Genomic DNA, 56,042 nt, shown 5'->3' with positions numbered 1-56,042 from the left:
GATCGTGGTGGACGCCCTCGGTGACCGGGTTGCGGTGGTCAAGCCTCAGTCGGCCTTTTTCGAGCGTTTCGGGTCCCGCGGTGTGGCGATTCTTGAGTCAACTATCCGACAGTTACGCGATGCCGGTTCGCTCGTTCTGCTCGACGTCAAGCGCGGAGACATCGGCTCGACGGTCAGCGCGTACGCCTCCGCGTACCTTGATCCATCCAGTCCGCTGTATGTCGACGCGGTCACCGCGAGTCCCTACCTGGGGGTAGGTTCCCTGGCGCCGATGTTCGAGCTGGCCGCCGAGCACGGCGGTGGGGTGTTCGTGCTGGCCCTCACCTCGAACCCGGAGGGAGCCGTCGTGCAGCGGGCCCGCGCGGCCGACGGCCGCACCGTGGCGCAGACCGTGATCGACGAGATTTCCCAGCTCAACAGGGGTGCGGACCCTCTCGGCAGCTTCGGGCTGGTGGTCGGCGCGACCATCGGCGAGACCGGTCACGACCTCTCCGGGGTGGGTGGTCCGCTGCTCGCGCCGGGGCTCGGCGCGCAGGGTGCCGGCGCCGCCGATCTGCGGATCGTCTTCGGCTCCAGCCTCGCCGCGGTGCTCCCGTCGTACTCCCGGGAGGTGCTCTCCGCCGGCCCCGACGCCGCCGCCCTGCGGGCTGCCGCGGACCGGGTGCTGGCCGAGTGCCGGGGCGTTCTGGCTGCCCGGTGACTGACTGACGGCTCGGTCACTTTGCGATGATCATCGCGCGTCCACGTTGCCGAAAGCTCCGTTGACCGCTAGTTTTCCCCGCGCTGGGAACCACGGACCCCTTGGTTCACAGCGACACCACGTTTCACAGATGCGGCGGTGCGCCCCGCCCGCCGCGATAGGGACCTGAGGAGAACTGGTGCCGCTCCCGTCACTGACCCCCGAACAGCGCGCTGCCGCGCTCGAGAAGGCCGCGGAGATCCGCAAGGCCCGTGCCGAGCTGAAGGAGCAGCTCAAGCAGGGCAAGACCACCCTTGGTGCCGTCCTCGAGCGGGCCGAGAGCGACGACGTCGTGGGTAAGCTCAAGGTTTCGGCCGTCCTGCAGGCCATGCCGGGCATCGGCAAGATCCGGGCTACCCAGATCATGGAGAAGCTCAAGATCGCCGACAGCCGTCGCCTGCGCGGCCTCGGTGAGCAGCAGCGCAAGGCACTGCTTGGAGAGTTCGCCGCCAACTGAACCTGGCAGCGTGTAGAAACAAGCAGTGAGCACGGATGACGAGGCGCGCCCGGCGGCTCGGCTCACTGTCCTGGCTGGACCTTCGGGTTCCGGCAGGGAGAGTGTCGTCGAGCTTGTCCGGGCGCGTTCTCCGTCCGTGTGGATCCCGGTGCCGGCGACCACCCGGCCGCGCCGGGAGCGGGAGATCGACGGGGAGGACCGGGTCTTCCTCGCTCCGGCCGAGTTCGATCGCCGGGTGGCCGTCGGTGAGCTGCTGGAGTGGTCCCGGATCGGCCCGCACCGCCGGGGCACCCCGTACCCGCCGCTGCGCGCCCGGCTCGACGCGGGGCAGCCGGTGCTCCTCCCGCTCGACGTGACCGGCGCCCAGCTGGTCCGGGCACGACTGCCCGACGCCCGGCTGGTGCTGCTGAGCCCGCCCGGTCACCGGCCCGACGCCGCGGTGGCGGCGACCTTCGAGCACGCCCTGACCCACGACCTCACCGATCGCGTGGTCGCCGAGCTGGTAGGCTTACTCGGTTCTTCTTATCCGGATCCGGCCTGGTCGCGCGTGCGCGGCTGACAGCCGGCCGCCGTTGAGACTCAGCACCGCGTCCGCGCGGCTCGAAAGACGCAGAGGTTAATTCGTGGGATCCATCGCCAACCCCGAAGGCATCACCAACCCGCCGATCGACGAGCTCCTCGAGAAGACGACGTCGAAGTACGCGCTGGTCATCTTCGCCGCCAAGCGCGCGCGCCAGGTCAACGCTTACTACAGCCAGCTCGGCGAGGGCCTGCTGGAGTACGTCGGCCCGCTCGTCGAGACCACCCCTCAGGAGAAGCCCCTCTCCATCGCCATGCGCGAGATCAACGGGGGCCTGCTCACCGCTGAGCCGACCGACCAGCCGTAAGCCGTCCCGCGTCGATGTCCGCCGGGATCGTCCTCGGGGTCGGCGGTGGCATCGCCGCCTACAAGGCCTGCGAGCTGCTGCGGCTCTTCACCGAATCGGGTCACCGGGTTCGCGTCGTGCCGACCGCGTCGGCGCTCCGCTTCGTCGGAGCGCCGACCTGGGCAGCGCTCTCCGGCCAGCCGATCGCCGACGACGTCTGGTCCGACGTGCACGAGGTGCCACACGTGCGGCTCGGCCAGCATGCCGACCTGGTGGTGGTCGCGCCGACCACCGCCGACCTGCTCGCCAAGGCCGCCCACGGGCTCGCCGACGACCTGCTGACCAACACGCTGTTGACCGCGCGCTGCCCGGTGGTGCTGGCTCCGGCCATGCACACCGAGATGTGGGAGCACCCGGCCACCGTGGCCAACGTCGCCACACTGCGCGCCCGTGGTGTGCGGGTCATCGAGCCGGCCGTGGGCCGGCTCACCGGCGTCGACACCGGCAAGGGCCGGCTGCCCGACCCGGCGGAGATCTTCACGGTCGCCCGTCGGGTCCTGGCCCGGGGCGGGGCCGCCCCCGCCGACCTGGCCGGCCGCCGGATGGTGGTCACCGCGGGTGGCACCCGCGAGCCGCTGGACCCGGTCCGATTTCTCGGCAACCGTTCCTCGGGCAAGCAGGGCTACGCGTTCGCCCGGGCGGCCGTCGCCCGGGGCGCCCGGGTCACCCTGATCGCGGCCAACGTCTCCCTCGCCGACCCGGCCGGGGTCGACCTGGTCCGGGTGGGCACCACCGGCGAGCTGCGGGAGGCGACGCTGAAGGCCGCCGTCGAGGCCGACGCGGTCGTGATGGCGGCCGCTCCGGCCGATTTCCGGCCGGCGACGTACGCGCCTGGCAAAATCAAGAAGTCGGACGACGGTGTCGCGCCCACCATCGAGCTCGTCACGAACCCGGACATCGCGGCAGAGCTCGGCCAGCGCAAACGACCGGAGCAGGTGCTGGTGGTGTTCGCCGCCGAGACCGGCGACGCGGAGGCCAACGGCCGGGCGAAACTCGCCCGGAAGCGGGCCGACCTGATCGTGGTCAACGAGGTCGGCGTGGACAAGGTCTTTGGCGCCGACACCAACACGGTGACGGTCCTCGGCGCGGACGGCTCGGTCAGCCGGCTGCCGGAGCAGGCCAAGGAGGATGTGGCCGACTCCGTCTGGGATCTCGTCGTGGCGCGGTTGCCCGGCCGCTCCTGACGGGTGGAACAGGGCGCGACCGATCCCGACACCCGCCGCAGCGGTGACTAGACTGCCGCGGAATGACTTCACACGCTTAGGAGTGCCGTGACACGCCGCCTCTTCACGTCCGAATCGGTCACGGAAGGCCACCCGGACAAGATCGCCGACCAGATCAGCGATGGCATCCTCGACGCCCTGCTCGCCGAGGATCCGCGCAGCCGGGTGGCGGTGGAAACCATGATCACCACCGGCCAGGTGCACATCGCCGGTGAGGTGACCACCAAGGCGTACGCCGACATCCCGACGATCGTCCGCCGGACCATCCTCGACATCGGCTACGACTCGTCGAAGAAGGGCTTCGACGGCGCCTCCTGCGGTGTCAGCGTCTCCATCGGCGCGCAGTCCGAGGACATCGCGCAGGGCGTGGACAATGCCTTCGAGCTGCGCACCGGGGCCTCGGAGAGCGCGCTGGACGCGCAGGGCGCCGGGGACCAGGGCATGATGTTCGGCTTCGCCTGCTCGGAGACGCCCGAGCTGATGCCGCTGCCGATCGCGTTGGCACACCGACTGGCCCGCCGGCTCGCCGCGGTACGCAAGGACGGCACCATCCCGTACCTGCGCCCGGACGGCAAGACCCAGGTGACCATCGAGTACGAGGGGCTGCGCCCGGTCCGGCTCAACACCGTGGTCGTGTCCAGCCAGCACGCCGCGGACATCTCGCTGGAGTCGCTGCTCACGCCGGACGTGCGCGACCACGTCATCGCTCCGGAGCTGGAGAGCCTCGGTCTGGACACCGACGGCTACCGGCTGCTGGTCAACCCGACCGGCCGGTTCGAGATCGGTGGCCCGATGGGCGACGCCGGGCTGACCGGTCGCAAGATCATCGTCGACACCTACGGCGGGTACGCCCGGCACGGCGGCGGCGCGTTCTCCGGCAAGGACCCGTCCAAGGTGGACCGCTCGGCCGCGTACGCGATGCGCTGGGTGGCCAAGAACGTGGTCGCCGCCGGTCTGGCCGAGCGCTGCGAGGCCCAGGTCGCGTACGCCATCGGCAAGGCGCACCCGGTGAGCCTGTTCATCGAGACGTTCGGCACCGAGACCGTGCCGGTCGCCTCGATCGAGAAGGCCGTCACCGAGGTGTTCGACCTGCGCCCGGCCGCGATCATCCGGGATCTCAACCTGCTCCGCCCGATCTACCAGCAGACCGCCGCGTACGGCCACTTCGGCCGCGAGCTGCCGGACCTGAGCTGGGAGAGCACCGACCGGGCCGCCGACCTCAAGTCGGCCGCGGGAGCCTGACCGCCACCAGGCGCAGCGACCGGCGACCCGCGGAAGGGTCGCCGGTCGCGCGCGTCTGCGTGGACGTCCCGCTGCCGCACCTGGACCGGCCGTTCGACTACCTGGTGCCCGCCGAGCTGGACGCCGTCGCGGTGCCCGGCACCCGGGTGAAGGTGCGCTTCGCGGGGCAGCTCGTCGACGGCTGGCTGCTGGCCCGCGCCGACGACTCCGGGCACACCGGCCGGCTCGCCTACCTGGAGAAGGTGGTCTCACCGGAGCCGGTGCTGGCACCCGAGGTCGCCCGGTTGGCCCGCGCGGTCGCCGACCGGTACGCGGGCAGCCTCGCCGACGTGCTCCGGCTCGCCGTGCCACCCCGGCACGCGCGGGTCGAGAAGGAGGCCCGCGGCGGCTCGCCCGCACCACCGGCCGCCGCCGACGGTGCCGCTGACGCGGCCGCGAGCGGCTCCTCCGACCCTGCGAGCGCCGAGCCGACGGCGACGATGGGGCCGGGGACCGACGAGTCCGGGATGGCCGTCCCCGCGACCGTGCGGCCGGCGTCCGCGACCGCCGAGTCCGCGACCGCCGAGTCCGCGACCGCCGAGTCCGCGACCGCCGAGTCCGCGACCGCCGAGTCCGCGACCGCCGAGTCCGCGACCGGCGGCTCCGCGCCCGTCCACCCGACGAGCCTGCGGCCCGCGTCCACCGAACCCGGGTCCGTGGCGACCGCGACGGCCGAGTTGGGCGCGGGACCTCCCGGCGGACCGGGGTGGGTGGTCGATCCGCGCGGGTGGCGGGACTACCCGACCGGTCCGGCCCTCCTGCGCGCGCTCACAGACGGCCGGGCGCCCCGGGCCGTCTGGTCGGCGCTGCCCGGCGAGGACTGGGCCGCCCGCTACGCCGACGCGGTCGCCGCCACCGTCGCCGGAGGCCGCGGCGCGGTCGTCGTGGTGGCCGACGCCCGCGACCTCGATCGGCTGGACGCCGCGCTCACCGGCGTGCTCGGTCCGGGACGGCACGTCACCCTCTCCGCCGCGCTCGGTCCGGCCCGGCGCTACCGCGCGTTCCTCGCCGCCCGGCGGGGGGAGGTGCCGGTGGTGATCGGCACCCGGGCGGCGATGTTCGCCCCGGTGGACCGGCTCGGCCTGGTCGCCGTCTGGGACGACGGCGACGACCTGCACGCCGAGCCCCGGGCCCCGTACCCGCACGCCCGGGACGTGCTGCTCACCCGCGCCCAGCTCGCCGAGGCCGGCGCCCTGGTCGGCGGGTACGCCCGCACCGCCGAGGCGCAGCTGCTGGTGGAGACCGGCTGGGCCCGGGAGGTGATCGCCGACCGGGCGACCGTGCGGGCCCGTATCCCGGCCATCGCGCCGACCGGCGACGACCCGCAGCTGGCCCGCGACCCCGGTGCGGCCACCGCCCGGCTACCCAGCCTGGCCTGGACGGCCGCCCGCGACACCCTCCGGGCGGACCTGCCGGTGCTGGTGCAGGTGCCCCGGCGCGGCTACCTGCCCTCGATCGCCTGCGCGGACTGCCGCACCCCGGCCCGCTGCGCGCACTGCGCCGGGCCGCTCGCGCTGCCCTCGGCCGGTGGCACCCCGGCCTGCCGCTGGTGCGCCCGGGTAGCCGCCGCGTACGCCTGCCCCGAGTGCGGTGGCCGGCGGCTACGGGCCGCGGTGACCGGCGCCCGGCGTACCGCCGAGGAGCTGGGCCGGGCGTTCCCCGGCGTGCCAGTGCGCACCTCCGGCCGGGAGGAGGTGCTGAGCGACGTGCCCGGCGGCGCGGCCCTGGTGGTCGCCACGCCCGGCGCCGAGCCGGTCGCCGAGGGCGGCTACGGCGCGGTGCTGCTGCTCGACTCGTGGGCCCTGCTGACCCGGGCCGACCTGCGCGCCGGCGAGGAGGCGCTGCGCCGGTGGCTGGCCGCCGCAGCGCTGGCCCGCCCGGCCCCGACCGGCCGGGTGGTGGTGGTCGCCGACGGCGCGCTCGCCCCGGTGCAGGCGCTGCTGCGCTGGGACGCCGGCTGGTTCGCCGGCCGGGAACTGGCCGAGCGCCGCGAGCTGGGCTTCCCACCGGCGGTACGGATGGCCAGCGTCACCGGCTCGGCCGAGGCGGTGGCCGACCTGCTCGCCGCGGCCCGGCTGCCCGACGACGCCGAGGTGCTCGGGCCGGTGCCGGCCGAGGAGGGCCGCGAGCGGATGCTGGTGCGGGTGCCCCGGGCCCGGGCCGCCGCGATGGCCGAGGCGCTGCACTCGGCCGCGGGGGCACGCGCGGCCCGCAAGGCCGCCGACCCCGTCCGCCTCCAGGTCGATCCGCTGAGCCTGTTCTGAGCCGGATGGCGGGCGCTGGCGGCCCGCCGACCTGCACCGGAGTGCTGGTCCTCGCACACCGCGTCCGGCAAAGCGCTGGCGGCGGGGTGGTAGCATCGCCCGTCATGCCCGGGCGCACGACGGATCAAGGTCGCGGTGCGGCGTCAGACGCGCCGAGCTGGGAGCCGTCGCAGGATGGCAGCGACGATGGCGGGAACGCGTCGGTCGGACGCGATGTCGATGATGTCAAAGAGCCGGTGATCAGGGGTGGACCAGTCGTGACCGTTCGACAATCGATCGTCTTCAACGGCGACCTCGGCAGCGGCAAGAGCACCGTGTCGGTGGAGATCGCCAAGCGGCTCGGCATGCGCCGGGTCAGCGTGGGTGACCTCTACCGGGAGATGGCGCAGCAGCGACAGATGACCGCGCTGCAGCTCAACCTGCACGCCGAGCTCGACCAGGCCGTCGACGGCTACGTCGACCAGCTCCAACGGGACATCGCCGCCTCCGGCGAGCACCTCGTCATGGACTCCCGGCTGGCGTGGCACTTCTTCACCGACGCGCTCAAGGTGCACATGATCACCGAGCCGGCTGAGGCGGCCCGCCGCGTGCTGGCCCGGCCGTCCGGGCCGGCGGAGAGCTACGCCACGCTGGAGGAGGCCAAGGCCAAGCTGCGCGAGCGCAGCGAGAGCGAGCGCAACCGGTTCATCATCCGGTACGGGGTGGACAAGGCCCGACTGCGCAACTACGACCTGATCTGCGACACCACCCGCGCCTCCGCCGACGAGGTGGTCGAGCACATCATCGCCGCGTACGAGGGGACGCTCGGCGGCGAGGTGCTGCGCGACGAACCGCCGCTGTTGCTGCTGGACCCGGCCCGGGTCTACCCGACCGAGGACATCGCCACCCTGCGCGGGCTGTGGGACTCCGAGTTCGTCGGCGACGTGGCCGAGGCCGGCGACGCGGCGCTGGAGCCGCTGAAGATCGGGTTCACCGGTGAGTACTTCTTCGTCGTCGACGGTCACCGCCGGCTCAGCGCCGCCCTGCAGAACGGCTTCTCGCTGGTCCCCGCCCAGCTCGTGGCGGAGGTCGACGAGCCGGTGGTGGGCGGAATGAGCGCGATCGACTACTTCGTCGCGCAGGTGCGCCCCGGCCTGGTCTACGACTGGGAGGCCGCCCACAAGATCCAGCTGCCGCTGCCGGAGCCCGCGCTGCTCGGCGGCGACGCGGTCCTCGCGGGGGACCCGGGCGCCAGCGCCTGACCCCACTTCCCGCTCCGGAGGATGCCAGGCGTCGGCGGCGTGGGCATGATGGAGCCTCCGACGCATCGACGGGGAGGCCGGCCATGGAGGCTGCCGAGGCGCTCACACTGCTCATGTCGCCGCAGGGGCGGGTCGACCCGTACCCGACGTACGAGCGGCTGCGGGCGCACGGGCCGGTGGTGCAGGCCCTGCCCGGCCTGTACGTGGTGACCGGCTACCCGGAGGCCGACGAGCTGCTGCGTGACCCACGGCTCGGGGTGCTGGACGACGCGCTGCGGGACCAGGTCTGGCCCAACTGGCGTGAGAGCCCGGCGATCTCGTCGATCGCCCGGTCCATGCTGCGGACCAACCCACCCGACCACAGCCGGATGCGTCGGCTCGCCGCTGGCGCGTTCAGCCCGCGCCGGATCGCCGGGATGCGCGACGTGGTGCGTGCCCAGGCGGAGGCCCTGCTCGACGAGATGCTGGAGCGTGCCGCGGACGGTGCGCCCGTCGACGTGCTGGCCGACTTCGCGTACCCGCTGCCGGTGGGGGTGATCTGTGCGCTGCTCGGCGTACCGGCCACCGACCGGCCGTTGTTCCGCCGCTGGGCCGGCGACCTGACCGGGGTGCTGGAGCCGGAGATCACCGTCGAGGAGCTGGCCGTCGCCGACGCCGGCGCCGCCGAGCTGCGCGCGTACTTCACCGAGCTGGTCGCCGCCCGCCGCCGGACCCCGGCCGACGACCTGACCACCGCGCTGGTCCAGGTGCACGACACCGACGGCGACCGGCTCACCGGCGACGAGCTGCTGGCCAACCTGGTGGTGCTGCTGGTCGCCGGCTTCGAGACCACCACCAACCTGCTCGGCAACGGCCTGGTGGTGCTGCTGGGGCACCCCGGGGCCGCCGCCGCGCTGCGCGCCGACCCCGGGCTCGCCCCGGCGTACGTCGAGGAGCTGCTGCGCTACGACTCGCCGGTGCAGCTGACCACCCGGACCACTACCGCGCCGGTGCGCTGCGGCGGGCTGGACCTGCCGACCGGCAGCACGGCCCTGCTGCTGCTCGGCGCGGCCAACCGTGACCCGCGCCGCTTCCCCGACCCGCAGCGCTTCGACCCGACGCGCGACCAGGCGCACCCGCTCTCCTTCGGCGCCGGCCCGCACTACTGTCTCGGCGCCGGGCTGGCCCGGCTGGAGGCGCAGCTGGCATTCCCGATGCTGCTGCGCCGGCTGCCCGAGCTGGCCCTGGCCGGGACGCCCCGGCACCGGACCCGGCTGACCCTGCGCGGGTACCAGAGCCTGCCGGTGACGCTGGGCACACCCGCGGTGGTCGATCGAGGTACGCCGGCCGGCGCCCACCCGGGCACTCCGTAGACTGGTACGCACCGCTCGTCCCACCCATGAAGGAGCCGTCCCGCGTGACCGTCCAGCCCATCCGTCTTTTTGGGGATCCGGTGCTGCGCACGCCGGCCGATCCGGTGGTCGACTTCGACGTCGAACTGCGTAGGCTCATCGCCGATCTGACCGACACGATGCGTGAGCAGAACGGCGCCGGCCTGGCCGCGCCGCAGCTCGGTGTGGGCCTGCGGGTGTTCGCCTTCGACGTCGACGACGTGCTGGGGCACCTGGTCAACCCGGTGCTCGACTTCCCCGACGAGGAGGAGCAGGACGGCCCGGAGGGCTGCCTGTCCATCCCCGGGCTCTACTTCGACACCAAGCGCCGGCAGAACGTGATCGCCAAGGGCTTCAACGGCTACGGCGACCCGCTCCAGATCGTCGGCACCGGGCTGATGGCCCGCTGCGTGCAGCACGAGACCGACCACCTCGACGGCGTGCTCTTCCTGGACCGGCTCGACGCCGCCGGTCGCAAGGAGGCGATGAAGGCGATCCGCCAGGCCGAGTGGTACGACCCGTCCGCCCCACCGGTGGTCAAGGTCAACCCGCACGCCGCGGGCAGCCCCTTCGGCCTGGGTCGGTGACCCGGATGCGTGTGATCTTCGCCGGTACGCCGGCCGTCGCCGTCCCCGCCCTGGCCGCCGTCGCCGCCTCCCGGCACGACCTGGTCGCGGTGGTCACCCGGCCTGATGCGCCCGCCGGGCGCGGGCGTGGCCTGTCCCGTTCCCCGGTCGGCGAGTGGGCCGACGAGCACGGCATCGAGGTGCTCACCCCGGCCCGCCCCCGTGACCCGGAGTTCCTCGACCGGCTGCGCGAGCTGGCACCGGACTGCGTGCCGGTGGTCGCCTACGGCGCGCTCGTCCCGCCGGTCGCGCTGGAGATCCCCCGGTACGGCTGGATCAACCTGCACTTCTCGCTGCTGCCCGCCTGGCGCGGCGCCGCGCCCGTGCAGCACGCGGTGCTGCACGGTGACGAAATGACCGGGGCCAGCGTCTTCCAGCTGGAGCAGGGCCTGGACACCGGGCCGGTCTTCGGCACCCTGACCGACGAGATCCGCCCCGGCGACACCTCCGGTGACCTGCTGGAGCGCCTCGCCGAGTCCGGCGCCGGGCTGCTGGTGGCGGTGCTCGACGCGATCGCCGACGGCACCGCCCGGGCCGAGCCGCAGCGGACCGACGGGGTGTCGCTGGCACCGAAACTCACCGTGGAGGACGCCCGCGTGCGCTGGACCGACCCCGCCTTCGCCGTGGACCGGCGGATCCGGGCCTGCACCCCGGCCCCGGGCGCCTGGACGACCTTCCGGGGCGAGCGGGTGAAGCTCGGCCCGGTGGTGGCGGCAGCCGACGGCCCCGACCTGAAACCGGGGGAGTTGCTGGTGGAGAAGGCCCGGGTGCTGGTCGGTACGGCCACCGTGCCGGTGCGACTGGGCGAGGTCCGGGCCGCCGGCAAGCGGGCCATGCCGGCGACCGACTGGGCGCGCGGCGTCCGGGTCAGCACCGGCGAGGAGTTCGCGTGACGGCGCCGGAGGGGACGCGCCCGACGCGTGGTGGCCCGTCTGCCGGTCGTGGCGGGGACCGCCGGCCGGTCCGGCCACCGGTGGACCGCCCGCGGCGCGCGGCGTACGAGGCGGTCGCCGCGGTGCACCGCGACGACGCGTTCGCCAACCTGGTGCTGCCCACCATCCTGCGCGAGGAGGGGCTGTACGGCCGGGACGCGGCCTTCGCCACCGAGCTGACCTACGGCACCCTGCGTCACCTGGGCACCCTGGACGCGATCCTGACCGACGCGGCCGGCCGGGACGTGGCCCGGATCGACCCGCCGGTGCGCGACGCGCTGCGGCTCGGGGCGTACCAGCTGCTGCACACCCGGGTGCCTCCGCACGCCGCGGTCTCGTCGACCGTGGACCTGGTCCGCGCGGTCGCGCCGGGCGCCACCGGGTTCGCCAACGCGGTGCTGCGCGAGGTGTCCACCCTCGATGTGGACGGCTGGGTGGCGAAGCTCGCCCCGCCGATGGAGACCGACCCGGTCGGGCACCTGGCGCTGGCCTACAGCCATCCGCAGTGGATCGTGCGGGCCTTCTCCGAGGCGCTCGACGGCGATCTGGGCGAGACGGCCCGACTGTTGATCGAGGACAATGAGCGCCCGCCGGTGCACCTGTGTGCCCGGCCCGGCCTGATCGACCCGGTGGAGCTGGCCGACCAGGTGGGCGGGGCGCCCGGCGCGTTCTCGCCGTACGCCGTCTATCTGCCCGGTGGCGCGCCCGGCGACGTGCCGGCGGTGGTCGACGGCCGGGCCCACGTCCAGGACGAGGGCTCCCAGCTGGTGGCCAGCGCGCTCGCCGATGCGCCGCTGGACGGCCCGGACGGGCGCTGGCTGGACCTGTGCGCCGGTCCGGGCGGCAAGGCCGGGCTGCTCGGCGCGCTGGCCGCGCAGCGCGGCGTCCGGGTGACCGCGGTGGAGGTGGCCGAGCACCGGGCCCGGCTGGTTTCCCAGGCGACCCGGGGTCTGCCGGTGACCGTGCTGGCCATGGATGGTCGTGAGGTCGGCGCGGACCCGAAGCTGCCGGAGGGGCACTTCGACCGGGTGCTGGTGGACGCCCCGTGCACCGGGCTGGGGTCGCTGCGCCGCCGGCCGGAGTCGCGCTGGCGTCGTCAGCCCTCCGACCTGCCGCCGCTGACCCGGCTGCAACGGGAGCTGCTCGGTGCGGCGTTGCGTGCGGTCCGTCCGGGCGGGCTGGTCGCCTACGTCACCTGCTCGCCGCACACGGTGGAGACCCACGTGACGGTGACCGAGGCGGCTCGCCGCAGCGGGGTGCCGGTGGACTTCGTGGACGCCCGGCCGCTGCTGCCGGCCGGTATGCCGGGCCTGGGCGACGGTCCCACCGTTCAGCTCTGGCCGCACCGGCACGGCACCGACGCGATGTTCCTCGCCGTCCTGCGCCGAGGCTGAGTCGCCCCGCGCTCCACTGAAAGGAAGGGCCCGTTATTAACGCCTCGCGTTAATAACGGGCCCTTCCTTTCAGTACGGTGCGGTCGGTCAGGTGACCGGGAGGCCCTTGGTGCCGGCGCCCTTCATCGAGCGGGTCAGGTTCCGGTCGCTGATCCACAGGAAGCACTGCACGCCACGGTTGCCGTTCTTCCACTCCTGCTCGTACGGCTGGTAGTAGATCGTCCCGGTGCGGAAGTCGAGCTGGGAGTTGTCCGGCACCTTGGCGTACTTGGCGGTCACCGTCTGGCAGGCCCGGTGGGTCCGCTTGGTGGTGCGGTTGAACTCGGCGTAGCTGATGTCCGGGGCCTGCCAGATCCCGACGAACTCGGCGTGGTGCCGGCTGGTGCAGGAGACCGGCACCATCTCGTCGATGTCGTCCTTGACCAGCTTGGGGTTGAAGCAGCGGTACGCCAGCGGCGCCGCGCCGGTCAGCGCCCCCCGCAGGCTGCCGGTGCGCAGGCCGACGGAGGTGTCGTCGATGCTGGCGATCTCGGTGACGTCACAGCGGTACCAGCGGGCACCACCGGCCCAGGCCAGCGCCGAGGGCAGCACGACGGTCAGGCCGAGGCGCCCGGAGCGCCAGTCGGCGCCCACCGCCTTGCTGACCTCCTTGTCGCAGCCGGCCTGCGCGGTCCGCATGCCGACCGAGCCGGGCGGCGGGGGCGTCCCGCGGTCCGTGCCCGGGCCACTGAGGGTGCCGACGTGCATGGTCTCCACCCGGTGCGACTCGGTGCACGCCACCGGGTTGTAGCCGGTCAGGTATCCGACCTGCTGGGCGGCGTGGTGGCAGACCTCGGCTGCGGGAACGAACTGCTGCGCCGCGACGGGTGCCGGCCAGTCGTCGATGAGGTTCCGGTCGACTCCGGCGGGTGCGCCACACCCGGCCAGCGCCAGGGCCACCGTCGCGCCCACGGCGACCGCCGTCAACCACCGTCGCATCCCCGACCTCCCGCCGCTGGTGGTCTCCGGCCGGCCCCCAGCCGGTCGGTAGCGCCACGGCGCAGCAGCATACGGCACCGGTGCTCAGATGGCGGGTAGTCCCTGTGGGCCCGCATTGCGCATCGAGCGGGTGAGTTTGCGGTCGTCGCTCCACAGGAAACAGCGCACCCCGCGGTCACCCTCCTCCCACTCGCGCTGCGACGGTGGGTAGTAGATGGACCCGGCCCGGTACGGCAGGTCGCTGTTGTTCGGCACCGCGGCGTACGCGGCGATCAACGCCATGCACCGTCGGTGCGCCTGCTCGGCGGAGCGGGTGAAGTCGGCCCAGCTCATGTCCCGTTCCAGGTAGACGCCGACGAACTCGGCGCGGTGCGGCTCTGTGCAGAGCACCGGCGCCATGTAGTTGAGGTTGTCGCCGATCAGCTTGGGGTCGAAGCAGCGATGGGTCAGCGGCGTGTCACCGATCAACGCGCCGCGCAGGCTGCCGGTGCGGTTCACCGGCCGGGTGTTGTCGATGCTGTCGGTCTCGCTGAGGTCGCAGCGGAACCAGCGCGCGCCACCGACCCAGGCCGGTGCCGTGGGCAGCGAGAGGGACAGGGTGAGCCGTGCCGTGTGCCAGTCGCCGCCGAGCACCTCCCGGGCCCGCTGGTCGCACTCGGCGCGGGCGGTTCGCAGTGCCGGCGACCCTGGCTGTGGCCGGGTATCGGCGAGTGCGGCGGGGCCGGTGAAGGTGCCGACGTGAATCGCCTCGGCCAGGTGGGTGCGTGCGCAGTCCACCGTCTCGTACGTGCTGGCCTGCACGATCGAGGTGATCCGGGGCAGGCAGGTGTCGGTGGCTGGGGTGAACGGTTTCGGGGGCCGCAGCGCCGGCCAGTCGTCGGTGAGGTCACCGTCGGCGCCTCGCGCCGGCCCACAGCCGGCCAGCAGCATCGTCGTGGCGCCGGCCAGCGCCAGCGCTCCGAGCCACCGTCGCATCGTCCGCCCTCCCGGCAGCTGGCGGCCGGTCACCGCGACCCCGCGGCGAGACCCCGGCGGGCGTGCAGCCTACGGCACCGTCCCCGTTGGAGTGTCGTCGCGTTTCCGTCGATCGGCCAGCCGCGGATGTCTGTTCGTCCGGATCCGCCGGTCCGGACCGGCCAATTCTGCACCACTGGTCACCGCTGGATCACAGCGCGTCCCCGATGGTGCCGCGATGCGGGCGGCGGGTGGCCGCGTTCGTACACTGGCCCCGTGACCGTACCGCCGCCAATCGTCGCGCCGAGCATCCTGGCCGCCGATTTCGCCCGCCTCGCCGAAGAGGTCCGTGCCGTCGAGGACGCCGCGGACTGGTTGCACGTGGACGTGATGGACAACCATTTCGTGCCGAACCTGACCATCGGACTGCCCGTGGTGCAGAGCCTGCGCGCCGTCACCGCGATGCCGTTCGACGTGCACCTGATGATCGAGGACCCGCGCCGGTGGGCTCCCGGCTACGCCGACGCCGGCGCGTACAACGTGACGTTCCACGCCGAGGCGTGCGACGACCCCGTGGCGCTCGCCAAGGACCTGCGCTCCGCCGGCGCGAAGGCCGGGCTGGCCATCGACCGGGACACCCCGATCGAGCCGTACCTGGACCTGCTGCCCAGCTTCGACACCCTGCTGATCATGACGATCAAGGCCGGTTTCGGCGGGCAGCGGTTCATCCCGCAGCTGCTGGACAAGGTCCGCGCCGTCCGTCGGCACGTCGACGCGGGGCACCTGGAGCTGCGTATCGAGGTGGACGGTGGGATCGCCGCCGACACCATCGAGCAGGCCGCCGCCGCGGGCGCCGACGCGTTCGTGGCAGGTACCGCCGTCTACGGTGCCGCCGACCCGGCGGAGGCGGTGCGCCACCTGCGGGCGCTGGCGGAACGCGCGGCTCCCGGGGCCTGAGGTGGACCCCGAGGGCGACCGCAAGGACATCATCCTCGTCGTGGACGACGACGAGGACATCGCCCGCTTCGTCGAGTTCAACCTGCGGCTGCACGGCTTCGAGGTGATCCACGCCAGCGACGGCCAGGAGGCCCTCGAGGTCATCGAGCGGCAGCGGCCCGACCTGGCCGTCGTCGACCTGATGATGCCCCGGATCGACGGGCTGGAGCTGACCCGGCGGCTGCGCGCCGACCCGATGACCTCCGCCCTGCCGGTGATCATGCTGACGGCCAAGGGGATGACCGTCGACAAGGTGCACGGGCTCAGCGCCGGCGCCGACGACTACCTGGTCAAGCCGTTCGACACCGCCGAGCTGGTGGCCCGGGTCTCGTCGACCCTGCGCCGCAACAAGGAGTTCCGGGAGGTCTCCCCGCTGACCGGGCTGCCCGGCAACAGCCGGATCCGCCGGGAGATCAGCGACCGGGTCCGGCACGGTGTCGACTACGCGGTCGGCTACATCGACATCGACCGCTTCAAGAGCGTCAACGACCGGTACGGCTTCGTCCGCGGCGACGACTTCATCTCCGCGCTGGCCCGCAGCCTGCACCGGGCGGTGGTGGCGGTGGGTCTGCCACCGGCCTTCCTCGGCCACGTCGGCGGCGACGACTTCGTCATCGTCTGCGCCCCGGACCAGGTCCGCTCGCTGACCTCCCGGGCGGTGGTCGACTTCGAGAAGGCGGCCGACACGCTCTACGACCCGACCGACCGGGAGCGCGGCTTCGTCGAGCTGAAGGACCGGCGGGGCACCATCCGCCGGGCCGCCCTGGTCACCCTCTCCATCGGCGTCTCCCTCTCCGACGCCGGTAAGCGGTTCACCGACCCGCTCGAGGCCATCGCGGTGGCCTCCGAGATGAAGACGGTGGCCAAGAGCCAGCCGGGGTCGTACGTGGCGGTGGACCGGCGGCGCGGCGTCACGTGAGCGTGATCCGGCTGTGAAGTAGCTCGCCTCGGTGGCGGCGCACCCCCGTTTGCGTGTAAGACTGCCGGAGTACCCACCACGCGCTGGCGGGACTCGGTGAAATTCCGAACCGGCGGTGATCCACGGTCCGACCGTGGTCAGCCCGCGACCCGGACGGCTCTGCCGTCCGGTGGACCTGGTGAAAATCCGGGGCCGACGGTTGGGGGCGGTTCGTCCGCGCCCAGAAAGTCCGGATGGGAGACAGCGCGCGGGACGGACGGGTCCGAGCCGGCCGCTGGCTTCAGCGTGCCGTGCCGACCCCCCGGGGCGGCCGCGCCGTACCCGGACTCCGCCGCCGCATGCCCTGCGGCCCCATGCCGCCTCCCTGACCGCCAGCGCGCGGACCGGCGAGTGAGAGGGCAGGGACAGGGCGATGGCCAGCGTCTCCGTCGATGAGGCGATGCGACGCGCGATCGAGCTGGCGGCGCGCGGGCTGGGAACCACCAGCCCCAACCCAGTGGTCGGCTGCGTGCTGCTCGACGCGGACGGCACGGTCGTCGGTGAGGGCTTCCACGCCTACGCCGGTGGGCCGCACGCCGAGATCGTCGCGCTGGCCCAGGCCGGGGAGCGCGCCCGCGGCGGCACCGCCGTGGTCACCCTGGAACCCTGTGACCACACCGGTCGCACCGGCCCCTGCAGCACCGCGCTGGTCCAGGCCGGAGTGGGCCGTGTGGTGATCGCCGTACCCGACCCGAACCCGGTGGCCACCGGCGGCGCCGCCACGCTGCGCTCCGCCGGGGTCCAGGTGGACCTGGGAATACGCGGCGACGAGGCCGAGGCCGGCAACGTCGCCTGGTTGACCTCGATGCGCCGGGGATGGCCGTACGTGATCTGGAAGTACGCCGCGACGGTGGACGGCCGGTCCGCGGCGGCGGACGGAACCAGCATGTGGATCACCTCGGAGGCGGCCCGGATCGACGTGCACGCGCTGCGCGGCACGGTCGACGCGGTCATCGCCGGGGTGGGCACCGTGCTCGCCGACGATCCCCGACTGACCGCCCGCAACCTGCGCGACGGCAGCCTGGCCATCCGGCAGCCGCTGCGGGTGGTGGTGGACAGCTCGGGGCGTACCCCGGCCGACGCCCGGGTCCGCGACGGCGCCGCGCGGACCTGGATCGCGACCGCCGCCGAGGTGGGCGCGGGCCCGGACGGCCGGGTCGACCTGCCGGTGCTGCTCGCGGCGCTGCACCAGCGCGGGGTCCGCGCGGTGCTGCTGGAGGGCGGCCCCCGGCTGGCCGGAGCGTTCCTGGCCGCCGGCCTGGTCGACAAGATCGTCGGGTACGTCGCGCCCCGGCTGCTCGGCGCCGGCCCGACCGCCCTGGTCGACGCCGGCGTGAGCACCATCGCCGAGGCCATCGATCTGGAGTTCGTCGACGTTACGCAGATCGGTCCGGATCTCCGGATCACCGCGTTGCCCCGTAAGAGGGAGGGCTGACATGTTCACCGGCATTGTCGAGGAGTTGGGCGAGGTCGTCCGGGTGTCGTCGACCGCGGGCGATTCGGCGCTGGTCGCCGTACGCGGCCCGCTGGTCACCTCCGACGCCCGCCATGGCGACTCCATCGCGGTCAACGGCGTCTGCCTGACCGTGGTGGAGGCGGCGGACGGTGTCTTCACCGCGGACGTGATGGGGGAGACGCTGCGCCGCTCCGCGCTGGGCGCGCTGCGCCCCGGCGATCCGGTCAACCTGGAGCGGGCCGCCGCGCTGGGCAGCCGGCTCGGCGGGCACCTGGTGCAGGGGCACGTGGACGGGGTCGGTGAGCTGATCTCCCGGGAGCCGGCCGAGCAGTGGGAGACGGTCCGGTTCCGGCTGCCCGCCGCCCTGGCCCGGTACGTGGTGGAGAAGGGCTCGATCACCATCGACGGCGTCTCGCTGACCGTTGCCGAGGTGGGCGTGGACCAGTTCTCCGTCGGTCTGATCCCGACCACACTCAAGCTGACCACGCTCGGCGCGAAGGGCGTCGGCGACCCGGTCAACCTGGAGGTCGACGTGCTGGCCAAGTACGTCGAGCGGCTCCTCGGCGCCCGGCTGGTCGATGCCGGCGACGCCGGTGCGCCCGGGTCGACCACCGCCCCGGGCGGGGTGGCCTGATGGGCCCGCTCGGCTGGCTGCTGGACGCCCAGGTGCAGGTGGTCGGCTCGCCGGTGCTGCTCCGGGAGATCGTCGGCAATGTGTTCGGGCTGGTCTCCGCGCTCCTCGGCCTGCGTCGGCTGGTCTGGGCCTGGCCGGTCGGCATGATCGGCAACGCGCTGCTGTTCACCGTCTTCCTCGGCGGGGTGTTCGCCACCCCGCAGGAGCACGACCTCTACGGGCAGGCCGGCCGGCAGGTGTTCTTCTTCGCGGTCAGCGTCTACGGCTGGTGGCGCTGGCAGCGCAACCGCCGCGCCGACGCCGGGCACGCCGCGGTGCAGCCGCGCTGGGCCACCGGGCGGGAGCGGCTGGCAATGCTGCTGGCCGCCGCGGTCGGCACCGCCGCGGCGTACCCGGTGCTCGCCGCACTGGGCTCCTGGGGCCCGCTGCCGGACGCCTGGATCCTCACCGGCAGCCTGCTGGCCACCTACGGCATGGCCCGCGGGTGGGTGGAGTTCTGGCTGGTCTGGATCGCGGTGGACGCGGTCGGCGTGCCACTGCTGCTGCGCGGCGGGTTCTACCCGTCGGCGGCCATGTACCTGGTCTACGGCGCATTCTGCGCCTGGGGCTTCGCCGCCTGGTGGCGCACCTCGCGCGCCGCCCGGCCGTCCGCCGCACTCCCGCCCACCTACACGGAGGCCGTCGCATGAGCAGCTTCGCGAGCATTGAGCAGGCGGTCGCTGAGATCGCCGCCGGCCGGCCGGTCGTCGTGGTCGACGACGCCGACCGGGAGAACGAGGGCGACCTGATCTTCGCGGCCGAGCTGGCCACGCCGGAGCTGCTCGCGTTCATGGTCCGCTACACGTCCGGCTACATCTGCGTGCCGCTCACCGAGAGCGAGGCCGACCGGCTCGACCTGCCGCCGATGCACCACACCAACCAGGACCGGCGCGGCACCGCGTACACGGTGACCGTGGACGCCCGGGAGGGGATCAGCACCGGCATCTCGGCGGCCGACCGCGCGCACACCATCCGGCTGCTCGCCGACGCGGCCACCGACCCGACGGACCTGGCCCGGCCCGGGCACGTGGTGCCGCTGCGGGCCCGCGAGGGTGGGGTGCTGCGCCGGCCCGGGCACACCGAGGCGGCGGTGGACCTGACCCGGCTCGCCGGGCTGCGCCCCGCGGGCGTGCTCTGCGAACTGGTCAACGACGACGGCACCATGATGCGGATGCCGGACCTGGAGAAGTTCTGCGCCGAGCACGGCCTCACGCTGATCACCATCGCCGACCTGATCGCGTACCGGCGGCGAACCGAGAAGCAGGTCGAGCTGGTCGCCGAAGCCCGGATGCCGACCCGCCACGGGGTGTTCCGGGCGCTCGGCTACCGCGCCGAGCACGACCCGGCCGAGCACGTCGCGATGGTGCTGGGTGACCTCGGTGACGGCCAGGACGTGCTGGTCCGGGTGCACTCCGAGTGCCTCACCGGGGACGTGTTCGGCTCGCTGCGCTGCGACTGCGGGCCGCAGCTGGACGCCGCGCTGGCCCGCGTCGCACGCGAGGGCCGGGGTGTGGTGCTCTACGTGCGCGGGCATGAGGGGCGCGGCATCGGGCTGCTGCACAAGCTCCAGGCGTACCAGTTGCAGGACCTCGGCCGGGACACCGTGGACGCCAACCTCGACCTGGGCCTGCCGGCCGACGCCCGGGACTACGGCACCGGCGCGCAGATCCTCTACGACCTGGGCGTGCGCTCGATGCGGCTGCTCACCAACAACCCGGCCAAACGGGCCGGGTTGGAGGGCTACGGGCTGACGATCACCGGCCGGGAGGGGCTGCCGGCCGGCGCGCACCCGGAGAACCTGCGCTACCTGCGCACCAAGCGGGACCGGATGGGTCACCTGTTGGACGAGTTGGACGAGGTGAGCGAGGCGCCGCTGGGGCGTCCGGTCGCCAACGACGAGATCGGAGCATGACGATGGCGGGTTTCGGTGAGCCGGGAGTCGACGCGGTGGACGCCGCGGGGCTGACCGTCGGGGTGGTGGCCGCCCGGTGGCACGGCGAGCTGACCGACCACATGCTGGAGCGCGCGGTGGCCGCCGCCGAGGCGTGCGGCGCCCACTCGGTGGTGGCCCGGGTCGCCGGCTCGGTCGAGCTGCCGGTGGTCGCCCAGGCCCTCGCGCGCCGCTGCGACGTGGTGGTCGCGCTCGGCGTGGTGGTCCGTGGCGCCACCGCGCACTTCGACTACGTCTGCCGGTCGGTCACCGACGGGCTGACCCGGGTGGCGCTGGACGAGGGCAAGCCGGTGGCGCACGGGGTGCTCACCGTGGACACCATCGAGCAGGCCCGGGACCGGGCCGGACTGCCCGGGTCGGCGGAGGACAAGGGCTGGTCGGCCACCGTCGCCGCGCTCGACGCCGCGCTGGCTGTCCGGACTCTTGCCCACGACGGCCAGCGGGTCGGCTTCAGCGGTTGACCGGCCGGCTGGAAGAATCGCGTTCCGTGAAGACGTTCGAGGAGTTGTTCGCCGAGCTGCAGGCCAAGGCCGCAGCCGGCACCCCGGGCTCGGGCACCGTCGCCGCCCTGGACAAGGGGGTGCACTTCATCGGCAAGAAGGTCGTCGAGGAGGCGGCCGAGTCGTGGATGGCCGCCGAGCACGAGGGGCCGCAGCGCACCGCCGAGGAGATCTCCCAACTGCTCTACCAGGTCCAGGTGCTGATGCTGGCCAGCGGTCTCGAACTCAAGGACGTCTACCGACATCTGTGAGTGCCCCACTCGTTGATCGCCATCCCGGATCGAAGGAGCACTCCGTCATGCTGCGTGTCGCCATTCCCAACAAGGGCACCCTGGCCGAACCGGCCGCCCAGATGCTGCGCGAGGCGGGCTACCGCCAGCGCACCGACCCCAAGGACCTCGTCTGCCGGGACGAGTCCAACGACGTCGAATTCTTCTACCTGCGTCCCAAGGACATCGCCACCTACGTCGGCTCCGGAGACCTCGACCTCGGGATCACCGGCCGCGACCTGCTGATCGACTCGGCCGCGCCGGCGGAGGAGGTCGTCGACCTCGTCTTCGGCCAGGCCACCTTCCGCTTCGCCGCCCGCCCCGACGACATCGCCTCGGTACGCGACCTGGGCGGGCACCGGATCGCCACCGCGTACCCGGGGCTGGTCGAACGGCACCTCGGTGAGCTGGGCGTCAAGGCCGACGTGATCCGCCTCGACGGCGCGGTCGAGAACGCCGTCCGGCTCGGCGTCGCCGACGTGGTCGCCGACGTGGTGGAGACCGGCGCCACCCTGCGCCAGGCGGGTCTCGTGGTCTTCGGCGAGCCGCTGCTGCGCTCCTCGGCGGTGCTGGTCCGTCGGGCCGGCGCGTCGGGGCACCCGCAGGCCGAGCAGTTGCTGCGCCGCCTGCACGGCGTGCTGGTGGCCCGCCGGTACGTGATGCTCGCCTACGACGTGCCGGCCGGCCTGCTGGACCGGGCCAGCGGGCTGACCCCCGGCATCGAGTCGCCCACGGTGTCGCCGCTGCACCGCGAGGGCTGGGTGGCCGTGCAGGCGATGGTGCTCCGCGACGACGTGCACCGGATCATGGACGAGCTGTACGAACTGGGCGCCCGGGCCATCCTGGTCACCAACATCCACGCCTGCCGGCTCTGACCCTGCCGGGCCTCGCGGGCCGGGCGCGGCACGTGCGTCTGGCCGGGGTGGTCGGCCCGCTCGACCCGCGTCGGGATCGCCGGGTTGGTGGCCGGCTTGATCGACTCGGGATCGTCGATATGGGTGTCCGCCCGTGCGGGACACCTCCATATCGCTGATCTCGAGTGGATCTACCGCCCGTGGCACCTGCGACACCTGGGTGACCCTGTGCGGCGCGGAGCGGTCCGGAGCGGCGGCCCGGCGGGCGGTTCTGCTGCGCGCTGGCAGGTGCTCGCCGAGTGGTTCTGCGGCGCTGCCGGGTGCTCGGCGGGTGGTGCGGTCGCCGGGCGGAGGTGAATGGCAGACTGGTGGGGTGAGTGATACCGAGCTGGTCCGCCTGAAGCCCCGCCGCATCCGGGTGGTCTGCTGGTCCGCGGCGGTCGCCCTGGTGGTGGTGTTCGGCCTCGTCGCGACCTCGCTGACCGGCCCGACGGGCGACGGCTACGGCAGCTTCCAGCGCGGCGACCAGATCGCCATGATCGGCCTGGGCGTCTTCGGGGCGCTGGGCTTCCTGCTGTTCACCCGCCCGCGGGTCGAGGCCGACGCGCGCGGAGTCCGGGTGCGCAACGTCATCAGCTCGTACCAGCTGCCGTGGGAGGTCGTCCGGGGCGTCCGCTTCGACCGGGGCGCGCCCTGGGCCAGCCTGGAGCTGCACGACGACGACCTGCTGCCGATGATCGCCCTTCAGGCTGCGGACAAGGAACTGGCCGTCGACGGGGTCCGCGCGCTGCGCCGGCTGCACGAGGCGCACCAGTCCCGCCTCGCCGAGCGCGCCGGCGGCCGCTGACCGCTCGCCCGCGCCGACCCGCCCGGGCTCTGCGGCTCCCGTGTCGGCATGTTGAGCCAGGATCGCCACCCAGCGTCGGCTCAGCTCCTCGCGTCCGCCCTGTCCCACCCGCCCCGAGGCGACCAGCGCGCACCCACCCACCGTAGATCCGGACAACATCGCCGAAACTGCCGCCTCCGGCCGAGGATGTGTGCCCGGTGTGCGAGTGACCGGGACGTCGGTGTAGTGTTATCGAGTCGACCAGGCTGTCTCCGCGTGCGAGCAGGCAGCCACGAAAGCGGAGCGCCTGCTCCCACCCGAGTCGCCGCTACGGTGGCCGGGTCCCGGTCCCCGGTTTCGGGCACGTCCCGGTTCCGGATGCGCGATCCTGTGATCGTGCCGACCGGTCGAGCGGGCCCTGGCATGCGCCGGGGCCTTCTGCTTTCCGGGTCGGTTCCCACCCGGGAGCCGCGGGGGTCGGTGAAAAGCGGAAACGACTCGAGGAGGCCCCATCAGCGTCGAACCACGCGTGAACGAGCAGATCCGGGCACGTGAGGTCCGACTGGTCGGCCCCGAGGGTGAGCAGGTGGGCATCGTCCCACTGGAGCGCGCCCTTCAGCTGGCCGCGGACGTCGATCTGGACCTGGTCGAGGTTGCGCCGATGGCGCGCCCGCCGGTGTGCAAGCTCATGGACTTCGGCAAGTTCAAGTACGAGAGCGCACTCAAGGCGCGCGAAGCGCGGCGTAACCAGCAGCAGACCGTCATCAAGGAAATGAAGCTCCGACCGAAGATCGACCCGCACGACTACGAGACCAAGAAGGGTCACGTGGTGCGGTTCCTCAAGGCGGGCGACAAGGTCAAGGTGACGATCATGTTCCGCGGTCGCGAGCAGAGCCGCCCGGAGCTGGGCTACCGGCTCCTGCGCCGGCTCGAGTCCGAGATCACGGAACTGGGATACGTCGAGGCCGCTCCGAAGCAGGACGGCCGAAACATGATCATGGTTCTCGCTCCGCATCGGGCCGTCAAGGCCTCCGCGGTCGCCGCTACGGCGTCCCGCGGTGCACCTCGGGAGCGGGGTGCGGACGAGTCCGCCGCCCCGGCAGCCGATGAGACCGCGGCGGCCGGCGAGACCGCAGCAGCCGGTGACACCGGCACCGCCGCCGACACCAGCGGCGAGTAACAGGGGAGAAGACGTTCCACATGCCGAAGATGAAGAGCCACACGGGTATGGGTAAGCGGGTCAAGGTCACCGGCAAGGGCAAGATCGTTGCCCAGCAGGCCGGCCTCCGCCACAACCTGGAGAAGAAGCCCTCCACCCAGACCCGCCGGCTGACCGGCACGGTCGTGCTGGCCAAGGCCGACGTCAAGCGCATCAAGAAGCTGCTCGGCCGCTGACGCGCGCCACCTTTACGTAAGAAGGAGTTGAGATGGCACGCGTCAAGCGGGCTGTAAACGCCCAGAAGAAGCGTCGTACCCTGCTGGAGACCGCGAGCGGTTACCGCGGTCAGCGCTCCCGGCTGTACCGCAAGGCCAAGGAGCAGGTGCTGCACTCGATGCAGTACGCCTACCGGGACCGTCGTGACCGCAAGGGCGACTTCCGGCAGCTGTGGATCCAGCGGATCAACGCGGGCGCCCGGGCCAACGGGATGACCTACAACCGCCTGATCCAGGGCCTGCGTCTGGCCGGCATCGAGGTCGACCGCAAGATCCTGGCCGACCTGGCCGTCAACGACGCCGCCGCCTTCGCGGCGATCGTCGAGCTGGCCCGGGCCGCGGTCGCGGCCGAGGGCACCGGCGGCGCGGCGGCCCAGGCCGCCTGATCCCCGCGCACAAGAGCGAGGCGTCTCCCGTGTCGGCACCGCCGTCCGGGGGGCGCCTCGATCGTGCCGGAGGAGCGCACACCATGGCCTTCACTCCGCGTACACCCAGGGTGGTCGCCGCCCGCCGCCTGCAGCGCCGCCGGGACCGGGAGGCCACCGGCCGGTTCCTGGCCGAGGGACCGCAGGCGGTCCGCGAGGCGCTGGCCCGGCCGGAGGTGGTCACCGAGCTCTTCGGTACGCCCACCGCCCTCGACCGGTACCCGGAGCTGGCCGGCGCCGCGGCCCGCGCCGACGTGCCGGTCTCCGAGGTGACCGACGAGGGGCTCGCCGCGCTGGCCGAGACCGTGGCCCCGCAGGGGCTGGTCGCCGTCTGCCGGCACCTGGACGTGCCGCTGGAGCAGGCCCTCGCCGGCGCGCCCCGTCTGGTGGCGGTGCTCGCCGAGATCCGCGACCCGGGTAACGCCGGCACCGTGCTGCGCACCGCCGACGCCGCCGGGGCGGGCGCGGTGGTCTTCGCCGGCGACGCCGTCGACCCGTACAACGGCAAGTGCGTCCGGGCCTCCGCCGGCAGCCTCTTCCACGTCGACGTGGTCCGTGCCGCCGACCCGCTGCAGGCGGTCGAAGCGCTCCGTACCGCCGGGTTGACCGTGCTGGCCACCACCGGCTACGGCGACAGCGACCTGGACGACCTGGCCGACCACGGTCGGCTCGCCGAGCCCACCGCCTGGCTGTTCGGTTCCGAGGCGCACGGGCTGCCGGAGAAGCTGGCGGCCGCAGCCGACGCCCGGGTCCGGGTGCCGCTGCACGGGCGCGCGGAGAGCTTGAACCTGGCTGCGGCCGCCGCGGTCTGCCTGTACGCTTCAGCGAGAGCACAGCGTTGAGGTGTCCACACCCGCGCACATACCGCAGGGGAGAGCTTCCGTCGATGAACGCGCCACGGCGTTCGTTTAGCCAGCCCGCCGGTCTCGGCGGGCGGCGGGCCTGACCTGCTCCCTGCACGACTCCTACCGGCGGGCTGCGGCGCAGCCGCGCGTCCGTAGACTCGCTTAGCCGCCCCGGTGAGGGCTGGCGCCGCCGTGAGGGAGTGCCCGTACGCCATGAGCTACCGCAACGATCCGTACGACCCGAAGCAGGTCGCCCTGCTCGACCCGGCCGCCCTGGCCGCGGCCGTCGCCGACGCCACCGAGGCGTTCACGGCGGCCACCGACCCGGACGCGCTGACCGCGCTGCGCCCCGCGCACCTCGGTGACCGGTCGCCGGTCTCGCTGGCCCGCCGGGAGATCGGCGCGCTGCCGCCGGCCGCCAAGTCGGATGCCGGCAAGCGGGTCAACGAGGCCCGACGGGCGATCGAGACCGCCTACGCCGACCGCGCCGAGGTCGTGGAGCGCGAGCAGGCCGAGCGGGTGCTGGTCGAGGAACGGGTGGACGTCACCCTGCCCTACGCCCGGCGTCCGCGTGGCGCCCGGCACCCGCTGAGCACCCTGATGGAGTCGGTCAGCGACCTCTTCGTCGGGATGGGCTACGAGGTGGCCGAGGGCCCCGAGGTCGACCTGGAGTGGGTCAACTTCGACGCGTTGAACATTCCCGCCGACCACCCGGCGCGCGGGCTGATGGACACCTTCCACATCGCACCGGAGGGCTCCGGCCTGGTGCTGCGGACGCACACCTCGAACGTGCAGACCCGCACCATGCTGAGCCGCACCCCGCCGATCTACGTGATCTGCCCGGGCCGGGTCTACCGCACCGACGAGGTGGACGCCACCCACAGCCCGGTCTTCCACCAGGCCGAGGGCCTGGTGGTCGACAAGGGCATCACGATGGCGCACCTGCGCGGCACCCTCGACCACTTCGCCCGGGCGATCTTCGGCCCGGAGGCGAAGACCCGGTGGCGGCCGCACTACTTCCCGTTCACCGAGCCGTCGGCGGAGTTCGACGTCTGGTTCCCGGAGCACCGCGACGGCCCCCAGTGGGTCGAGTGGGGCGGCTGCGGGATGGTCAACCCGCGGGTGCTGCGCGCCTGCGGTGTGGACCCCGAGGTCTACTCCGGATTCGCCTTCGGCATGGGCATCGACCGGACCCTGATGGTCCGGCACGGGGTCAGCGACATCCGCCATCTCTTCGAGGGCGACGTGCGGTTCAGCCGCGCGCTCGGGACCGGGGCGTAGGCGATGCGGGTACGAGACACGGGAACGGTGGTCTGAAGTCATGCGAGTTACTGTCAGTTGGCTGCGGGAGTACGTCGACCTCCCCGCCGACCTGCCCACTGGTGACCTGGAGCAGGCCCTGATCGACCTCGGCATCGAGGTCGAGTCCGTGGTGGACCTGCGGGCGACCGTCACCGGCCAGTTGGTCGTCGGCGAGGTGCGGGAGATCGAGGAGCTCACCGGCTTCAAGAAGCCGATCCGGTTCTGCCGGGTCGACGTGGGTGACGCCAACGGCACCGGTGAGCCGCAGGAGATCGTCTGTGGAGCGCGCAACTTCGCCCCCGGCGACCGGGTGGTGGTGATCCTGCCCGGCGGCGTACTGCCCGGCGGCTTCGCCATCGGCGCCCGCAAGACCTACGGGCACAACTCCAACGGCATGATCTGCTCGGCCAAGGAGCTGGGCCTGGGCGACGACCACTCCGGCATCATCGTGCTGCCGCCGGACGTGGCGGCCAAGCCGGGCGACGACGCGCGCCCGGTGGTCGGCCTCGACGACGTGGTGTTCGAGCTGGAGATCACCCCCGACCGGGGGTACGCGCTGAGCCTGCGCGGCCTGGCCCGGGAGCTGTCGCACGCCTTCGACGTGCCGCTGCACGATCCGGCCATGGTGCCCGCGCCGGTCGGCACCGAGACGCCGGCGTACCCGGTGGAGGTGCGCGACCCGGTCGGCTGCGACCGCTACGCCGCCCGTCTGGTGCGCGGCGTCGACCCGACCGCGCCCACGCCGTCGTGGATGCGGCACCGGCTCGTCACCGCGGGCGTCCGCAGCATCTCGCTGCCGGTCGACATCACGAACTACGTGATGCTGGAGCTGGGCCAGCCGATGCACGCCTTCGACGCCGACCGGATCGCCGGGCCGCTGGTGGTCCGCCGCGCCGAGCCGGGGGAGAAGCTGACCACCCTGGACGGGGTGCAGCGGGTGCTCGCCGGCGACGACATGGTGATCTGCGACGACACCGGCCCGATCTCGCTCGCCGCGGTGATGGGCGGCGAGACCAGTGAGGTCGTCGCCGGCACCACCAGCGTGCTCTTCGAGGCGGCGCACTGGAACCCGGCGATGGTCGGGCGCACCGCCCGCCGGCACAAGCTGTTCAGCGAGGCCGCGAAGCGCTGGGAGCGGGGCGTCGACCCGGCCCTGCCGCTGGTCGCGCTGGAGCGGGCCGTCCGGCTGCTCGCCGAGCACGGTGGCGGCACCCCGGGCGCGGAGATCCTGGACATCGACCACGTCCGCCCGCGTACCCCGATCAGCCTTCCGGCGGACCTGCCCACCCGGCGGGTCGGGGTCGAGTACCCGCCGCCGCGGGTGGTCGCCCTGCTGGAGCGGGTCGGCTGCACGGTCGCGCAGGGCGCGGACCGGTTGGCCGAGGACCCGGGCGCGGTCGGTGTCGCCAGCGGCGCCGGGGTCGCGCTCAGCGTCACGCCACCGAGCTGGCGGCCCGACCTGACCGACCCGGCCGACCTGGTCGAGGAGGTCGTCCGCCTCGACGGGTACGACCGGGTGCCGTCGGTGCTGCCGGCCGCGCCGCCCGGCCGCGGGTTGACCCCGCGGCAGTGCCGGCGCCGGGCGGTCGCCTGGTCACTGTCCGAGCGGGGGTACGTGGAGGTGCTCGCGCACCCGTTCGTGTCCCCGGAGTTGGCTGACCTGCTCGGCCTGCCGGCCGACGACCCGCGCCGGCCTGCGGTCCGGCTGGCCAACCCCCTGTCCGAGGAGGAGCCGCTGCTGCGCACCACGCTGCTCGGCCCGCTGCTCGGCATCCTCAAGCGCAACCTCGGCCGGGGGCACCGTGACCTCGCGCTCTACGAGATCGGGGCGGTGTTCCACCCGCGCGTCGGCGCTGGCAGCCCGCCGGCGATGGGGGTGGACCGCCGCCCCACCGACGAGGAGTTCGCGGCCGCCGACGCGGTGGTGCCGGCGCAGCCCGTGCACGTCGCGGTGGTGCTGACCGGTGACCTCGACCCCGCCGGCTGGTGGGGTCCGGGCCGGGCGGCCGGCTGGGCGGACGCCATCGAGGCGGCCCGCGACGTGCTGGCCGCCGCCGGCATTCCCGACGAGCGGGTCGAGGTGCGTGCCGCCGAGTACGCCCCGTGGCACCCCGGCCGCTGCGCCGAACTGCTGGTCGGCGGCACGGTCGTGGGGCACGCCGGCGAGTTGCACCCGGTGGTGGTGGCGGCGTTGGAGCTGCCCCGCCGGACCTGCGCGATGGAGCTGTCCCTGGACGCGCTGCCGTCCGCCCCGGTGACGCCCGCCCCGACGGTGTCCGGTTTCCCGCCGGCGCTGATCGACGTGGCGCTGGTGGTGGACGAGTCGGTGCCGGCGGAGCAGGTGCGTCGGGCGCTGGAGGCGGGCGCCGGCGAGCTGCTGGAGGACGTGCGGCTGTTCGATGTGTACTCCGGTGAGCAGCTCGGTGCGGGTCGCCGGTCGCTGGCGTACAAGCTGACCTTCCGGGCGCCGGACCGGACGCTCACCGTCGAGGAGGCGGTGGCCGCCCGGGACGCGGCGGTGGCCGTGGCCGCCGAGCGCTTCGGCGCCACCCTGCGCGGCGCCTGAGGGGTGTCTTGATGGCTCGCGGTGGCCGCCGTGCTCGCGGTGGCCACCGCCGGCCTGCTCTGGGCCCGCCGGCACCTGCTGCTTGCAGGCCACGTTATGGCTGCACCGCTTGACGTGGCACGTCCCCCGCGGCGGACCCTCGGCCAGGTGCGCCCGGAGCATGGCCGGCAGCGCCGCTCAGGTGGGGTTCGGAGGACGGATCCGTCGATGCGCCCGGTGGGCAGCCGCCCGCGCCGGATCCTGAGGGGCCCTCATCCGGCCAGCGTGGGCGGCTCCGAGCACCTGGTGGTGGTCGTCGGCACGCCGGTGGACGAGCACCTCAACCCGGACCTCGGCGCGGTGCCCCAGGCGCTGGAGCGGTGCGAACGAGCACCTGCGCGACGGGCAGCTCGTGGTGCTTCGCAGCACCGTCTATCCGGGAGTGACGACGCTGACCGAGAAGCTGCCCGCTACCGCTTCGTCGAGGGCGACGCCCGCGACGTCGACCTGCTCACCGATCTGCTGGACGGCTGCGACCACCTGGTGGCCGGGGCGGAACGAGGACTTCAACCTCTCGACGGCGGAGTCGACGAGCGTGCTGGAGTTGGCCGAGCTGATCTGGCACAAGATCAAGGGTTCGGACGTGCCGTTCCGGTACGTCTGCGACGAGCCGTTCCGCTACGACGTGCAGAAGCGGGTGCCGGACGTCACCAAGGCCCGTGAGGTGCTCGGGTTCACCGCGACCACGTCGCTGGACGTGATGCTCGACGAGGTCGTTCCCTGGGTGGCCCGGGCCGTCGCGGAGGGCCGCCTCTGACCGTCCCGCCCTGTTTCGTTACCGCCGTCCCGGCCCGTGTCGCCCCGCGACCCGGGCCAGGCGTGTGTCCGGCGCCACGTACATAATTCCCATGCAGTGGACTGCATGAACTTGCAGTGCCTCGATCATGACTGCTAGCCTTTGTTGCATAGTCATGCGGAGGTGAGTATGGGAATCCGAGTCGCGGTCGCCGGGGCGAGCGGCTACGCCGGGGGCGAGCTGCTGCGGCTGGTCGCCGGGCACCCGGAGTTCGACCTGGTCGCCGCCACCGCGCACCGCCAGGCCGGGCACCGCGTCGACGTGGTGCACCCGCAGCTCACCGGGCTCGACCTGGTGCTCGGCGAGACCGACCCGACGACGCTCACCGACGCCGACCTGGTCTTCCTGGCCCTGCCGCACGGCGAGTCGGCGGTGCTGGCCGCCCAGATCCCGCCCCACGTGCGGGTCGTCGACCTGGGGGCGGACCATCGGCTCGCCGACCCGTACGACTGGGCCCAGTACTACGGCGGCTCGCACGCCGGCCGGTGGACCTACGGCCTGCCCGAGCTGCCCGGCCAGCGGGAGCTGATCGCCGGCTCCACCCGCGTGGCGAACACCGGCTGTTACGCCGCCGCCATCACCCTGGCGCTCGCGCCGCTGATCGCGGCCGGCGCGGCCAACCCCGCCGACGTGGTGGTGGTCGCCGCCTCCGGCACCTCGGGCGCCGGCCGGGCGGCCAAGCCGCACCTGCTGGCGAGCGAGGTGCTGGGGGACCTGTCGCCGTACCGGGTCGGCACCCACCAGCACGTGCCGGAGATCAAGCAGGCGTCCGGGGCGACCGGCCTGTCGTTCACCCCGGTCCTGGCGCCGATGCCGCGCGGCATCCTGGCCACGGTCACCGCGCTGCCGGCGCACGGCGTCGACCCACAGCACGTGCTGGCGCAGGCGTACGCGGACGCGCCGTTCGTGCACGTGCTGCCCGAGGGCCGGTGGCCGCACACCGCGGCCACGCTGGGCTCGAACTCCTGCCACCTGCAGGCCACCGTCGACGTGGACTCCGCCCGCCTGATCGTGCTCAGCGCGCTGGACAACCTGGGCAAGGGCGCCGCCGGCCAGGCCGTCCAGAACGCCAACCTGATGCTCGGCCTGCCGGAGACCACCGGCCTGTCGGTCTGGGGGGTCACCCCATGAGCGTCACCACCCCACGGGGGTTCCGGGCGGCCGGGGTGGCGGCCGGCCTGAAGGCCAGTGGTGGCTCCGACGTCGCGCTGGTGGTCAACGACGGTCCGGACGCCGGCGTCGCCGCGGTCTTCACCAGTAACCGGATCAAGGCCGCGCCGGTGCTCTGGACGCAGCGGGTCGTGCGTGGCGGTGTGGTCCGCGCGGTGGTGCTCAACTCCGGCGGCGCCAACGCCTGCACCGGCCCGGCCGGCTTTCAGGACACCCACGCCACCGCCGAGCACACGGCTGCCGCGCTGACCTCGGTGAGCCCACGGCTGATCCTCGGCGCCGGTGAGGTGGCGGTCTGCTCCACCGGGCTGATCGGGGAGCGGCTGCCGATGCCGAAGCTGCTGCCCGGCGTCCGCTCGGCGATCCGGGGGCTGTCGCGCGACGGCGGCACGGCCGCCGCCGAGGCCATCATGACCACGGACACCCGCTCGAAGACCACGGTGGCCCGGGGCAGCGGCTGGACCGTCGGCGGGATGGCCAAGGGCGCCGGGATGCTCGCGCCGGGGATGGCCACGATGCTCTGCGTGCTGACCACCGACGCGGTGGCCGGGCCGGCGACGCTGGACGAGGTGCTGCGCGCGGCCACCCGGGTCAGCTTCGACCGGGTCGACTCCGACGGCTGCATGTCGACCAATGACACGGTGCTGCTGCTGGCCAGCGGCGCGAGCGGCATCGAGCCGACGCCGGCCGAGCTGGCCGCCGCGGTCACCGCCGCCTGTCACGACCTGGCCCAGCAACTGGTCGCCGACGCCGAGGGCGCCACCAAGCAGATCGCCATCGATGTGGTCGGCGCCGCCGACGAGGACGACGCGGTCGAGGTGGGCCGCACGGTGGCCCGCAACAACCTGGTCAAGACCGCGCTGTTCGGCAACGACCCGAACTGGGGGCGCATCCTCGCCGCGGTGGGCACCACCGCCGCCGCGTTCGAGCCGGACGGCGTGGACGTGGCCGTCAACAGGGTGTGGGTGTGCCGGGGCGGCGGCGCCGCCGAGGACCGCTCGAAGGTCGACCTGACCGGGCGGGACGTGACCATCCGGATCGACCTGCACGCCGGCACGTCGGCCGCGACGATCTGGACCAACGACCTGTCCCACGCCTACGTGCACGAGAACTCGGCGTACTCGACGTGAGCGCGAGGAACGCAGCGAAGCGGAGTCCCGCAGCCGCGAACGAAAGGCGGGCTCGAGCATGAGCCTCAGCACCGACCTCACCCGCGCCCAGGTCAAGGCGGAGACGCTGATCGAGGCGCTGCCCTGGCTGGCCCGCTTCTCCGGCTCCACGGTGGTGGTCAAGTACGGCGGCAACGCCATGACCGACCCCGAGTTGCAGCGGGCGTTCGCCGCCGACATGGTCTTCCTGCGGTACGCCGGGCTCAAGCCGGTGGTGGTGCACGGCGGCGGTCCGCAGATCTCCGCCATGCTGGGCCGGCTCGGCATCGCCAGTGAGTTCCGTGGCGGGCTACGGGTGACCACCGCCGAGGCGATGGACGTGGTCCGGATGGTGCTGGTCGGGCAGGTCGGCCGGGAACTGGTCGGGCTGATCAACTCGCACGGACCGTTCGCCGTCGGCCTCTCCGGCGAGGACGCCCGGCTGTTCACCGCGGTTCGCCGCCCGGCGTACGTGGACGGGCTGCCGGTCGACGTCGGCCAGGTCGGCGACGTCGAGTCGGTGGACGTGTCGGCGGTGACCGACCTGATCACGGCCGGTCGGATCCCGGTGATCTCCACGGTCGCGCCGGACGCCGACGGGGTGCTGCACAACCTCAACGCGGACACGGCCGCCGCCGCGCTGGCCGTCGCGTTGCGGGCTCGCAAGCTGGTCGTCCTCACCGACGTTGCCGGCCTGTACGCCGACTGGCCGGACACCACCAGCCTGGTCTCCGAGATCAACAGCGACGACCTGGCGAAGCTGCTGCCCAGCCTCGAATCGGGGATGGTGCCGAAGATGGAGGCCTGCCTGCGGGCGGTGCGCGGGGGAGTCCCCGCCGCGCACGTCGTCGACGGTCGGGTGGCGCACTCCACGTTGCTCGAGGTGTTCACCTCGGAAGGGTTCGGAACGATGGTCGTGAGCGCGAGGAGTGAGCTTGCGAGCCCCGCAGTCGCGAACAAGGAAGGCTCTGTGAGCGCGAGGAGTGAGCTTGCGAGCCCCGCAGTCGCGAACAAGGAAGGCTCTGTGAGCGCGAGGAGTGAGCTTGCGAGCCCCGCAGTCGCGAACAAGAAGGGCTCGGTCGCGTCATGAGCACCCTGGTGCAACGCTGGAGTCAGTCCATGATGGACAACTACGGCACGCCGCCGATGGCGCTGGTCGCCGGCGCTGGCGCCGTCGTGGTCGACGACGCCGGCCGGGAATACCTCGACCTGGTGGGCGGGATCGCGGTGAACGCCCTCGGCCACGCCCACCCGGCCGTGGTGGCCGCCGTCTCGAAGCAGGTCGCCACCCTCGGGCACGTCTCCAACCTCTACGTGGCCGAGCCGCCGGTCGCCCTCGCGGAGCTGTTGCTGGCGCTCGCCGGACGGCCCGGCCGGGTCTTCTTCGCCAATTCCGGCGCGGAGGCGAACGAGGCGGCGTTCAAGCTCTCCCGGCGCATCGGCCGCAGCCACGTGGTGGCCACCCGGGGCGGGTTCCACGGCCGCACCATGGGTGCTCTCGCGCTGACCGGCCAGCCAGCCAAGGCGGACCCGTTCCGCCCGCTGCCCGGCGAGGTGACCCACGTCGAATACGGCGACGTCGCCGCCCTCGAGGCAGCGGTCACCGACGCCACCGCCATGGTGATCCTGGAGCCGATCCAGGGCGAGAACGGCGTGGTCGTACCGCCGGCCGGTTACCTCGCAGCCGCCCGGCGGATCACCGCCGGGCACGGGGCGCTGCTGGTGCTCGACGAGGTGCAGACCGGCATCGGCCGCACCGGGAACTGGTTCGCCCACCAGGCCGAGGGCGTGGAGCCGGACGTGGTCACCCTGGCCAAGGGGCTGGGCGGCGGGCTGCCGCTCGGCGCCACGCTGGCCTTCGGCCGGGCCGCCGACCTGCTCACCCCCGGCTCGCACGGCACCACCTTCGGCGGCAACCCGGTCAGTTGCGCCGCCGCGCTCGCCGTGGTGGCGACCATCGCCAACGAGGGGCTGCTCGATCACGTCAAGCGGGTCGGCGAGCGGCTGCGCCGCGGGATCGAGGCGCTGGGTCACCCGCTGGTCGCCGGGGTGCGCGGCGCCGGTCTGCTGCTCGGCGTGGCGCTCACCGCGCCGGTGGCGCCGGTGCTCACCGAGGCGCTGCGCGAGGCCGGCTTCCTGGTCAACCCGGTGCAGCCGGGCGTGGTCCGGCTGGCCCCGCCACTGATCCTCACCGCCGCCCAGGCGGACGCCTTCCTCGCCGCGCTACCCGCCGCCCTGGCCGCGGCGGCTCCCGCAGCCGCCGGCAGCGCAGCTCGTGGAGGGAGAACGCCCCTCCAGGGACCGGAATCCTCCAGGATCTCGACGCCGATCACGACCACGACGGGGACGACCGCATGAGCCGGCACTTTCTACGCGACGACGACCTCTCGCCCGCCGAGCAGGCCACGGTGCTCGACCTGGCGGCGCGGATGAAGGCCGACCGGTTCGGCCACCGGCCGCTGTCCGGGCCGCGCTCGGTGGCGGTGCTCTTCGACAAGCAAAGCCTGCGTACCCGGATCTCGTTCGACGTTGGGATCGCCGAGCTGGGCGGGCACCCCCTGGTCGTGGACACCCAGGTCACCCACTTCGGCCGGGGCGAGTCGCTGGCCGACGCCGGTCGGGTGCTGTCCCGCTACGTCGCGGCCATCGTGCTGCGCACCCACGGCGACGACCGGATCACCGAGGTGGCGACGGGCGCGAGCGTACCGGTGATCAACGCGCTCACCGACGGCTTCCACCCCTGCCAGCTGCTGGCCGACCTGCTCACCGTCCGCGAGCGGTGCGGCGGTACGGCCGGCCGCACCCTGACCTACGTGGGGGACGGCGCGAACAACATGGCGCAGTCGTACCTGCTGGCCGGGGCGACGGCCGGGATGCACGTGCGGATCGCCGGGCCGGCAGGCTTCGCACCGGATCCGACCGTGCTGAGCCGGGCGGCGGAGATCGCCGCCAGCACCGGCGGGTCCGTGCGGGTCCTGACCGATCCGGGCCAGGCGGTACGCGACGCCGACGTGGTGGCCACCGACGCCTGGACCTCGATGGGGCAGGAGGACGACGGGCTGGACCGGATCACTCCGTTCCTGCCCTACCAGGTCAACAAGGAGCTGCTCGGCCAGGCCGCGCCGGACGCGATCGTGCTGCACTGCCTGCCCGCGCACCGCGGCGAGGAGATCACCGACGAGGTGCTCGACGGCCCGCAGAGCGCGGTCCTCGACCAGGCGGAGAACCGGCTGCACGCCCAGAAGGCGCTGCTGACGTTCCTGGTGGGCGCCGCGATCGGGGAGCCCCGATGACCGCCCCGCTGACCCGCGCCGCCCGGCACGCCCGGATCGTGGAGCTGATCCGCGACAAGGCCGTCCGCTCGCAGACCGAACTGGCCGACCTGCTCGCCGCCGACGGCGTCGGAGTCACCCAGGCCACCCTCTCGAGGGACCTGGAGGAGCTCGGCGCGGTCAAGGTGCGCGGCGGCGACGGGCCGGCGGTCTACCTGATCCCCGAGGACGGCCACCGGCCGCTGCGCGACGCCGAGGCGGCCCCCGCCCGGTTGGTGCGGCTGCTGCGCGAGCTGCTCAACGGAGTCGACTCCAGCGGAAACATCGCCGTGCTGCGTACCCCGCCGGGCGCAGCCCAATACCTGGCCAGCGCGTTGGACCGAGCGGGCCTGCCCGAGGTCGTCGGCACCATCGCCGGCGACGACACCATCCTCGTCGTGGCCCGTGAGGCCGTCGGCGGGGCCGCACTCGGCGACAAGCTCGCCGGCTGGGCCCGCCGGGAAGACAGCGTTGAAGGGAGCACCACACCTTGACCTGTTCCCCTCGTTGCAGCGAGGGGATCCTCACGGTCACCCGTGAAGCTTCCTGTTTCATTGCCGACTGCCCCGAAGGGAGGGGATCCCATGAGGACTTACATCAGCTCCGCAGGCGTTTCGCCTCTCCGCCAGCCCGGCGGCGAGGATGTTTCGTGCGGCGTTGACGTCCCGGTCATGCTCGACGTGGCAGGCGGCGCAGACCCATTCCCTGACAGTCAGCGGCATCGACGGGTTGATCCGGCCGCAGGTGGAACATGTCTTCGACGACGGACACCACCGGTCCACAACAACCAACGTACGCCCGTACCAGACGGCCATGTACTCCAGCATTCGGCGCAGTTCGGACCACGCCGCGTCGGAGATTACCCGGGCCATGCGGTGGTTGCGCAGCAAGTTGCGAACGCTGAGATCCTCGATTATCACCGCTTGGTTCTCACGAACAAGTCGAGTGCTCAGCTTGTGCAGATGATCACGCCGCCGGTCAGCGACGCGGGCATGGATCCGACCCAGCCTCGCCCGGGCCTTGGCCCGGTTGGCGGAACCCTTCTCCTTGCGGGACAGGTTGCGCTGCGCCTTGGCCAACTTCCGCCGATCCATCCGCTCATGGCGCGGATTGGCAATCTTCTCTCCGGTGGACAGCGTGACCAGACTGGTGATGCCCGCGTCTACTCCGACCGCCCCATCCAGTGCGGGCAGGGCCTGCACGGTCGGATCCTCTACCAGAAGAGACACGAACCACCGGCCGGCCGCGTCTCGCGACACGGTGACCGTGGATGGCTCGACATCCTTGGGCAGGGGTCTGGACCACACGATGTCCAGGGGAGCCTCCATCTTGGCGAGGGTGAGATGGCCGTCGCGCCAGCGGAACGCCGAGCGCGTGTATTCGGCCGCCGCCCGCGACCTGCGCTTGGACTTGAACCGCGGGTACTTGCAGCGCCGTTGCCAGAAGCCGGCGAATGCGGTTTGCAGATGCCGCAGCGTCTGCTGCAACGGCACCGCACTCACCGCGTTCAGGAACGCCAGGTCGTCGGTCCGCTTCCACTCCGTCAGCCAAGCCGAGGTCTGTGCGTAACTGCTTCGTTGCCGGTCCACCGTCCACGCTCGGGTCCGCGCCTCCAACGCGCGGTTGTAGACCAGGCGTACACATCCGAACGTCCTGTTCAACTGCTCAGCCTGCTGCGGCGACGGATAGAAGCGGCACTTGAACGATCGCTTCACCCCAGCCACGCCTCAGGTTCTACCAACCGCGTACGACAATCACTTGAAAGGAGGGAGCGGCGGGTCCCGCCGGCTTCGACGGCACGCCGCAACTCAGATGACTGAACGTGTAGTTCTGGCGTACTCCGGAGGTCTCGACACCTCCGTCGCCATTCCTTACCTGGCCGAGCAGACCGGCGCCGAGGTGATCGCGGTGGCGGTCGATGTCGGGCAGGGCGGCGAGGACCTCGACGCCATCCGGCAGCGCGCGCTGGACTGCGGCGCCGCCGAGTCCGAGCTGGTCGACGCGCGCGACGAGTTCGCCGCCGACTACTGCCTGCCGGCCATCCGGGCGAACGCCCTCTACATGGACCGCTACCCGCTGGTGTCGGCGCTGTCCCGGCCGCTGATCGTCAAGCACCTGGTGGCCGCGGCGCGCAAGCACGGCGGGACGATCGTCTCGCACGGCTGCACCGGCAAGGGCAACGACCAGGTCCGTTTCGAGGTCGGCCTGAACGCCCTCGCCCCCGACCTGAAGATCATCGCGCCGGCGCGGGACTACGCCTGGACGCGGGACAAGGCGATCGCGTTCGCCGAGGAGAAGGGGCTGCCGATCGACGTGTCGGCGAAGTCGCCGTACTCCATCGACCAGAACCTGTGGGGCCGCGCGGTGGAGACCGGCTTCCTGGAGGACATCTGGAACGCCCCGATCGAGGACCTCTACTCGTACACGGCCGACCCGGCGCAGGACCGCGACGCCGACGAGGTCGTGATCACCTTCGACGCCGGCGTACCGGTGGCCATCGACGGTGAGACGGTCACCCCGTACCAGGCGATCCTGGAGTTGAACCGGCGCGCCGGGGCGCAGGGCGTGGGCCGGCTCGACATGGTGGAGGACCGGCTGGTCGGGATCAAGAGCCGCGAGGTGTACGAGGCTCCCGGCGCGATCGCGCTGATCACCGCCCACCAGGAGCTGGAGGCGGTCACCGTGGAGCGCGACCTGGCCCGGTTCAAGCGGGGCGTCGACCAGCGCTGGGGTGAGCTGGTCTACGACGGCCTGTGGTTCTCGCCGCTGAAGGACTCGCTGGACGCCTTCATCGACGACGCGCAGCAGCACGTGAGCGGCGAGGTGCGGATGACCCTGCACGGCGGACGGGCCACCGTCACCGGTCGGCGCTCCGAGGCGAGCCTCTACGACTTCGGGATGGCCACCTACGACACCGGCGACACCTTCGACCAGTCCCTCGCAAAGGGTTTCGTGCAGCTGTGGGGCCTGCCGAGCCGGATGGCCGCCGCGCGGAACGCCCGGCTGGGCGGCTCCGGCCAGTGACATGTGTGAGCGCGAGGAGTGAGCGAGCGCAGCGAGTGAGCCCCGCAGTCGCGAGCGAAAGGCAAGCAGAGCAATGATGGGCGGCGTGGACGACAAGAGCCTGACCGAGAACAGCGCCGCCACCAACCGGACGAGCCTGTGGGGTGGCCGGTTCGCCGGCGGTCCAGCCGAGGCGCTCGCCCGGCTGTCGGTGAGCGTGCAGTTCGACTGGCGCCTGGCCCCGTACGACATCGCCGGTTCCCGGGCGCACGCCCGGGTCCTGGCGGGCGCCGGCCTGCTCGACCCCGAGGAGCTGGGCCGGGTCCTGGCGGCCCTGGACGACCTGGAGGCGGCCTGCGCCTCCGGGTCGTTCCGTCCCACCGTCGACGACGAGGACGTGCACACCGCGCTGGAACGGGGGCTGCTGGAGCGGCTGGGCAGCCTCGGCGGCAAGCTGCGCGCCGGCCGGTCCCGCAACGACCAGGTCGCCACGGACCTGCGGCTCTACCTGCGCGACCACGCCCGGGGTGTGGCCAGCCGGCTGGTGGAGCTGGCCGAGGCGCTGGTCGAGCAGGCCGAGCGGCACGTCGACACCGCCGCGCCCGGCATGACCCATCTCCAGCACGCCCAGCCGGTCACCTTCGGGCACTGGCTGCTCGCCCACGTGCAGCCGCTGCTGCGCGACCTGGAGCGGCTGCGCGACTGGGATCATCGCGCGGCGATCAGCCCGCTCGGCGCGGGCGCGCTGGCCGGCTCCGGGCTGCCGCTGGACCCGGTGGCGGTGGCGAAGGAGCTGGGCTTCCGCACGTCGTTCGCCAACTCGATGGACGCCGTCGCCGACCGGGACTTCGTCGCCGAGTTCCTCTTCACCACCGCCATGATCGGGGTGCACCTGTCCCGGCTCGGCGAGGAGGTGGTGCTCTGGACCTCGCACGAGTTCGGCTGGGTGGAGCTGGACGACGCGTTCGCGACCGGTTCGTCGATCATGCCGCAGAAGAAGAACGCGGACATCGCCGAGCTGGCCCGGGGCAAGTCCGGTCGGCTGGTCGGCGGGCTGATGACCGTGCTGACCATGCTCAAGGGTCTGCCGATGACCTACGACCGGGACATGCAGGAGGACAAGGAGCCGGCCTTCGACGCGGTCGACACCCTGGAGCTGCTGCTCCCGGCCCTGGCGGGGATGATCTCCACGATGACGGTCCGCGTGGACCGTCTGGTGGCCGCCGCGCCGGTCGGCTTCTCGCTGGCCACCGAGGTGGCTGACTGGCTCGTCCGCAGGGGCGTGCCGTTCCGCGACGCGCACGAGATCACCGGCCGGCTGGTGGCGCTCTGCGCGGTCCGGGACTGCGAGCTGGAGGAGGTCTCCGACGCCGATCTGGCCGCGGTCAGCGAGCACCTCGACCCGTCGGTGCGCGACGTGCTCTCGGTCCGTTCGGCCCTCGCGGCCCGGACCACCCCCGGCTCGACCGGCCCCGGGCCGGTCGCCGACCAGCTCGCCGCCGCCGCGGACCGGCTGGCCGGCTGGCGGGAGTGGGCCACCGCACGGGTCGTCCCACGCTGATCTCGCCGTGGCGCCGGAGCTGCTCGGTTCCGGCGCCGCGGCCGGTTCAGGCCGTCGGCCGCTCCCGCTTCGGGAGCTTGGCCACCACCATGTCGTACGACGCGTCGACGGCCTCGGAGAGCTCCTCCTCGTCGATCCCGCCGTCCAGGCGCAGCGTGTTCCACCCGGACCGCCCGATGTAGGCCATCACCCGGGCGTCGTCGGGGTGTCGGTGCAGCCACTCGTCGGCCACCTCGCGGGTCGGGCCGCACTTCACGCCGATCGTCGGGTTTCCGTCGCCGTTGCCGAGGAAGGCGAAGATCCGGCTGCCGACCTTCACCACCTCGTCGCCCTCCCACGGCCGGTCCAGCCACGCCCCCGGCTTGGCAAGGCAGTACGCCAGCATCTCCGCGCGCTCCATGGGTGCCTCCCGGAATCGTCGTGCGCACAGTCTGCCCGCCCGGCCGCCGGTCGGCGCGCGCCGTGCCGGTCGGGTCGCCACCTCGGCGGGGGTGGCGGGTCAGCCGGTCTGCTCGGCGGAGCGGGCGACGACCCGCTCGTAGCGCTGCCGGGCGGCCTGCGCGCTGCCCAGGCCCAGCCCGTACGCGATGGCCTGCCAGGTCAGCCCCCGGTCGCGGGCCAGCGTCAACAGCCCCGCCTCCAGGGCGTCCAGCTCCGCGCGGACGTGCGGCAGCAGGGTCAGCGCGGCGGTGAGGTCGGCGCCGTCGACCGGCTCCTCGGTGGCCTCCCGCTCGGCCCCACCGGCGGCCAGCGCGGTGACCAGGGCCACCGCCTCCCACGGGTCCAGCACGTACGGGTGCGCCCAGCGTCCTCGCCGGGCGTCGGTGCCGGCGTGCCGCTCGCTGATCCGTTGCAGCGCCTCGTGGGTGCGGTGGGCGCGGGCCCGGGCCGGGTTCGGCGCGGTGAACTGGTCGTCGGTCGTCATGCTCCGATCACAACCCATCAACGGAGCGTTGTCAACAAAATGTTGAAACGTCGAGGGTCGCGGCGATGGTCGGCGGGGCGGGCTGGGTACCGTCGGGTCATGGACCTGCTGCCCGGTGACCACGACGCCGACGCCGACGCCGGCCTGGCGACGCTGGCGGACCTGCTCGCCGGCCCGCTGCTGCCGGCCGCGCGTGGGCTGCTCGGCTGCCTGCTGCACGCTGGCGGGGTGACCGTGCGGATCACCGAGGTCGAGGCGTACGCCGGCACGGCCGGAGATCCGGCCCCGCACGCGCACCCGGGGGCGCACCCCGCGCAACGCGCGCAACCATCGTGCGAACGCGGCCGACCGAGGGCGCCAATGGGCGCAGAGGGCTTGAAGCTGACGTGCGCCTCACCCTCGTAAGCAAGCTGGTGTAACCGCAGCACGACACGACCGACCGCCAACCACCGCAGAAGGGTTCGGGCTGCCGGCCTGACCTCAGGTCACGCCCATGACCCGAGCCCTTCTGCGGTTTAGGCCCTGTTTCGTGCAAGCAGGAAGCGCCTCGACTTGGACGGCCGACCGCCATTGACCTGCCAAAACGCGTCTGAGTGTTGCTCATTCGGCCTGCCCGATCATCGACGCCAGCATCGGCCCAGGCAGGCTACCAACTCTCCCCACTCAAAGGGGCTCCCGAGCCAGCGGAACTCCACTCTGCCGAGGCTCAGGCGACAGGCTGCCCGGCCAGCCGGCTGCGCCGATACGCAGAAACAGTCGGATCACCCGTCAGCCAGTACCGCCAGGGCCAGTCATGCGCCCGGCTGACACCGACCCTCGGTCCCGATGAGACAGCCGCAGGCGAGCGGGCAGGCGGGCTCAACACCAGCGATCCACCGTCGAGCAGGTGCGCGCCGCTGTGCTGGGTTCTCAGTGCCAACGCTTGACCGAGGTTGCCGGGACCACGGGCAAGCGACCGCAGTGCGACCCGCTCACCTCGCCGACGCTGCGCCAGGTCGACCCCGTCGGTCACTCTGCCTGCGCGCAGCAGGACTGCCGATGCTTCACCCTCGGGGCCTGTCACGACGTTGGCGCAGAAGTGCAGCCCGTGCGACAGGTAGACGTACAGCCGGCCAGCCGGACCGAACATCACGGCGTTGCGCGCAGTCCGACCACGCCAGGCATGCGAGGCGGGATCAGCCTCGCCCGCGTACGCCTCGGTCTCGGTCAGTTCGAGGGTGACCACGCCGTCAGGTGTGTGATGGGTGAGCGTCCAGCCGATCAGCGCCGGGGCGACCAGGGGAGCGGGTTGCGCCAGGATGGCGAGCAGGTCAGACGACAACGGGTGAACCCTCCCGAGTCTCGGTCTTTGGCATCCGCCAGGTGAGCTGAACGTCTTCACCCCGAGGCAGCCTGGCGCCCTTGCGCCGAGGCATCAGGCGGATCGACTCGCACGCGGTCTCGATAATCGAGCGGACCCGCTCGTTATCCATCTGTTCGATGGCTTCCCACACCGCCTCGATGTCCGTCAGGTCGACACCGACCCTGGCCGTGGCGATCTCGGCGAGGCGATCGTGGATCTCGGTCAGCCGGCTGTCTGCCGCAGCGGTACCGGCGGCAAGCGCAGCCTGGTCGACCGTTCCGGCGACGAACAACTCAGCCAGTGTCTGCTTCCGGGCGAGTAGGGCGGACTCTTCTACCCGCAGTTGCGTCGACTCCTCCTCGGCTTCCGGGTCTGCGGGTTGGGTGTCCCACTGGTCTGCCTGGTCGATCAGGCGGCGCAACACGTAGGAGTCGAGCCAGTCGGCAGGGATGGTGACGCACCGACCCTCGCGGCAGGTGTAGATCCGGTACCGCTCGCCTGCCTGGTTCTGCTTGGACCAGCCTTGCGACGCCTTCCCACCACACCGCGAGCAGGTCGCCACGCCGACCAGCAGCCCCTTGCGCTTGCCACCGCCGCCCGTGTTGCGGCTGGGGTCTTTCAGGTGACGAACGGTCGCCCGGTACACATCCTCGGGAACGATCGGTTCCCACGCCGCAGGGGTGCCAGTCTCCGCCCCGTTGTACGTGAGGATGCCCGCGTTCCGCTCGCACATCAGGACATGCCGCAGGTTGGATGACCGCCAGCGGTTACCCCTCGGCGTGAGGACGCCGGCAGCGTTCCATCGGGCAGCGATCGAGTACACCGACTGCCCAGTCAGCACGTCCGCGTACGCCTGGCGCAACGGCTCAGCCTCGCTCCGTCGGTGGTCCCCGTTGCGCTCGAAGCCGAACGGGCGAGCAGTCCACCAGGGCCGGCCGGTCTGCACCCGCTGGTGCTGTGCTGCCTTCTGCCGGGCGGACTTGATCTCGACCTCCTGCCAGGCAGCACTGCCGAGGATGCGAGCGAGGAACCTGCCGTTCGGGGTCGACAGGTCCAACTCTCCGGACGCCGTCGCCAGCGTGACCCCGGTCCGTTCGGTGAGGTCGACCAGGTCTTCAAGGTCCCGTAGGTTCCGGTACATCCGGTCGACCTGCCAGGCCACCACTACGTCAACGGCACCCGAGGTGATCAGGTCAAGCACCTGTCGCCAGCCGGGGCGAACCTTGCGGGTGGAGGCTGACACCGAGTTGTCGATGATCACATCGACGACCTGCCAGCCTCGCTGCTCGCACAACTCCCGGCATGCCTGTTCCTGCCGGGCTACGCCAAGCCCCTCGCCGGTAGCGTCCAGCGAGATACGCGCATAGACCACAGCCCGTTTGCCCATCGCGATATTCTACATGTTCACCGACAGACCTACGCATGCACTGGTGCATGAACGTGGTCACCGGAGTCGAGGGGGAGGCCGCCGCGGTGCTGCTGCGCGCCGGTGCGGTGGTCGACGGGCTGGCCACGGCACGTGCCCGCCGATCTGCCGTACGTCGGGACGTGGATCTGGCCCGTGGGCCGGCTCGGCTCTGCGCCACGCTCGGCATCGACCGCGCCGCGTACGGCGGATACCTGCTCGGCGACGGACCGGTCCGGTTGCGCCCTGCGGCGTCGCCGGTGCCCGCGCAGGCGGTGGTCGCCGGTCCACGGGTCGGCGTGACCGGAGCCCACGACCTGCGGTGGCGGTTCTGGCTCGACGGCGATCCGACGGTCAGCGCGTACCGCCGGCACGTGCCCCGCACCCGACGCTGAGCGCCGATGCGGCGTGTGCCCTGGCGAATCTGTCGGGGGGTGTGGCCATAATCACCGCACCTGCCCGCCGACGGTTCGGAGGACGTCATGGCAACGCTGCTCGCGATCGGCACGGCCAAGGGATTGTTTCTCGCCACCAGTGCCGACGACCGGCACAGCTGGGAGATCACCGGCCCGCACTTCCCGATGACCGGCGTCTACGCGGTCGCGGTCGACACCCGCCGCCCCACCCCTCGGCTGCTCGCCGGGGTGACCAGCTCACACTTCGGGCCCAGCGTCGCGACCAGCGACGATCTCGGCGCCTCCTGGGACGAGCCCGACGCGGCCCCGGTCGCCTTCCCGGCCGACACCGGCGCGACCCTCGGGCGGGTCTGGCAGCTGATGCCGGCCGGCCCCGACGAGCCGGACGTTGTCTGGGCCGGCACCGAGCCCTCGGCGCTGTTCCGGTCCACCGACGGCGGTCGCAGTTTCGATCTGGTCCGTTCGCTCTGGGATCACCCGCACCGCCCGGAGTGGGGGGCCGGGTTCGGCGGCCAGGCCGTGCACACGGTGCTGCCCCACCCGCGCGACCCGGCTCGGCTGCTGGTCGCCATGTCCACCGGCGGCGTCTACCGCTCCGAGGACGCCGGGGCGAGCTGGGCGCCGGGCAACACCGGCATCCGCGCCTACTTCATGCCCGACGAGTGGCCGGAGTTCGGCCAGTGCGTCCACAAGGTCGCCCGGGACGCCGGCAACCCCGAGCGGCTGTACGCGCAGAACCACCACGGCGTCTACCGCTCCGACGACGACGGCCGCACCTGGTCCTCGATCGCCGACGGGCTGCCCAGCGACTTCGGCTTCGCGATGGTGTCCCACCCCGGGCGTGCCGGGACGGTGTGGACGTTCCCGCTGGTGGCCGACAGCGAGCGGTTCCCCACCGACCACCGCTGTCGGGTGTTCCGCTCCGCGGACGCCGGCGGCAAGTGGGAGCCGCTGTCGGTGGGGCTGCCCGAGGGCCCGTTCTACCCGGCGGTGCTGCGCGACGCGATGTGCGCCGACGACGCCTCCCCGGGCGGGGTCTACTTCGGCACCCGCTCCGGTGAGGTCTACGCCAGCCGTGACGAGGGCGACTCCTGGTCGTTGGTGGCGGCGCACCTGCCTGACGTGCTCTGCGTCCGGGCCGCGGCGGTGTGACGTGGTCACCGTGCTGCTGCCCGGCCCGCTGCGCGGCGAGGCCGGGGGTGCCAGCCGGCTGAGCGTCACCGCCGCCGGGACGCTGCGGGCGGTCCTCGACGAGGTGGCCGCCGACCATCCGCGGCTGGCCCGGCGGATTCGCGACGAGCGTGGCGAGCTGCGCCGCTACGTCAACGTCTACGTCGACGGGGAGGACTGCCGGCACTCCGGCGGGCTGGCCACCCCGGTCGGTGACGACGCCGAGGTGCAGGTGCTGCCGTCGGTGGCGGGCGGCTGAGCCGACCGGGCTCCGGTCGGCGGTCAGTGCAGGTCGTAGTCGGCGTGTCCGGCGGCGGATGTGACCGGCGCCACCGGGGGACCGTCCACCAGCGGAATAGTTGCGCCGTCAAATAAGTTGTGCGCAACGTCCGGGTGCACGGCCCGGTCGGACACGCGAGGAGCTGGTCATGCAGTTCGGAGTCTTCACCGTCGGAGACGTCACGGTCGACCCGACCACCGGTCGGGAGCCGACCGAGCATGAGCGGATCAAGGCGATGGTCGCCATCGCGTTGAAGGCCGAAGAGGTCGGTCTGGACGTCTTCGCCACCGGCGAGCACCACAACCCCCCGTTCGTGCCCTCGTCGCCGACCACCATGCTCGGCCACATCGCGGCGCGTACCGAGCGGCTGCTGCTGTCCACCGCGACCACGCTGATCACCACGAACGACCCGGTGAAGATCGCCGAGGACTACGCGATGCTCCAGCACCTCGCCGACGGCCGGGTGGACCTGATGATGGGCCGCGGCAACACCGGCCCGGTGTACCCGTGGTTCGGCAAGGACATCCGCGCCGGCATCCCCCTTGCGATCGAGAACTACGACCTGCTGCGCCGGCTGTGGCGCGAGGACGTCGTCGACTGGAAGGGCCGCCACCGCACCCCCCTGCAGTCGTTCACCTCGACCCCGCGTCCGCTCGACGGGGTTCCCCCGTTCGTCTGGCACGGCTCGATCCGCAGTCCGGAGATCGCCGAGCAGGCTGCGTACTACGGTGACGGCTTCTTCGCCAACCACATCTTCTGGCCCAAGGAGCACACCCAGCGGATGATCGCGCTCTACCGGGAGCGGTACGCGCACTACGGCCACGGCTCCGCCGACCAGGCCATCGTCGGCCTCGGCGGGCAGGTGTTCATGCGGCGCAACTCGCAGGACGCGATCCGGGAGTTCCGACCCTACTTCGACAACGCCCCGGTCTACGGTCACGGGCCGTCGCTGGAGGAGTTCAGCCGGGAGACCCCGCTGACCGTGGGTAGCCCGCAGCAGGTCATCGACCGCACGCTGGGCTTCCGGGAGTACGTCGGCGACTACCAGCGGCAGCTGTTCCTGATGGACCACGCGGGGCTGCCGCTCAAGACGGTGCTGGAGCAGCTCGACCTGCTCGGCGAGGAGGTCGTGCCGGTGCTGCGCAAGGAGTTCGCCGCGTTGCGCCCGGCGCACGTGCCGGAGGCGCCGACGCACGCCTCGCTGGTCGCCGCGGCGGGCGGCGCCAAGGACAGCACCGTGCACGCCGTCGACGACGTGACGGGCAAGGCGCCGGAGGGGGCGACCCGATGACCCGCCGTACCCTGGCCGTGGTCTCGGCGGGGCTGAGCCAGCCCTCGTCGACCCGGCTGCTCGCGGACCAGCTCGCCGCGGCCACCCGCGACGAGTTGGTCCGACGCGGCTCCGAAGTGGAGCTGCGCGTCGTCGACCTGCGCGAGTACGCCCACGACGTGGTGAACAACATGCTCACCGGGTTTGCTCCGGCAGCGTTGCGCGACGTCATCGACACGGTGACCGGGGCGGACGGGATCATCGCCGTCACCCCGATCTTCAGCGCCTCGTACAACGGGCTGTTCAAGTCCTTCTTCGACGTGTTGGATTCCGAGTCGCTGGTCGACCGGCCGGTGTTGATCGGCGCCACCGGCGGCACCGCCCGGCACTCGCTGGCCCTGGAGCACGCCGTCCGCCCGATGTTCGCCTACCTCCGGTCGGTGGTGGTCCCGACCGCGGTCTTCGCCGCTCCGGAGGACTGGTCCGGTGGCACCGCCGACGGCGCGCTGCGGGGCCGGATCAGGCGTGCGGCGGGGGAGTTGGCCGACCAGGTCGAGCGTCGGCTGCCGGCCGCCGGCCCGGCTGACCCGTTCGCTCTCACCACCGACTTCCTGCAGATGCTCGGCCGGGGCGACGACGATGCCGCGGTCACGCCGCCTGGTCGTACGGGTGCGCCACCAGCACCGGACAGTGCGCGTGCTGGATCGCCGCCTGGCTGACCGAGCCGAGCAGCAGTCCGGTGAATCCGTGCCGGCCCCGGGTGCCCACGACCAGCAGCGACGCTGTGCCGCTCGCCTCGATGAGCCCCCGGGCCGGCCCGGCCGCCCGGACCGGATGTTCCCGCACCAGCAGGCCGGGATGCGCCGCCCGGACGGCGGTGGACGCGTCGGCCAGCAGCCGCACCGCCTCGGCCTGGTACGCGGCCTGCGACTCCTCCACCTCCTCCGGCACCGGCCGGTCGCCGTCCGACGGGCCGACGTGCACCAGGACCAGCGGGACCTCGCGGCGCGCCGCCTCGTCGGCGCCGTACCCCACGGCGAGCCGGGAGGATTCGGACCCGTCCACGCCGACCAGCACCGGCGCGTCCACCGGGATCGGCTGCTCATCCGGGCGCACCACCAGCACCGGGCAGTGCGCGTGCGCGGCCACCTGCCCGCCGACCGAGCCGAGCAGCAGGCCGGCGAACCCGCCCAGCCCTCGACTGCCCACCACGACGAGGTCGGCCCGGCGGGACTCCTCGACCATCGTCGCGCCGGGGCCGCCCGCGATCTGGCGAACCTCGACGGTGAGGCCGGGCCAGCGGTCGGTCAGGTCGGCCGCCGTGCGCTCCAACATCTTCTGCGCCTCCTCGGAGGGCGCCGGCACCCCGAGGTCGTACGGGTTGAGCGGCACGCCGTAGCCGAGCGGGTGCAGGTAGCCGTGCACCAGCAGCAGCGGCCGGGTCCGGAGCAGGGCGGCGCGGGCCGCGTGCTCCGCGGCGACGAGGCTGGACGGCGATCCGTCCACACCCACCACGACAGGTCGGTTCATCAGGAACTCCCTCGGTCGGTCAGGTCATTGTCGACGTACCCGGCGGGCAACGCCGGTATTTGCCCCGGCCCGGACGCGCTGGCGGGCGGCTCGCCCGCACCTCGACCTGCACGAAAGTACGTATGTTCGTAGTATCGACGCATGACGGATGTCGAGGAGCGGCTGGCCGCGCTGGAAACACAGGTCGCCGCGTTGACCGAGCGCCTGGCGGCGTCGCCGCCGACCAAAGACACAGCGCCCGCGCTCGCAAGCACGTTCTGGGCCCTGGACGGCCTCAAGCAGCGACTGCCGTCCGACGGAGCGGGCGCCGTGCTCTATACCGGCACCGTCCGCGTCGCCGACCAGCACTACGACTGGCAGTACGGGCGCGGCGTCGACGACCTGCTCGCCGACGACTGGGCCGAGCTGGCCGCCACCCTGTCCGCGCTGGCCCACCCGGTGCGGCTGCGGCTGCTGCGCGAGGTCCTCGGCGGTCGGCAGACCACCGCCGAGCTGGCCGACATCGAAGAGCTGGGCACCACCGGCCAGCTCCACCACCACCTGCGCCAGATCGCCGCCGCCGGCTGGCTGCGCAGCGCCGGCCGGGGCCGGTACGCCGTCCCCGCCGAACGCGTGGTGCCACTGCTGGCCATCCTCGCCGCCGCCGGTCGCTGACCACCTGCCCGGCCATCGTCGAAGCCGTCCGCCGAGCCACCCCACGGCGCACACCCCTCGCCCGACGAAAGGGAAGACCATGCGTAGAACAGCCGCCATCGCACTCCTCGTCGCGCTCATCGCCGGCCTCGTCGCGATTGTGCTGATGCCCCGCGTACCCCGCCTCGGCCCGCAGGTCACCGGGGACCCCGAGCTGGCCGGCGCCGTCCGAGCAGCGGTGCCCGACCCGAAGGGACACCGCGGGCTCGCCGTCGCCATGGTCGAGAACGGCAGGATCCACGTCGCAGGCCTGGGCGACCGGGACGGCACCGGGCGGCCCGTCGAGCCCGGCACCCCCTTCGAGCTCGGCTCGGTCCCCAAGACGTTCACCGGCATGCTCCTGGCCGACCAGATCGGCGCCGGTGTCGTCGGCCCCGACGACCGGCTCGGCGCCACCTGGCCCGCCGTCACCGGCCCCGCCCGCGATGTCACCCTCGCCGAGCTGGCCAGCCACCGCGCCGGTCTGCCGAGGCTGGCCCCCGGCTCGCCGTTGGGCTGGGCGCGCATCCTCTGGTCCAACGTCTCCGGCGGCAACCCCTACGCCGGGCAGGACGTCGACAGCGTCCGGACCGCCGCCGACCGGGTCACCCCCGGCGACGGACGCGGCGCGGTCCACTACTCCAACCTCGGGCCGTCCGTGCTCGGCCAGGCGCTGGCCGCGAAGGCCGGCGTCGCGTACCCCGACCTGCTGGAGGCACGGCTGCTCCGGCCGCTCGGCATGACCGCCACCGTCGTCGCCACCGGGTCCGGCGACCTACCCGCCGACCGCGCCCAGGGCAGTCGCGCCAGCGGGCGCGCCCTCGACCCCTGGCTGGGACCCGGCTACGCGCCGGCCGGCATCGGCGTCTGGTCCACCGCCGAGGACCTGGCCCGGCTGGTGGCAGCTACCGCCGGCGGCACCGCGCCCGGCGCCGACGCCGCCACCGCCCGCTACCGCGAGAACGCGGACACCCGCATCGGGTACGGCTGGTTCACCACCCGCCACGGCGACCGCGAAATCGCCTGGCACAACGGCGCGGCCAGCGGGTTCGGGTCCTACGTCGGCTTCGAGCCGGCCACCGGCAGGGCGGTTGTGGTGCTCGGCAACACCGACAAGGGCGTCGAGCCCATCGGTCTGCGGCTGCTCGGAGTGCCGGAGGAGAAGGTCGGCGCGGCCGCGCCGGTGGTGCCGTGGTGGATCGGCGCCGGTCTCGCGGTGGCGTTCACCTTCCTCGGTGGGCTCGCCCTGCTCGGCACCGTCCGCCGCCCCAACCTGGACCGGGTGACCCTGGTGTCCGCGGCGGTGTGGGCGTTCGCCTACCTTGGGCTCGGACACCGCCTGGGGGACTGGTCGATGGTCGCGGTCTGGCTGTGGCCCGTCGGCGCCGGCCTGTCGGCGGCGGGGGTGGCTCTGGCGGTGATCCGCTGGCCCACCCTGCCCGCGGTCGACGCGGCGGTGCCGCGGCGTCGGGTGTTGTCGGTCGCGAGTTCCCTGGCCGCCGCCGCGGTGGCGGTCGCGGCAGTCGCCGCCTGAGGTGGCGTACCGTCCTCGGCCGCTGCGTACCCTCGTCGAATGACCCCCGACGTGCAGCTGCGCCCGGTCCGCGAGGACGATCTCGTCGAGTTCTTCCTGCACCAGCAGGATCCGGAGGCCAACCGGATGGCCGCGTTCGGCCCCGCCGACCCGTCCGACCACCGCGAGTTCGCCCGGCACTGGGCGCGGGTGCTCACCGACCCGGCGAACCTGGTCCGCACCGTCGAGGCCGACGGTGAGGTGGTCGGCCACGTCACCGCCTTCCCGGTCGGCGACCGCACCGAGGTCAGCTACTGGATCGATCCGGCCCGCTGGGGGCGCGGTCACGCCACCGCCGCCCTGGCCGCTCTCCTGCGCGAGCTGCCCCGGCCGGTGCACGCCCGCGCCGCCAAGGACAACGCCGCGTCCCTCGCGGTGCTCCGCAAGTGCGGCTTCGTGGTGGTCGGCGAGGACTCGGGGTACGCCAACGGCCGGGGCGCCGAGGTCGAGGAGTGGCTGCTGGAGCTGCCCGCCGACGGCTCTGACCAGGGTGAGCACTAGTCTCGCGGGGTGAACTGGTTGGATCTGGTCGGCTGGGCCGGCTCCGCGGTACTGGTCTGGTCGCTGCTGCAGTCGCGCATCCTGCGGCTGCGCGCGCTCAACCTCATCGGCTGCCTCGTGCTGATCGGCTACAACGCCGCACTCGAGGTGTGGCCCATGGTCGGGCTCAACATCGTGCTCGCCGTGATCAACATCTGGTACCTGCGCGGGATGCTGGCCACCCGGCACGACGAGCAGACCTACCAGGTGGTGGAGGTCGGCGTCGGCGACCAGTTCCTGGCGCACACGCTGCGGGTGCACGCGCCGGACATCGCCCGGTTCAATCCCGGCCTCCGCTGGGACCCGGACGCCCCGGGGCGCTCCGCGTTCCTGGTGGTCACCGACGACGAGGTGGTCGGGGTGGTGCTGTCGCACGCCGAGGCGCCCGGCGTCGCCCAGATAGACCTGGACTACGTGACCCCGAAGTTCCGCGACTTCACGCCCGGCGAGTTCGTCTACCGGCGCAGCCGCCTCTTCACCGAACGAGGCTTCCACCGGGTGGTCAGCCCGCCCGGCATGGTCGCCCCCTACTACCACCGGCTCGGCTTCCGCCCCGAGGGCGACTCGTACGTCCTAGACCTGCCCGCGCCCTCGGCGGCCGAATCGGCCTAGCGTCGCCGGGGCAGGATTCGGCCGCCGACGCACGGGGCACAGACACGCGTACGCCGGGCGGGGCCGCCGACCGGTGGGCGCCGCGCGTACCGGTCGGTGCCACCACCACGAGGGAGCGAACCAGGCGTGCAGAGCTACGGGAGCCAACTGGCTCTGGTCGGGGTCCTGGTCGTCATCAACGCGCTCTTCGCGGGCAGTGAGATGGCGTTGGTGTCGTTGCGGGACAGCCAGATCCAACGGTTGGAGCGCACCAGCCGGGCCGGGCGCGTGCTGGCCCGGCTGGCCAAGGACCCGAACCGCTTCCTGGCCACCATTCAGATCGGCATCACCCTGGCCGGCTTCCTGGCCTCCGCCGCCGCGGCGGTCTCGCTCGCCAAGCCCCTCGTGCCACTGCTCGGGGTGTTCGGGGGCGCCGCGGAGACGGTGGCGATCGTGGTGGTCACCCTCGCGCTGACCTTCGTCACCCTGGTCTTCGGCGAGCTGGCCCCCAAGCGGATCGCCATGCAGTCCGCCGAGCGGTGGGCGCTGCTGGTGGCCCGTCCGCTCGACCTGCTCGCCAGCGTCACCCGACCGGCCGTCTGGGCGCTCGGCACCACCAGCGACCTCGTGGTCCGGCTGGTCGGGCTCAACCCGAAGCACCAGCCGGACGAGATCGGCCCGGACGAGCTGCGCGACATCGTCGCCGGGAACCACGGCTTCACCAAGGAGCAGCGCACCATCATCGCCGGTGCCGTGGAGATCGCCGACCGGCGGTTGCGGGCGGTCCTCGTACCCCGGTTGCGGGTCTTCACGCTCGACAGCGGGACCACCGCGGAGTCCGCGCGGCTGGTGCTGGCCGCCACCGGGCACTCCCGGGCGCCCGTGGTGCGCCACGGCGGCCTGGACGACACGCTCGGCGTGATCCACCTGCGCGACCTGGTAGGGGTGCCGGACGACCGGCCGGTCGACGAGATCGCCCGCCCTCCGATGCTGCTGCCCGACTCGCTGCCCGTGGTGGACGCGCTGCGCCAGTTCAAGGCCGAACGCCAGCACATCGCTCTGGTGGTGGACGAGCGCGGCGCCGTCGACGGCATCGTCACGCTGGAGGACATCCTGGAGGAGATCGTCGGGGAGATCTACGACGAGACCGACCGCGACGGCTACTCGGTGCGCCGCGACCCGGACGGCGCGCTGGTCCTGCCCGGCACCTTCCCGGTGCACGACCTGCCGGACATCGGCGTCGAGCTGCCGTCCCGGCCGGCCGGCGACTACACCACCGTCGCCGGGCTGGTGCTCGCCCACCTCGGCCACATCCCCACCGTCGTGGGGGAGGACGTCACCCTGGACGGCTGGGTGCTGGTGGTGGCCGGCATCGACCACCGGGCGATCACCGAGGTACGGCTGAGCCGAATCCCCGACGACGCGGACGCCGACCGGGACACCGAGCCGGTGCTGGACGAGGCCCGCGGCTGACCGGGCGTGCCGGGGCTCGCCGCGGTGCTGGATGTGCCGCGGTCAGGCGCGAGAGAGGTTCTGCAACCGGACCTGACCGCGGGCGACCAACCGCTGGTCGGCGTCGGTGATCTCCACCTGCCAGAGCTGCTGGCTGCGGCCCCGGTGCACCGGCGTGCCGACCGCCGTCAGCTCGCCCTCCCGGACCGCCCGCAGGAAGTCCGTCTGGTTGCTGACGCCGACCACGGTGCCCCGGTCGCCCAGCCAGAGCGAGCCACCCACGCTGGCCGCGGTCTCCACCACCGAGCAGTACACCCCGCCGTGCTGGATGCCGAACGGCTGGTGCAGCTCGGGCCGGACGTGCCAGCTGAGAACGACCCGGTCGGCGGTCGCCTCCTCGAACTTCAGGCCGAGCAGGGCGACGAAGCCACCCGTCAGGTCCGGCATCTCCACGGCAAACCCTCCTCGATCAACAAGCCGCAAGCCTAACCGGGGGCGGCTTGCGCCAAACCCGGTACGGGTCGGGGCCGGCGATGGGGGAGAATTGGCGACCGTGACCGACAGCAGCCTTCCGCCGCCCGGGCGGGACTCCCTGACCGACGACCTGCTCTGGCGTGGCCTGATTCAGGACTCGACCGGCCTCGACGAGCTGCGCAAGCTGCTCGACGGTGCCGACGCCGCCACCTTCTACGTGGGCTTCGACCCCACCGCGCCGAGCCTGCACGTCGGCCACCTCATGCAGGTCACTATGGCCCGCCGGCTGCAACTCGCGGGCCACCGCCCGTTGCTGCTGGTCGGTGGGGCGACCGGGCAGATCGGTGACCCGAAGGAGAGCGCCGAGCGGACGCTCAACCCGCCCGAGGTGATCGCCGGCTGGGTCGCGCGGATCCGCGAGCAGTTGGCGCCGTTCGTGTCGTACACCGGCGACAACGCGGCGCGACTGGTGAACAACCTGGACTGGACCGGCGAGATGTCGGTGGTCGAGTTCCTCCGCGACGTGGGCAAGCACTTCCCGGTGAACAAGATGCTGGCGCGGGAGGTGGTGCGGGCCCGGTTGGAAACGGGGATCAGCTTCACCGAGTTCAGCTACCAGTTGTTGCAGGCCAACGACTTCTTCGAGCTGCACCGCCGGCATGGCTGCCAGCTCCAGTTCGGCGGCTCCGACCAGTGGGGCAACATCACCGCCGGCGTCGACTACGTACGCCGGCGCGGGGCCGGGCCGGTGCAGGCATTCACCACGCCACTGGTCACGAAGCCCGACGGCACGAAGTTCGGCAAGACCGAGGGTGGCAGCGTCTGGCTCGACCCCATGTTGACCAGCCCGTACGCGTTCTACCAGTTCTGGCTCAACGTGGACGACCGGGAGGTCGACCGCTACCTGCGGTACTTCAGCTTCCGTTCGCGGGACGAGCTGGAGGAGCTGGCGAAGGCGACGGCCGAACGGCCGGCGGCCCGGCTGGCGCAGCGGGCGCTCGCCGAGGAGCTGACGAACCTGGTGCACGGGCCGGAGGAGACCCGGCAGGCGGTCGCCGCCAGCCAGGCGCTGTTCGGTCGGGGCTCACTGGACGACCTGGCCCCGGAGACGCTGCGCGCGGCGCTGACCGAGGCCGGCCTGGTGCAGCTCGCCGGCGAGCTGCCGAACGTGGCGGGCCTGCTGCGCGACTCCGGCCTGGTGCCCAGCCACAAGGAGGCCCGTCGGGTGATCGCCGAAGGCGGCGCCTACGTCAACAACAACCGGGTGACCGAGGTGGACGCGACGGTGTCACCGGAGGACCTGCTGCACGGGCGGTACCTGGTGCTGCGCCGCGGCAAGCGCTCCTTCGCCGGCGTTGAGCTGCGCGAATAGTCGCCTGTCGACCATGTGACGGGGGACGCGTCCGGCGGATTTGACGATCATCCCGCCGGACGCGTAACTTTCTCTCTGCCAGCGCGGAACGGACGAAACAGGCGAAAGCCTGAACGGCCGGAGCGCGGGAATGACCACCGGGTCGGAGGGGTTGCACCTCTCAGACCCGGTACCGGGTGGGGCCCCAGAGTCGCCGCGAGGCGGATTTGGCGAGGCGAAACCGACCGGGTAAGGTTAACGACCGGCAGGGCACCGGGCGAGTTCGCGGGAAACCGCGGCGGTCGGCCTGCCGAACCCATGACGAGAGCGGCGCAAGCCGGGCGAGACATGGTGCCCGTATGACGGGGTGACGCACGACAGGCCGCGAAAACAGCGGTTTGACACGGCGGAAACCGGCGGGTAACGTAGTAAAAGTGCCTGACGCCAATTGAGCGTCGGGGACGCGGACGGAAAGCCCCGAGATGGGGTCCCACCGGGTGGGGCTTTTGATCGGTGTGTGGTTGTTCTTTGAGAACTCAACAGGGTGCTTGAAAAGCCAGTGCCAATTATGATTTATACCCCG

Annotated in this window: 56 protein-coding genes, 3 pseudogenes and 1 riboswitch (1 of these 60 running past the window's edge); of the genes and pseudogenes, 50 read left to right on the top strand and 9 right to left on the bottom strand. The window is 72.7% G+C overall.

The window, feature by feature from the left end:
• The 13 genes and pseudogenes from pyrF to KBX63_RS30540 all read left to right on the top strand — a co-directional run.
• Nucleotides 1-700: the 3' portion of an orotidine-5'-phosphate decarboxylase gene (gene pyrF / locus KBX63_RS30595; RefSeq protein WP_210917259.1), read on the top strand. It extends 137 nt beyond the left edge of the window; only the last 700 of its 837 coding nucleotides appear in the window; the start codon falls outside the window, past its left edge; its stop codon occupies nt 698-700.
• Between the two features lie 178 nt (nt 701-878).
• The gene (gene mihF / locus KBX63_RS30590; protein ID WP_007458370.1) at nt 879-1,196 is read left to right on the top strand and encodes an integration host factor, actinobacterial type; all 318 of its coding nucleotides are present in this window, start codon (nt 879-881) and stop codon (nt 1,194-1,196) included.
• 25 nt (nt 1,197-1,221) lie between these two features.
• Nucleotides 1,222-1,755, top strand: a complete 534-nt coding sequence (locus KBX63_RS30585; protein WP_210917256.1) for a guanylate kinase — start codon at nt 1,222-1,224, stop codon at nt 1,753-1,755.
• Between the two features lie 64 nt (nt 1,756-1,819).
• Nucleotides 1,820-2,083: a DNA-directed RNA polymerase subunit omega gene (rpoZ, locus tag KBX63_RS30580; RefSeq protein ID WP_074318577.1), complete on the top strand. Its 264-nt coding sequence runs from the start codon at nt 1,820-1,822 to the stop codon at nt 2,081-2,083.
• A gap of 14 nt (nt 2,084-2,097) precedes the next feature.
• The gene (gene coaBC, locus KBX63_RS30575) at nt 2,098-3,306 is read left to right on the top strand and encodes a bifunctional phosphopantothenoylcysteine decarboxylase/phosphopantothenate--cysteine ligase CoaBC (RefSeq protein WP_210917254.1); all 1,209 of its coding nucleotides are present in this window, start codon (nt 2,098-2,100) and stop codon (nt 3,304-3,306) included.
• Nucleotides 3,307-3,393: 87 nt separating this feature from the next.
• Nucleotides 3,394-4,587: a methionine adenosyltransferase gene (gene metK / locus KBX63_RS30570; RefSeq protein WP_210917252.1), complete on the top strand. Its 1,194-nt coding sequence runs from the start codon at nt 3,394-3,396 to the stop codon at nt 4,585-4,587.
• 59 nt (nt 4,588-4,646) lie between these two features.
• Nucleotides 4,647-4,877: pseudogene (locus KBX63_RS36915) on the top strand (primosomal protein N'); the annotation flags it as partial.
• Entirely contained in the window at nt 4,851-6,890 is a 2,040-nt protein-coding gene (locus KBX63_RS30565; protein WP_374102284.1) for a primosome assembly protein PriA, read from the top strand. The pseudogene KBX63_RS36915 and the gene KBX63_RS30565, both read left to right, overlap by 27 nt.
• 257 nt (nt 6,891-7,147) lie before the next feature.
• Nucleotides 7,148-8,131 carry an AAA family ATPase gene (locus tag KBX63_RS30560; RefSeq protein ID WP_210917249.1) on the top strand — a complete coding sequence of 328 codons (984 nt, stop codon included), beginning with the start codon at nt 7,148-7,150 and terminating at the stop codon, nt 8,129-8,131.
• An 83-nt stretch (nt 8,132-8,214) separates the two neighbouring features.
• Nucleotides 8,215-9,483, top strand: coding sequence for a cytochrome P450 (locus tag KBX63_RS30555; protein WP_210917248.1), 1,269 nt, complete (start codon nt 8,215-8,217; stop codon nt 9,481-9,483).
• Nucleotides 9,484-9,527: 44 nt separating this feature from the next.
• A complete protein-coding gene (gene def, locus KBX63_RS30550) occupies nt 9,528-10,088 on the top strand; it encodes a peptide deformylase (protein WP_210917247.1) in 561 nt (186 codons plus the stop codon).
• Nucleotides 10,089-10,093: 5 nt separating this feature from the next.
• On the top strand, nt 10,094-11,020 hold the full coding sequence (fmt, locus tag KBX63_RS30545; RefSeq protein WP_210917271.1) for a methionyl-tRNA formyltransferase: 927 nt from the start codon (nt 10,094-10,096) through the stop codon (nt 11,018-11,020).
• Nucleotides 10,975-12,453: a transcription antitermination factor NusB gene (locus KBX63_RS30540; protein ID WP_247663677.1), complete on the top strand. Its 1,479-nt coding sequence runs from the start codon at nt 10,975-10,977 to the stop codon at nt 12,451-12,453. The genes fmt and KBX63_RS30540 overlap by 46 nt, the downstream gene beginning before the upstream one ends.
• 87 nt (nt 12,454-12,540) lie before the next feature.
• Here KBX63_RS30540 and KBX63_RS30535 read toward each other — a convergent pair whose 3' ends face one another.
• Entirely contained in the window at nt 12,541-13,431 is an 891-nt protein-coding gene (locus tag KBX63_RS30535; RefSeq protein ID WP_210917245.1) for a septum formation family protein, read from the bottom strand.
• Nucleotides 13,432-13,515: 84 nt separating this feature from the next.
• Nucleotides 13,516-14,406: a septum formation family protein gene (locus KBX63_RS30530; protein ID WP_210917243.1), complete on the bottom strand. Its 891-nt coding sequence runs from the start codon at nt 14,404-14,406 to the stop codon at nt 13,516-13,518.
• Between the two features lie 255 nt (nt 14,407-14,661).
• On the opposite strand from KBX63_RS30530, the gene rpe reads away from it, so the two are divergent.
• From rpe to KBX63_RS30410, 23 genes are all read left to right on the top strand, one after another.
• Nucleotides 14,662-15,342, top strand: coding sequence for a ribulose-phosphate 3-epimerase (rpe, locus tag KBX63_RS30525; RefSeq protein WP_210917242.1), 681 nt, complete (start codon nt 14,662-14,664; stop codon nt 15,340-15,342).
• The gene (locus KBX63_RS30520) at nt 15,272-16,300 is read left to right on the top strand and encodes a response regulator (protein ID WP_210917241.1); all 1,029 of its coding nucleotides are present in this window, start codon (nt 15,272-15,274) and stop codon (nt 16,298-16,300) included. The genes rpe and KBX63_RS30520 overlap by 71 nt, the downstream gene beginning before the upstream one ends.
• Before the next feature lie 78 nt (nt 16,301-16,378).
• A riboswitch (FMN riboswitch) is annotated at nt 16,379-16,549 on the top strand.
• A 163-nt stretch (nt 16,550-16,712) separates the two neighbouring features.
• Nucleotides 16,713-17,774, top strand: a complete 1,062-nt coding sequence (ribD, locus tag KBX63_RS30515; RefSeq protein ID WP_210917240.1) for a bifunctional diaminohydroxyphosphoribosylaminopyrimidine deaminase/5-amino-6-(5-phosphoribosylamino)uracil reductase RibD — start codon at nt 16,713-16,715, stop codon at nt 17,772-17,774.
• A 1-nt stretch (nt 17,775) separates the two neighbouring features.
• Nucleotides 17,776-18,429 (top strand): riboflavin synthase, encoded by a 654-nt coding sequence (locus KBX63_RS30510; RefSeq protein ID WP_210917239.1) that lies wholly within the window; start codon nt 17,776-17,778, stop codon nt 18,427-18,429.
• Nucleotides 18,429-19,118: a nicotinamide riboside transporter PnuC gene (gene pnuC / locus KBX63_RS30505; RefSeq protein ID WP_210917237.1), complete on the top strand. Its 690-nt coding sequence runs from the start codon at nt 18,429-18,431 to the stop codon at nt 19,116-19,118. Before KBX63_RS30510 ends, pnuC begins: the two co-directional genes overlap by 1 nt.
• Nucleotides 19,115-20,380, top strand: a complete 1,266-nt coding sequence (locus tag KBX63_RS30500; protein ID WP_210917235.1) for a bifunctional 3,4-dihydroxy-2-butanone-4-phosphate synthase/GTP cyclohydrolase II — start codon at nt 19,115-19,117, stop codon at nt 20,378-20,380. The genes pnuC and KBX63_RS30500 overlap by 4 nt, the downstream gene beginning before the upstream one ends.
• A 2-nt stretch (nt 20,381-20,382) precedes the next feature.
• Nucleotides 20,383-20,880, top strand: a complete 498-nt coding sequence (gene ribH, locus KBX63_RS30495) for a 6,7-dimethyl-8-ribityllumazine synthase (protein ID WP_210917269.1) — start codon at nt 20,383-20,385, stop codon at nt 20,878-20,880.
• Nucleotides 20,881-20,888: 8 nt separating this feature from the next.
• Nucleotides 20,889-21,170 (top strand): phosphoribosyl-ATP diphosphatase, encoded by a 282-nt coding sequence (locus KBX63_RS30490; protein ID WP_197701276.1) that lies wholly within the window; start codon nt 20,889-20,891, stop codon nt 21,168-21,170.
• 47 nt (nt 21,171-21,217) lie between these two features.
• Nucleotides 21,218-22,063: an ATP phosphoribosyltransferase gene (gene hisG, locus KBX63_RS30485; protein ID WP_089016569.1), complete on the top strand. Its 846-nt coding sequence runs from the start codon at nt 21,218-21,220 to the stop codon at nt 22,061-22,063.
• Between the two features lie 352 nt (nt 22,064-22,415).
• Complete coding sequence (locus KBX63_RS30480) at nt 22,416-22,889, top strand: PH domain-containing protein (RefSeq protein ID WP_210917234.1); 474 nt, start codon at nt 22,416-22,418, stop codon at nt 22,887-22,889.
• Nucleotides 22,890-23,397: 508 nt separating this feature from the next.
• Nucleotides 23,398-24,048: a translation initiation factor IF-3 gene (gene infC / locus KBX63_RS30475; RefSeq protein WP_210917233.1), complete on the top strand. Its 651-nt coding sequence runs from the start codon at nt 23,398-23,400 to the stop codon at nt 24,046-24,048.
• A 20-nt stretch (nt 24,049-24,068) separates the two neighbouring features.
• A complete protein-coding gene (rpmI, locus tag KBX63_RS30470) occupies nt 24,069-24,263 on the top strand; it encodes a 50S ribosomal protein L35 (protein WP_007458415.1) in 195 nt (64 codons plus the stop codon).
• A 32-nt stretch (nt 24,264-24,295) separates the two neighbouring features.
• Nucleotides 24,296-24,688: a 50S ribosomal protein L20 gene (rplT, locus tag KBX63_RS30465; protein ID WP_030335718.1), complete on the top strand. Its 393-nt coding sequence runs from the start codon at nt 24,296-24,298 to the stop codon at nt 24,686-24,688.
• 83 nt (nt 24,689-24,771) lie between these two features.
• Nucleotides 24,772-25,569 (top strand): RNA methyltransferase, encoded by a 798-nt coding sequence (locus KBX63_RS30460; RefSeq protein ID WP_247663669.1) that lies wholly within the window; start codon nt 24,772-24,774, stop codon nt 25,567-25,569.
• Nucleotides 25,570-25,785: 216 nt separating this feature from the next.
• Nucleotides 25,786-26,853 carry a phenylalanine--tRNA ligase subunit alpha gene (gene pheS / locus KBX63_RS30455; RefSeq protein ID WP_210917231.1) on the top strand — a complete coding sequence of 356 codons (1,068 nt, stop codon included), beginning with the start codon at nt 25,786-25,788 and terminating at the stop codon, nt 26,851-26,853.
• Between the two features lie 40 nt (nt 26,854-26,893).
• Nucleotides 26,894-29,440: a phenylalanine--tRNA ligase subunit beta gene (gene pheT / locus KBX63_RS30450; RefSeq protein ID WP_210917228.1), complete on the top strand. Its 2,547-nt coding sequence runs from the start codon at nt 26,894-26,896 to the stop codon at nt 29,438-29,440.
• Between the two features lie 394 nt (nt 29,441-29,834).
• Nucleotides 29,835-30,236: a hypothetical protein gene (locus KBX63_RS35685; protein WP_247663668.1), complete on the top strand. Its 402-nt coding sequence runs from the start codon at nt 29,835-29,837 to the stop codon at nt 30,234-30,236.
• Between the two features lie 168 nt (nt 30,237-30,404).
• On the top strand, nt 30,405-31,406 hold the full coding sequence (gene argC / locus KBX63_RS30435) for an N-acetyl-gamma-glutamyl-phosphate reductase (RefSeq protein ID WP_210917226.1): 1,002 nt from the start codon (nt 30,405-30,407) through the stop codon (nt 31,404-31,406).
• On the top strand, nt 31,403-32,575 hold the full coding sequence (argJ, locus tag KBX63_RS30430; RefSeq protein WP_210917224.1) for a bifunctional glutamate N-acetyltransferase/amino-acid acetyltransferase ArgJ: 1,173 nt from the start codon (nt 31,403-31,405) through the stop codon (nt 32,573-32,575). Before argC ends, argJ begins: the two co-directional genes overlap by 4 nt.
• Nucleotides 32,576-32,633: 58 nt before the next feature.
• Complete coding sequence (argB, locus tag KBX63_RS30425; protein ID WP_210917221.1) at nt 32,634-33,683, top strand: acetylglutamate kinase; 1,050 nt, start codon at nt 32,634-32,636, stop codon at nt 33,681-33,683.
• Entirely contained in the window at nt 33,680-34,951 is a 1,272-nt protein-coding gene (locus tag KBX63_RS30420; RefSeq protein WP_210917219.1) for an acetylornithine transaminase, read from the top strand. The genes argB and KBX63_RS30420 overlap by 4 nt, the downstream gene beginning before the upstream one ends.
• Nucleotides 34,948-35,886 carry an ornithine carbamoyltransferase gene (argF, locus tag KBX63_RS30415; protein WP_210917216.1) on the top strand — a complete coding sequence of 313 codons (939 nt, stop codon included), beginning with the start codon at nt 34,948-34,950 and terminating at the stop codon, nt 35,884-35,886. Before KBX63_RS30420 ends, argF begins: the two co-directional genes overlap by 4 nt.
• Nucleotides 35,883-36,398, top strand: coding sequence for an arginine repressor (locus KBX63_RS30410; protein ID WP_210917213.1), 516 nt, complete (start codon nt 35,883-35,885; stop codon nt 36,396-36,398). The genes argF and KBX63_RS30410 overlap by 4 nt, the downstream gene beginning before the upstream one ends.
• Nucleotides 36,399-36,455: 57 nt before the next feature.
• Here KBX63_RS30410 and KBX63_RS30405 read toward each other — a convergent pair whose 3' ends face one another.
• Entirely contained in the window at nt 36,456-37,628 is a 1,173-nt protein-coding gene (locus tag KBX63_RS30405; protein ID WP_210917212.1) for an RNA-guided endonuclease TnpB family protein, read from the bottom strand.
• An 88-nt stretch (nt 37,629-37,716) separates the two neighbouring features.
• Here KBX63_RS30405 and KBX63_RS30400 point away from each other — a divergent pair, with 88 nt between their 5' ends.
• Together KBX63_RS30400 and argH are read left to right on the top strand one after the other, a co-directional pair.
• Nucleotides 37,717-38,928, top strand: a complete 1,212-nt coding sequence (locus KBX63_RS30400; RefSeq protein ID WP_210917211.1) for an argininosuccinate synthase — start codon at nt 37,717-37,719, stop codon at nt 38,926-38,928.
• 76 nt (nt 38,929-39,004) lie between these two features.
• Nucleotides 39,005-40,468 (top strand): argininosuccinate lyase, encoded by a 1,464-nt coding sequence (gene argH / locus KBX63_RS30395; RefSeq protein ID WP_210917210.1) that lies wholly within the window; start codon nt 39,005-39,007, stop codon nt 40,466-40,468.
• 46 nt (nt 40,469-40,514) lie between these two features.
• Here argH and KBX63_RS30390 read toward each other — a convergent pair whose 3' ends face one another.
• Together KBX63_RS30390 and KBX63_RS30385 are read right to left on the bottom strand one after the other, a co-directional pair.
• Entirely contained in the window at nt 40,515-40,868 is a 354-nt protein-coding gene (locus KBX63_RS30390) for an MmcQ/YjbR family DNA-binding protein (RefSeq protein ID WP_210917209.1), read from the bottom strand.
• A gap of 99 nt (nt 40,869-40,967) precedes the next feature.
• The gene (locus tag KBX63_RS30385) at nt 40,968-41,393 is read right to left on the bottom strand and encodes a DNA-binding protein (protein ID WP_210917208.1); all 426 of its coding nucleotides are present in this window, start codon (nt 41,391-41,393) and stop codon (nt 40,968-40,970) included.
• A gap of 99 nt (nt 41,394-41,492) precedes the next feature.
• Between KBX63_RS30385 and KBX63_RS30380 the strand changes: the two are divergent.
• A pseudogene (locus tag KBX63_RS30380) lies at nt 41,493-41,715 on the top strand (DNA-3-methyladenine glycosylase); the annotation flags it as partial.
• 384 nt (nt 41,716-42,099) lie between these two features.
• Here the strand turns inward: KBX63_RS30380 and KBX63_RS30375 are convergent.
• Both KBX63_RS30375 and KBX63_RS30370 read right to left on the bottom strand, forming a co-directional pair.
• Nucleotides 42,100-42,714 carry a DNA-3-methyladenine glycosylase gene (locus KBX63_RS30375; RefSeq protein WP_210917267.1) on the bottom strand — a complete coding sequence of 205 codons (615 nt, stop codon included), beginning with the start codon at nt 42,712-42,714 and terminating at the stop codon, nt 42,100-42,102.
• Entirely contained in the window at nt 42,704-44,122 is a 1,419-nt protein-coding gene (locus tag KBX63_RS30370; RefSeq protein WP_210917203.1) for a recombinase family protein, read from the bottom strand. The genes KBX63_RS30375 and KBX63_RS30370 overlap by 11 nt, the downstream gene beginning before the upstream one ends.
• Here KBX63_RS30370 and KBX63_RS30365 point away from each other — a divergent pair.
• The 5 genes and pseudogenes from KBX63_RS30365 to KBX63_RS30345 form a co-directional block, all read left to right on the top strand.
• Nucleotides 44,083-44,535: pseudogene (locus KBX63_RS30365) on the top strand (DNA-3-methyladenine glycosylase); the annotation flags it as partial. The gene KBX63_RS30370 and the pseudogene KBX63_RS30365 sit on opposite strands and share 40 nt — an antisense overlap.
• Nucleotides 44,536-44,622: 87 nt before the next feature.
• Nucleotides 44,623-45,708 carry a glycoside hydrolase gene (locus tag KBX63_RS30360; RefSeq protein WP_210917201.1) on the top strand — a complete coding sequence of 362 codons (1,086 nt, stop codon included), beginning with the start codon at nt 44,623-44,625 and terminating at the stop codon, nt 45,706-45,708.
• Nucleotide 45,709: 1 nt separating this feature from the next.
• A complete protein-coding gene (locus KBX63_RS30355) occupies nt 45,710-45,985 on the top strand; it encodes a ubiquitin-like small modifier protein 1 (protein WP_089016547.1) in 276 nt (91 codons plus the stop codon).
• A 169-nt stretch (nt 45,986-46,154) separates the two neighbouring features.
• A complete protein-coding gene (locus KBX63_RS30350) occupies nt 46,155-47,297 on the top strand; it encodes an LLM class flavin-dependent oxidoreductase (RefSeq protein WP_210917199.1) in 1,143 nt (380 codons plus the stop codon).
• Nucleotides 47,294-47,995 carry an FMN reductase gene (locus KBX63_RS30345; RefSeq protein ID WP_210917196.1) on the top strand — a complete coding sequence of 234 codons (702 nt, stop codon included), beginning with the start codon at nt 47,294-47,296 and terminating at the stop codon, nt 47,993-47,995. The genes KBX63_RS30350 and KBX63_RS30345 overlap by 4 nt, the downstream gene beginning before the upstream one ends.
• Here the strand turns inward: KBX63_RS30345 and KBX63_RS30340 are convergent.
• Nucleotides 47,925-48,806, bottom strand: coding sequence for a universal stress protein (locus KBX63_RS30340; protein WP_210917193.1), 882 nt, complete (start codon nt 48,804-48,806; stop codon nt 47,925-47,927). The two genes, KBX63_RS30345 and KBX63_RS30340, sit on opposite strands and share 71 nt — an antisense overlap.
• Nucleotides 48,807-48,947: 141 nt before the next feature.
• Between KBX63_RS30340 and KBX63_RS30335 the strand changes: the two genes are divergently transcribed.
• From KBX63_RS30335 to KBX63_RS30315, 5 genes are all read left to right on the top strand, one after another.
• Entirely contained in the window at nt 48,948-49,460 is a 513-nt protein-coding gene (locus KBX63_RS30335; RefSeq protein WP_210917192.1) for a helix-turn-helix domain-containing protein, read from the top strand.
• Between the two features lie 79 nt (nt 49,461-49,539).
• A complete protein-coding gene (locus KBX63_RS30330; protein WP_210917190.1) occupies nt 49,540-51,012 on the top strand; it encodes a serine hydrolase in 1,473 nt (490 codons plus the stop codon).
• A gap of 39 nt (nt 51,013-51,051) precedes the next feature.
• Nucleotides 51,052-51,552: a GNAT family N-acetyltransferase gene (locus KBX63_RS30325; protein ID WP_210917188.1), complete on the top strand. Its 501-nt coding sequence runs from the start codon at nt 51,052-51,054 to the stop codon at nt 51,550-51,552.
• A gap of 9 nt (nt 51,553-51,561) precedes the next feature.
• The gene (locus KBX63_RS30320; protein ID WP_210917186.1) at nt 51,562-52,203 is read left to right on the top strand and encodes a hypothetical protein; all 642 of its coding nucleotides are present in this window, start codon (nt 51,562-51,564) and stop codon (nt 52,201-52,203) included.
• 126 nt (nt 52,204-52,329) lie between these two features.
• On the top strand, nt 52,330-53,655 hold the full coding sequence (locus tag KBX63_RS30315) for a hemolysin family protein (protein WP_210917184.1): 1,326 nt from the start codon (nt 52,330-52,332) through the stop codon (nt 53,653-53,655).
• A 42-nt stretch (nt 53,656-53,697) separates the two neighbouring features.
• Here the strand turns inward: KBX63_RS30315 and KBX63_RS30310 are convergent, their stop codons facing one another.
• Entirely contained in the window at nt 53,698-54,081 is a 384-nt protein-coding gene (locus KBX63_RS30310; RefSeq protein WP_210917264.1) for a PaaI family thioesterase, read from the bottom strand.
• 106 nt (nt 54,082-54,187) lie between these two features.
• Between KBX63_RS30310 and tyrS the strand changes: the two genes are divergently transcribed.
• A complete protein-coding gene (gene tyrS, locus KBX63_RS30305; protein WP_210917182.1) occupies nt 54,188-55,480 on the top strand; it encodes a tyrosine--tRNA ligase in 1,293 nt (430 codons plus the stop codon).
• The last annotated feature ends 562 nt before the right edge of the window (nt 55,481-56,042 follow it).

This window comes from Micromonospora sp. U21 (assembly GCF_018070045.1).
In the GTDB taxonomy this organism is placed as follows: domain Bacteria; phylum Actinomycetota; class Actinomycetes; order Mycobacteriales; family Micromonosporaceae; genus Micromonospora.
This window is presented reverse-complemented; position numbering and strand designations above follow the sequence as displayed.

Coding starts and splice junctions, on each gene's coding strand:
- KBX63_RS30330 (WP_210917190.1), top strand. CDS start 49,540: ATGCGTAGAACAGCCGCCATCGCACTCCTCGTCGCGCTCATCGCCGGC.
- KBX63_RS30535 (WP_210917245.1), bottom strand. CDS start 13,431: ATGCGACGGTGGTTGACGGCGGTCGCCGTGGGCGCGACGGTGGCCCTG.
- pheT (WP_210917228.1), top strand. CDS start 26,894: ATGCGAGTTACTGTCAGTTGGCTGCGGGAGTACGTCGACCTCCCCGCC.
- KBX63_RS30555 (WP_210917248.1), top strand. CDS start 8,215: ATGGAGGCTGCCGAGGCGCTCACACTGCTCATGTCGCCGCAGGGGCGG.
- KBX63_RS30530 (WP_210917243.1), bottom strand. CDS start 14,406: ATGCGACGGTGGCTCGGAGCGCTGGCGCTGGCCGGCGCCACGACGATG.
- KBX63_RS30420 (WP_210917219.1), top strand. CDS start 33,680: ATGAGCACCCTGGTGCAACGCTGGAGTCAGTCCATGATGGACAACTAC.
- KBX63_RS30325 (WP_210917188.1), top strand. CDS start 51,052: ATGACCCCCGACGTGCAGCTGCGCCCGGTCCGCGAGGACGATCTCGTC.
- rpmI (WP_007458415.1), top strand. CDS start 24,069: ATGCCGAAGATGAAGAGCCACACGGGTATGGGTAAGCGGGTCAAGGTC.
- KBX63_RS30340 (WP_210917193.1), bottom strand. CDS start 48,806: ATGAACCGACCTGTCGTGGTGGGTGTGGACGGATCGCCGTCCAGCCTC.
- KBX63_RS30350 (WP_210917199.1), top strand. CDS start 46,155: ATGCAGTTCGGAGTCTTCACCGTCGGAGACGTCACGGTCGACCCGACC.
- KBX63_RS30410 (WP_210917213.1), top strand. CDS start 35,883: ATGACCGCCCCGCTGACCCGCGCCGCCCGGCACGCCCGGATCGTGGAG.
- coaBC (WP_210917254.1), top strand. CDS start 2,098: ATGTCCGCCGGGATCGTCCTCGGGGTCGGCGGTGGCATCGCCGCCTAC.
- argF (WP_210917216.1), top strand. CDS start 34,948: ATGAGCCGGCACTTTCTACGCGACGACGACCTCTCGCCCGCCGAGCAG.
- KBX63_RS30500 (WP_210917235.1), top strand. CDS start 19,115: ATGAGCAGCTTCGCGAGCATTGAGCAGGCGGTCGCTGAGATCGCCGCC.
- KBX63_RS30310 (WP_210917264.1), bottom strand. CDS start 54,081: ATGCCGGACCTGACGGGTGGCTTCGTCGCCCTGCTCGGCCTGAAGTTC.
- pnuC (WP_210917237.1), top strand. CDS start 18,429: ATGGGCCCGCTCGGCTGGCTGCTGGACGCCCAGGTGCAGGTGGTCGGC.
- fmt (WP_210917271.1), top strand. CDS start 10,094: ATGCGTGTGATCTTCGCCGGTACGCCGGCCGTCGCCGTCCCCGCCCTG.
- rplT (WP_030335718.1), top strand. CDS start 24,296: ATGGCACGCGTCAAGCGGGCTGTAAACGCCCAGAAGAAGCGTCGTACC.
- ribH (WP_210917269.1), top strand. CDS start 20,383: ATGGCGGGTTTCGGTGAGCCGGGAGTCGACGCGGTGGACGCCGCGGGG.
- KBX63_RS30390 (WP_210917209.1), bottom strand. CDS start 40,868: ATGGAGCGCGCGGAGATGCTGGCGTACTGCCTTGCCAAGCCGGGGGCG.
- KBX63_RS30370 (WP_210917203.1), bottom strand. CDS start 44,122: ATGGGCAAACGGGCTGTGGTCTATGCGCGTATCTCGCTGGACGCTACC.
- KBX63_RS30460 (WP_247663669.1), top strand. CDS start 24,772: ATGGCCTTCACTCCGCGTACACCCAGGGTGGTCGCCGCCCGCCGCCTG.
- argC (WP_210917226.1), top strand. CDS start 30,405: ATGGGAATCCGAGTCGCGGTCGCCGGGGCGAGCGGCTACGCCGGGGGC.
- argH (WP_210917210.1), top strand. CDS start 39,005: ATGGGCGGCGTGGACGACAAGAGCCTGACCGAGAACAGCGCCGCCACC.
- KBX63_RS30400 (WP_210917211.1), top strand. CDS start 37,717: ATGACTGAACGTGTAGTTCTGGCGTACTCCGGAGGTCTCGACACCTCC.
- pheS (WP_210917231.1), top strand. CDS start 25,786: ATGAGCTACCGCAACGATCCGTACGACCCGAAGCAGGTCGCCCTGCTC.
- ribD (WP_210917240.1), top strand. CDS start 16,713: ATGGCCAGCGTCTCCGTCGATGAGGCGATGCGACGCGCGATCGAGCTG.
- KBX63_RS30360 (WP_210917201.1), top strand. CDS start 44,623: ATGGCAACGCTGCTCGCGATCGGCACGGCCAAGGGATTGTTTCTCGCC.
- hisG (WP_089016569.1), top strand. CDS start 21,218: ATGCTGCGTGTCGCCATTCCCAACAAGGGCACCCTGGCCGAACCGGCC.
- KBX63_RS30510 (WP_210917239.1), top strand. CDS start 17,776: ATGTTCACCGGCATTGTCGAGGAGTTGGGCGAGGTCGTCCGGGTGTCG.
- KBX63_RS30385 (WP_210917208.1), bottom strand. CDS start 41,393: ATGACGACCGACGACCAGTTCACCGCGCCGAACCCGGCCCGGGCCCGC.
- KBX63_RS30335 (WP_210917192.1), top strand. CDS start 48,948: ATGACGGATGTCGAGGAGCGGCTGGCCGCGCTGGAAACACAGGTCGCC.
- argJ (WP_210917224.1), top strand. CDS start 31,403: ATGAGCGTCACCACCCCACGGGGGTTCCGGGCGGCCGGGGTGGCGGCC.
- argB (WP_210917221.1), top strand. CDS start 32,634: ATGAGCCTCAGCACCGACCTCACCCGCGCCCAGGTCAAGGCGGAGACG.
- KBX63_RS30345 (WP_210917196.1), top strand. CDS start 47,294: ATGACCCGCCGTACCCTGGCCGTGGTCTCGGCGGGGCTGAGCCAGCCC.